Origin of the sequence: Mesorhizobium loti, from assembly GCF_003148495.1 — a bacterium.
Classification (GTDB): domain Bacteria; phylum Pseudomonadota; class Alphaproteobacteria; order Rhizobiales; family Rhizobiaceae; genus Mesorhizobium; species Mesorhizobium loti.
Genome location: NZ_QGGH01000003.1, coordinates 558,217 through 611,789, shown reverse-complemented (window position 1 = coordinate 611,789; position 53,573 = coordinate 558,217). Strand labels below are relative to the sequence as shown.

Genomic DNA, 53,573 nt, shown 5'->3' with positions numbered 1-53,573 from the left:
GACGAACGCAAGATGTCCGGGCCGATCGGTCACGAGATCGACAGTGCCGACGCGGCGCTGGGCGTGGAGGTGCTTTGGTTCGAGAGACCTTTTGTTGAGCAGGGCACCCACACTGGCGCCTTCCTGACGTCTATAAACCCCGACAAACAAAGGCCACTTTGGTACAAGCGCATGGAGTGGCTCTATAAAAAATATCGCCGGCAGCTGGTTGGCCATATCTAGAGACTTGCTGCCACCCGGTTCTGTTCATATGCCACGCCGGCCATCCAACGGAGACCGCGTCAAACTTTGGCCTGCAGGACCAGATCCTCAAAACCTGTACGACTAAGTCATTGAAATCCTTGGTACGCCCAAGGGGAATCGAACCCCTGTTCCCGCCGTGAGAGGGCGGTGTCCTGACCGCTAGACGATGGGCGCGTTCAAGAACCGGCGATATAGGCTGAGCGCTGGGAAAAAGCAACTGGGGTTCGGCCGCTTTCCCTTGTCGGGGAAAAGTCGGCTGCAGGTCTAGCGTTTCGGCTCGATCAGGTCCCAGAGATTGCCGTGGAGATCGGCGAAAACCGCCACCGTGCCGTAAGGCTCGAAGCGCGGTGCTTCACGGAATTCGACGCCCTTCTCCAGCATCGCTTTATGGTCGCGGGCAAAGTCGTCGGTTTCGAGGAACAGGAAGACACGCCCACCGGTCTGGTTGCCGATGCTTTTGCTTTGTGCCTCGTCGGAAGCTTCGGCCAGCAGCAGCCTGGCGCCTTTGCCATTGGCCGGCGCCACCGTGACCCAGCGTTTTCCCCCGCCGAGATCGACATCTTCGACGAGCAGGAAGCCCAGCCGCTCGACATACCAGGCTATCGCCTCGTCATAGCTGGCGACGACCAGGGCCACGGTCGCGACACGGCGATGTTCGGCGAACCCGGTCATGCCTGAGGCTTGTTCATCGTTGCTGACCGGTCATTTGTTGCGGATCGCAAAGCGGCCGATGAGGCGGCGCTCGGCGATATCGTAGACGAAGATCGTGCGGCTGCCGTCGGCAAGTTCGGCGTCGATGGAGAGGCGATTGCCGGACAGCGACTGGCTGACCACCTTGGCGCCGATCGGCAGCACGATGTCGCCGCTGACCGGTTCGCCGGCGGGTGTCTGGATATCGCCGGCCAACGGCGGGTTCTCAGGAGATGCTTTGCGGGATTTGTAGACAATCGCCGCGATCACCACCATAAGAGCCAGCAAAAGCAGGCCGAGATTGATGGCCATGAAGCGGATGAGCTTGCCGCGTACCTTGTCGATCTCGGGGTCGAGCGGCTTTTCTTCGTTTTCGTCGGCGTCAGGCCGGGCCATGGCAAATAATCCGGAACGGTTTTTCAATGAGCGCTCATAGCGAAGAGGCCCCTGAATTGATAGAGCACCAGTTCATGGAACCCACCGTGCTGGTGGCGGGCGCGGATGCGGCCGGCCTGCGCCTCGACCAGTGGCTGGCGGTGAGCCTCGGCCCGGATATGTCGCGCAGACGCGTGCAGATGCTGATCAGGCAGGGCGCGGTCTCGGTCAACGGCAAACCGGTCGACGAGACCAAACGCAGGATGACGCCAGGCGAAAGCGTCTCGGTCGCCATGCCGGAGCCGGAGCCGGCAGAGCCGCAAGGCGAGAACATCGCGCTCGATGTGCTCTATGAGGATGACGAGCTGATCGTCATCAACAAGCCGGCGGGGCTTGTCGTGCACCCCGGCGCCGGCAACTGGACCGGCACGCTGGTCAACGCGCTGATCCATCATTGCGGCGACAGTCTTTCCGGCATCGGCGGCGTGCGCCGGCCGGGCATCGTCCACCGCCTCGACAAGGAGACCAGCGGCGTCATGGTAGTCGCCAAGACCGACCGCGCCCACAAGTCGCTGTCCGAAGCCTTCGCCGATCACGGCCTAACCGGCGACTTGGAGCGCGCCTATCTGGCGCTGGTCTGGGGTATACCGCAGAGGCCGACCGGAAGGGTCGACGCGCCGCTCGGCCGCGCCGCCGACCGCGTGCGCCGTGCCGTGGTGCCCGAAGGACGCGACGACGCCCGCCATGCGGTCACCCATTTCGCCGTGCAGGAGCGCTTCGGCGAGAACCAACAGGAGTTCGCCACGGCCAGCCTGGTCGAATGCCGGCTGGAGACCGGCCGCACCCACCAGATCCGTGTCCACATGGCGCATATCGGCCATCCGGTGATCGGCGACCCCGACTATGGCCAGGCCTTTCGCACCAAGGCCAACCGGCTGCCCGAACCGCTGAAAAGTCAGGTCAAGGCATTTCCCCGGCAGGCTTTGCATGCCTGGCTCCTTGCATTTCGCCACCCGGCTACCCATTTAACGATGAGGTTCGAAGCGCCTATACCGGGGGACATGGAGGAACTCGTAGGCGGTTTCCGCAAGCTCTGAACCTGCCACAGAAAAACCTGAGCGGCATTGTTCACTTCAGCGTGACACACTGTTTCGTGTTGAACAAATGCCTGTCTTTTCTGGTTTTGTTCCTGTATAAGATCCGATGTCGCGGGCGAGCCTTTTGGTGCTCGCGTCACATGCCCGCCGCGTTTCGGGGGCATCACTCCAATAGAGAGGGGGCGCTATCATGGCCCAGTCATTACCCAGTATCGTTTCCGGCGAAGGCGGCCTTAGCCGCTACCTGGAAGAAATCCGTCGCTTTCCCATGCTGCAGCCGCAGGAAGAGTACATGCTCGCCAAGCGTTACGCCGAGCATGAAGATACCTCCGCTGCGCACAAGCTCGTCACCAGCCACCTCAGGCTCGTCGCCAAGATCGCCATGGGCTATCGCGGCTACGGCCTGCCGATCGGCGAAGTGATCTCTGAAGGCAATGTCGGCCTGATGCAGGCCGTCAAGAAATTCGAACCCGAGCGCGGCTTCCGCCTCGCGACCTACGCCATGTGGTGGATCAAGGCCTCGATCCAGGAGTACATCCTGCGCTCGTGGAGCCTGGTCAAGATGGGCACGACCGCCAACCAGAAGCGCCTGTTCTTCAACCTGCGCAAAGTGAAGGGCAAGATCCAGGCACTGGATGACGGCGACTTGAAGCCCGACCAGATCGCCGAGATCGCCACCAGGCTGAACGTTTCCGAAGCCGAAGTGGTGTCGATGAACCGCCGCCTGTCCGGCGACGCCTCGCTCAACGCCCCCATCCGGGCGAGCGAAGGCGAATCCGGCGAATGGCAGGACTGGCTGGTCGACGACCACGAAAGCCAGGAAGAGATGCTGATCGAACAGGACGAGCTGGAAAACCGGCGCGGCATGCTGTCGGGCGCTCTTGCCGTGCTCAACGAGCGCGAGCGGCGCATCTTCGAGGCCCGTCGCCTCGCCGAGGAGCCGCTGACGCTGGAAGAGCTGTCGTCCGAGTTCGACATCAGCCGCGAGCGCGTGCGCCAGATCGAGGTGCGCGCCTTCGAGAAGGTGCAGGACGCGGTCAAGGCCGCAGCCAAGCGCCAGACCCAGGCGCTGCGCACCATCGAGGCCCAGCCCGCGGCGTAAAGCCGGCATCGGCAATGAACATCAAGGCGGCGTCAGGAAACTGGCGCCGCCTTTTTCTTTGGAGGTTCTGCCTTCGCGATTGGCGCTTCCCGGGGCGAAGAACCCAAGTTCTGAAAGGCGCCGGGGCCGGCAAAGCCCCTCAAAGCCCATCCAGCGGAAACTTCAGGTACCGCCGGCCATTCGCCTCGGGTTCCGGCAGCCTCCCGCCATTCATGTTGACCTGCAGTGCATGCAGGATCAGCCGCGGCATCGGCAGCGTCCGGTCGCGTGCCTCGCGAAGGGCGACGAACTCGGCCTCGCTGCGGGCGGCGACGAGATGGGTGTTGGACGCCTTCTGTGTGGCGACCGTGCTTTCCCACAAGGGCTCGCGGCCGCCCGCTTGATAGTCATGGCCGACAAAGACGCGTGTCTCGTCCGGCAACGCCAGAATGTCCTGGATCGAGCGCCAGAGCCGCGCGGCACTGCCGCCGGGAAAGTCAGTCCGCGCCGTGCCGCTGTCGGGCATGAACAGCGTATCGTGGACGAAGGCAGCATCGCCGATCACATAGGTGATCGAGGCCAGCGTGTGCCCGGGTGAGAACAGCACTTTGACTGGAAGCGTGCCGACCTGGAAGGTTTCGCCCTCTCCAAACAGCCTGTCCCACTGCGAACCGTCGGCGGGAAAATCCGGCCAATTGTAGATTGCCTTCCACAGTTTCTGGACGTCGACGACCCTGTCGCCGATCGCTGTCGGCGCTCCGGTCTTCTCACTCAGGTAATGCGCCGCCGAGAAATGATCGGCGTGCGGATGGGTGTCGAGGATCCACTCCAGCTCCAGCCCGTTTTCCCGGATGAAGTCGAGCAGGGCGTCGGCATTCTTCGTTGCCGTGGCGCCGGATTTCTCGTCGAAATCGAGGATCGGATCGATGATGGCGCAACGTTTCGTCGCCTGGTCGGCGACGACGTACTGAATGGCCCCGGTCGGCTTGTCATAGAAGCCGCTGACCTGCGGTCTGGCCAAAGCTACGTCCAATTTTGGCTTCCCCACCACCTTTAGCCGGCAGGAATGATTTTCTCTGACGACATCCGAGAGGAGTATGGTTGTCCTCTCGGATGCCTCAGTCAAGCATCATTTCGCTCGCGGCGACGGGAAAGCCAAAAACCGTTCCAAAGCGCCCGGGGGTCAGGCGGAGGGCTGCTTGGTCTTCCTGAGATACGGCAGGATGGTCTCGTAGGCGCCGAAGCGCTTGATCGCATCCTCGTTGGAGACGGCGGCGGTGATGATGACGTCCTCGCCTTGCTTCCAGTTTGCCGGCGTCGCCACCTGATGCTTGGCGGTGAGCTGCATGGAATCGACCGCCCGCAGGATCTCGTCGAAGTTGCGGCCCGTGGTCATCGGGTAGGTCAGCACCAGTTTGATCTTCTTGTCCGGTCCGATGACGTAGACGGAGCGCACCGTGGCGTTGTCGGCGGGTGTGCGGCCCTCCGACGTCTCGCCGGCACCGCCTGGCAGCATGTCGTAGAGCTTGGCGACCTTGAGGTCCTTGTCGCCGATCAGCGGGTAGTTCATCGTGTGGCCGGTCGCCGTCTTGATGTCGGCCTGCCACTTGTCATGGCTCGCGACCGGATCGACGGAAATACCGATGATCTTGACGTTGCGCTTCTTGAACTCGCCTTCCAGCCCGGCCATCGTGCCAAGCTCGGTCGTGCAGACCGGCGTGAAATTCTTCGGATGGCTGAACAGGATCGCCCAGCCGTCGCCGATCCATTCATGGAATTTGATCGTCCCTTGCGTGGTCTCGGCGCTGAAGTCCGGCGCAATGTCGTTGATACGAAGGCTCATGGCACATCTCCCCTGCAACAAATTCTGTCAGGAGCGAGGGGCGGCAAACCATGCCGCCATCACGACGTCCACGCTCCGGCATCGCCGCATCTTAGCGCAAAAATCGTGACCGCGAGATAATTTGAAACTCTTGTCGGCGGCGGAGCGAGCATTTTTATGCTGCCGTCGAGCCAAAAGCGCAGGAAAGACTTTTGGCTGGGCGGAGAGACCGCGCCGCCTCAGGTCTTGTTGACCGCCAGCGTCACGGTCAGGTCTTCCATGCGCTGTGCCAGCGCGCCAAGCGCGTTGGTCAGCACGCTGTCGTTCTTGTCGGCCTTGGTCAGCGCATCGTCGCGCGTCTTGCGCAAGGTCAGCACTTCGCTTTCCATGCCCTTGACGCGTTTCTGCAGCTCCGAAAGCTCGTCCATCACCATGATGCCGGCCATCACGGTCAGCCGCTGGTCCCCGATCTCGCCAAAGGAGTCCTTCAGATGCGAGACATAGCGGTCGAAACGTTCGGCAAGGTCGATCAGATGGTCTTCCTGACCTTCGTCGCAGGCCATCCGATACTGTTTGCCGTCGATGGAAACCGTGACTTGAGCCATGAGCCTACCTGTCCAGCCCCCTACCTGTCCAACACAGCGCGGATGGTTTCCATGGCGGTCACCAGCCGTCGCGACACTTCCTTGTTGGCGTCTTCCAGCCGTTCGGCGCGCGCTTCGGAATTGTCGAGTTCCTGCGCCAGCCGGGAGCGATCGGCATTCATCCGCTGCACTTCAGCCTCGGCTTCCGAGTAATCGCGTTCATGCTCGAGCTTGGCCGCGACGGCGTTTTCCAGCCCCTCGATGGCCTTGCCCAGCCTGGCGATGACTTCCTTGAGTGTGGCTTCCCCGGTCATGGCTTCGTCCTGTGCCCTGCCCATCACCGAATCGTTCGCGTTCAGAATGCGTTATCCGGGAAACATTAGGCACCGGGTGAAGGCAACGTCAACAAAGCTCTCGCGACTGTCCCCTGCTAACGCTAATGTAGACCCGCCGCCGGCATCACAAGACCGGCAAATGTGCGCCCGATTTGTTGACTAAAAGCCCGCGCCTGCTATGTGTCGCGCACCCTTTTCAGGGCTCTCCCAAGCCCCCAAACCCCCACTTCTGGAGGAACCATGACGTCGCGTGAACAACATGACCGGATGGCCAATGCGATCCGCTTTCTCTCCATGGATGCCGTCGAGAAGGCAAATTCCGGCCATCCCGGCCTGCCCATGGGCTGCGCCGACATCGCCACGGTGCTGTTCACGCGCTTCCTGAAATATGATCCCAAGACCCCGCACTGGGCCGATCGCGACCGCTTCATCCTGTCGGCCGGCCATGGTTCGATGCTGCTCTATTCGCTGCTGCATCTGACCGGTTACGAAGATATGACCATCGACCAGATCAAGCATTTCCGGCAGCTGGGCTCGAAGACCGCCGGCCATCCCGAATACGGCCATGCAACGGGCATCGAGACGACGACCGGCCCGCTCGGCCAGGGTCTGGCCAATTCGGTCGGCTTCGCGCTCGGCGAGCGCATCATGAACGCCGCCTTCGGCAATGACCTCGTCGACCACTACACCTATGTGCTGGCCGGCGACGGCTGCCTGATGGAAGGTGTGTCCCAGGAAGCCATCGCGCTTGCCGGCCACCTCAAGCTCAACAAGCTGATCGTCTTCTGGGACAACAACAACATTTCGATCGATGGTCCGGTTTCGCTGTCCGACAACACCGATCAGGTCGCCCGCTTCCAGGCTTCCGGCTGGAATGCCAGCCACATCGACGGCACCGATCCGGAAGCGATCGCCTATGCCATCGAAGCCGCCCGCCACTCCGACAAGCCGACGATGATCGCCTGCAAGACGACCATCGGCTTCGGCGCGCCGACCAAGGCCGGCACCAACAAGGCGCACGGTTCGCCGCTCGGCGCCGACGAGATCGCCGGCGCACGCAAGTTCTTCAACTGGGATTCGCCGCCCTTCGAGATTCCGGCCGACATCCTCGACGCCTGGCGCACTGCCGGCAAGGCCGGCGTTAAGGCACGTACCGACTGGGAAGGCCGTCTGGCCAAGGTCGACGCCAAACTGAAGGCCGAGTTCGAGCGCCGCCTCGCTGGCAAGCTGCCGTCCAATTTCGACGCTGTTATCGCCGACTATAAGAAGAAGCTGTCGACCGACAAGCCGAAGGTCGCCACCCGCAAGTCTTCCGAGATGGCGCTGGAGGTCATCAACGGCGCCGTGCCCGAGACCATCGGCGGTTCCGCCGACCTGACCGGCTCCAACAACACCAAGACCAGCCAGACCAAGAACATCACGCCGGACGATTATGGCCAGCGTTATGTCCACTACGGCATCCGCGAGCACGGCATGGCCGCCGCGATCAACGGCCTGACGCTGCATGGCGGCCTCATCGCCTATGGCGGCACCTTTATGTGCTTCTCCGACTATGCGCGTCCGTCGATGCGGCTGGCCTCGCTGATGGGCATCCGCTCGATCTTCGTCATGACCCATGATTCCATCGGTCTGGGCGAAGACGGCCCGACCCACCAGCCGGTCGAGCATCTGGCCGCATTGCGCGCCATCCCCAACCACAATGTCTTCCGTCCGGCCGATGCGGTGGAAACCGCCGAATGCTGGCAGATCGCTCTCGAGTCGGAAAGGACGCCGTCGACCCTGGCGCTGACCCGTCAGAACCTGCCGACGGTACGCACCGAATTCTCCGCGAAGAACCTGAGCAGCCAGGGCGCCTACGAACTGGCCGCGGCCAGCGGCGAGGCGGCGGTGACCATCTTCGCCACCGGCTCAGAGATCGAGATCGCGCTCGGCGCCCGTGACCTCCTCGAAAAGCACGGCCACCCGACCCGCGTCGTCTCGGTGCCTTGCTTCGAGCTGTTCGACCAGCAGAGCGCCGACTACCGCAAGAAGACGATCGGCAACGCACCGATCAGGATGGCGATCGAAGCCGGCATCCGCCAGGGCTGGGACCATCTGATCGGCAGCGACGGCATCTTCATCGGCATGACCGGTTTCGGCGCCTCGGGCACCATCGAACAGCTCTATCCGCATTTCGGCATCACCGCCGAGGCGGCGGCCAAGGCGGCGGAAGCACGCTTGCACGCCAAGTAAGATTCTGGCCAGCCCGGCGAAAACACGAAAAGCGGTTTCGCCGGGCTGGCCCAACCTAATCGATTTAAATCCACGTCGCTGCGGCTGGATTCTTTCCGCTTCCGCCGCTATGAAACTGCGGACCCATCGTCTGCCCTACAGCTCCCAGGGAGAGAATAATGACCGTCAGAGTTGCCATCAACGGATTCGGCCGCATCGGCCGCAACATCCTGCGCGCCATCCATGAATCCGGCCGCAAGGACATCGACGTCGTCGCCGTCAACGACCTCGGCCCGGTCGAGACCAACGCGCACCTCTTGCGCTATGACAGCGTGCACGGCCGCTTCCCGCATGAAGTCTCGGTATCCGGCGACCAGATCACCGTCGGCAAGGAGACGTTCAAGGTCACCGCGATCAAGGATCCGACCCAGCTGCCGTGGAAGGAACTCGGCATCGACATCGCGCTCGAATGCACCGGCATCTTCACCGCCCGTGACAAGGCCGCCGCGCATCTGACCGCCGGCGCCAAGCGCGTCGTCGTTTCGGCCCCGGCCGAGGGCGCCGACCTCACCGTCGTCTACGGCATCAACCACGACCAACTGACCAAGGACCACATCGTCATCTCGAATGCGTCGTGCACCACCAACTGCCTGGCGCCGCTGGCAGCAGTGCTGCACGAAACGGTCGGCATCGAAAAGGGCATGATGACGACGATCCATTCCTACACCGGCGACCAGCCGACGCTGGACACCATGCACAAGGATCTCTACCGCGCCCGCGCCGCGGCCCTGTCGCAGATCCCGACCTCGACCGGTGCCGCCAAGGCGATCGGCCTGGTGTTGCCCGACCTCAAGGGCAAGCTCGACGGCATTTCGATCCGCGTGCCGACCCCGAACGTCTCGGTCGTCGACTTCAAGTTCATCGCCAAGCGTGCGACGACCGTGCAGGAGATCAACGACGCCGTGATCGCCGCCTCCAACGGCAAGCTCAAGGGCATCCTCGGCGTCACCCATCACCCGAACGTCTCGATCGATTTCAACCACGATCCGCGTTCTTCGATCATGGCGCTCGACCAGACCAAGGTGATGGACGGCAACTTCGTTTCGGTGCTGTCCTGGTACGACAATGAATGGGGTTTCTCCAACCGCATGGGCGATACCGCGGTCGCCTTCGGCAAGACCATCGCCTGATCGCAAAGCTCTCTTTTCGAAACCTGGAACGCCCGGCTTTGTCCGGGCGTTTTTCATGCGGGCGGCTGGCGCCTTGCCGATTTGTGTCCTGAGCGCCAAAACATCCGAAAATCAGCGGCATAGGTCAAAAAGCCTCCCTGCCGCCTTGCACTGGTCACGTCTTCGCCCCACTCTCTCGTAAAGCAGGAGACAGACGAATTTGAGGGGCTGATTTCAGGATGGAGCATGCGATCTATCTCGTTACGCTGGTCGGCACAGCGCTTGTCGTCGCCGCCGCGTTTTCGAGCCTGATCGCCTTCCGCTTCGGCGCCCCTCTTCTGCTCCTGTTTCTCTGCATTGGCCTGGCCAGCGGCACCGACGGTCTCGGCATCCAGTTCGACAACGCCCGCATCGCCTATTTTGCCGGCTCATTGGCGCTGGCCGTCATCCTGTTCGATTCCGGTTTCGGCACGCCGCTCAACGCCTTGCGGCAGGCAGCGGGCCCGGCTCTGTCGCTGGCAACCTTCGGCGTGCTTATCACCACCGGCCTGTTCGGCGCCGCCGCCCACTATCTGCTCGACCTCACCTGGCTGGAATCCTTCCTGCTCGGCGCTGCCGTCGCCTCCACCGATGCGGCCGCCGTGTTCTTCCTGCTGCGCGCCGGCGAGATCAACCTGCGCGAACGCGTGCGCTCGACGCTCGAGGTGGAATCCGGCACCAACGACCCGATCGCCATCTTCCTGACCATCACGCTGGTCGAGATCATCGCCGCCCATGCCAACCCCGAGACCAATGTCCTTGTCACCAGCCTGTTCCTTGGCTTCCTCCTCAACATGGGCCTCGGCGCGGTCGTCGGCGTGCTCGGCGGCCTCGCCATCGTGCGCCTCGTCGACCGGCTCAATCTCGACCACGGCCTGTTGCCGATCTTCGTGCTGACCTTGTCGCTGATGGTCTTTGCCGCCGCCGGCGCCATTGGCGGCTCGGGCTTCCTCGCGGTCTATATTGCCGGCCTCATCGCCGGCAATTCCGACATCCGCGCCGTCACCATCCTCAAGCGTTTCCAGGACGGCATGTCCTGGCTGGCGCAGATCATCATGTTCCTCATCCTCGGCCTGTTCGCGACGCCGTCGCAGTTTCCGGCGATCATGGTGCCGGCGGTAGCGCTCGGCCTGTTCCTGATGTTCATCGCCCGCCCGATCGCGGTCTGGCTCTGCCTGATCCCGTTCCGTCTGCCGCGCCCCGAGGTTGCCTTCGTCTCCTGGGTCGGCCTGCGCGGCGCGGTGTCGATCCTGCTCGCCATCACTCCGCTGCTCGGCGGGCTGGAAAACGGCCGTGTCATCTTCAACACTGCCTTCATCATCGTGCTGGTGTCGCTGGTCATCCAGGGCTGGACGGTCGGACCGCTGGCGCGCCGCCTCGGTCTCATTGTGCCGGCGCGGCTTGGCCCACTGGACAAGGTCGAGCTCGAATTGCCGGGCTCGGCCCATCACGAGCTTCTCGCCTATCGCGTTGCCCACGGCAGCCCGGTGGCGCGCGGCGAGCGCATCCCGCGCTGGGCACGGCCCTCGCTGGTGCTGCGCGACGGCCGCTCGATGCGCTTCCAGGACATGGGCAGGCTCGCCGCCGGCGACCAGGTCTACATCTTCGTGCCGGACCGCTATCCGCGCCTGCTCGACAAGCTGTTCGCCAGCCGCGCCGTGGTCGATCCCGAGGATGCCGATTTCTTCGGCGCCTTCGCCGTCGACCCCGCGCGCTCCGCCGCCGAACTGGAAGCGGCCTACACGCCGGGCTTGACCGAAGCGGAGCAAAAACTCACCGTCGGCGCACTGGTCACGGCGCGGCTCGGCGGCCATGCAGAATATGCCGACCGCGTGCTGCTCGGTCCGATCGAGCTGATCGTTCGTGACGTCGACGACAAGGGCAAGATCACAGGCCTCGGCCTGTCCTTCGAGCCGACCGCGCCGGTGGCGCGGGTGCCGGTTTTCCTGAGCGCCGGCGAAATCGGCGACCGTGTCTCCGCCTTCATCCGCAACTGGCGCAAGCCGACCGAGACGCAGTTGGCAGAGGTGCAGGCGGACGAGAAACTAGCCTCCGAGCCGAAAGAGGAGAAGGCAACGACCAAGAGCTGACAGCTTCGATTGTGGGGGTTGCCCTTAATCCGCCGTCGGCACAGAATCGTGCCAACTTCAAAATTTCGTTTCGAATCCGGCCTAAGCCTTGCATCATCGTTGGCGCGGGGTATGTTCCCGGCGATTTTTCGCGAAAAGGAACCCGCATGGCCGCCTTCAAGACCCTCGACGATATCGGCAACATCAGCGGCAAGCGCGTGCTGGTGCGCGTCGACCTCAACGTGCCTGTCGCTGACGGCAAGGTCACTGACGCCACCCGCATCGAACGCATCGCGCCGACCATCGCCGAACTGTCCGGCAAGGGCGCCAAGGTCATCCTGCTTGCCCATTTCGGCCGACCGAAGGATGGCCCTTCGGCCGAATTCTCGCTGGAGCCGATCGCCAGGGCGACGGCTGAGGTGCTCGGCCGCCCCGTTGGGTTTGCCTCTGACTGCGTCGGCGATACGGCGGGAAGCGCCATCGCCGCCATGAACAAGGGCGACGTGCTGCTGCTGGAAAACACCCGCTTCTACAAGGCCGAGGAGAAGAACGATCCGGCCTTCACCGAAAGGCTCGCCGCCAATGGCGATATCTTCGTCAACGACGCCTTCTCGGCGGCGCACCGAGCCCATTCCTCGACCGAGGGGCTGGCGCATCTGTTGCCGGCCTTTGCCGGCCGCACCATGCAGGCCGAACTCGAAGCGCTGGAGAAGGGTCTGGGCAAACCGGTCCGTCCGGTCGTCGCCATTGTCGGCGGCGCCAAGGTCTCGACCAAGATCGACCTGCTGATGAACCTGGTAAAGAAGGTCGACGCACTCGTCATCGGCGGCGGCATGGCCAACACCTTCCTCGCCGCGCGCGGCACCGATGTCGGCAAATCGCTGTGCGAGCATGATCTCGCCTCGACCGCCAAGCAGATCATGATCGAGGCGGCAGAGGCCGGCTGCGCCATCATCCTGCCGGTCGACGGCGTCGTCGCCAGGGAGTTCAAGGCGGGCGCGGCCTGCGAGACCGTCGCCATCTCCGACGTGCCGGCAGACGGCATGATCCTCGACGTCGGCGCCAAAACCGTGACGACCATCGGCGAATGGATCGACCGCGCCGCGACACTGGTCTGGAACGGTCCGCTCGGCGCCTTCGAGATCGCGCCCTTCGACCATGCGACGGTGGCGGCGGCCAAGCACGCGGCGGCGCGCACCAAGGCCGGCAAGCTGATCTCGGTCGCCGGCGGCGGCGATACGGTGGCGGCGCTCAACCATGCCGGCGTCGCCGACGACTTCACCTATGTCTCGACCGCAGGCGGCGCTTTCCTGGAATGGATGGAAGGCAAGCCGCTGCCAGGCGTCGATGTGCTGAAGCGCTGAGGCTCTGACGATCAACACTCGGAGAGCGAACAAGGGCGCCAGCAGCTTTCAATCGATTCGCGCTTTCCGATGCCATTCCTTTGGCGGTAGACTTCCGTTAAGCGCGGAACGAACCCCTTCAGGAGAAGCAACAATGAGCGAACGTCTCGAAGACATTGCCGCCGCGATCGTCGCCGATGGCAAGGGCCTGCTGGCCGCCGACGAAAGTTCCCGCACCATCAAGAAGCGCTTCGACGTCATTGGCGTTGAATCGACCGCCGACAGCCGACGCGACTACCGCGAGATGATGTTCCGCGCCAGGGAGGCGATGACCCGCTACATTTCCGGCGTCATCCTCTATGACGAGACGATCCACCAGAAGGCCGCCGACGGCACGCCGCTGGTCGACATCATCAAGGCGGCCGGCGCCATCCCCGGCATCAAGGTCGATGCCGGCGCCAAGCCGCTGGCCGGCTTTCCCGGCGACACCATCACCGAGGGCCTCGATGGCCTGCGCGAGCGCCTTGCCGACTACTACAAGCTCGGCGCCCGCTTCGCCAAATGGCGCGCGGTGATCGACATCGACCAGGCCAAGGGCGTGCCCTCGGCCAACTCGATCAACTCGAACGCCCATGCGCTCGCCCGCTATGCAGCCCTTTGCCAGGAGGCCGGCATCGTGCCAATCGTCGAGCCGGAAGTGCTGATGGACGGCGCCCACGACATCGACACCTGCTACGAGATCTCGAAGGCAACGCTGATCAAGCTCTATGACGAGCTCCATGCGGCGCGCGTGGTGCTCGAAGGCACCATCCTGAAGCCCAACATGGTGCTGGCCGGCAAGAAATCGGGCAAGGTGAGCAGTCCGGAAGAAGTCGCGGAAAAGACCATAAAACTGTTCCGCGAAACCGTACCGGCAGCGGTGCCGGGCATCGCCTTCCTCTCCGGCGGCCAGGAGGACGAGGAGGCGACCGCCAACCTCAACGCCATCAACGCCATCGGCCCGCATCCCTGGAAGCTGACCTTCTCCTATGGCCGCGCGCTGCAGGCCGCGCCGCAGAAAGCCTGGAGCGGCAAGGCCTCGAACGTCGCCGCCGGCCAGGCCGCCTTCACCCATCGCGCCCATATGAACCATCTGGCGGCGCTTGGAAAATGGAAGGCAAGCCTGGAACAGGCCGCCTAATCACAGTTCTTTCTTCCTCCTTCGAACCCGGGCCGATGCGCCCGGGTTTTTTGTTTGTGACGTGCCGGGCTTGGGATGGAGCCTCTCCGTCCTTATTTCCCCTTCGGCAAAACCCGACAGCAATGTCGGGTTGCGCTCATTCCAAACGTCCTTGGGGTGACAGACAGGGAGAGGTTCATGCATCGCAACAAGATCGTTTCGCGCGAAGACTGGTTCCAGGCGCACAAGGCACACCTGGCCCGCGAGAAGGAACTGACACGGCTTCGCGAGCGGATAGCAGCTGAGCGGCGCGAACTGCCCTGGCTGAAGATCAGGAAGGACTATGTCTTCGAGACCGAGCAAGGGCCGAAGAAACTGACCGGCCTATTTGCCGGCAACAGCCAGCTGATCGTCTATCACTTCATGTTCGGGCCGGGCTGCAGCCATCATTGCGAGGGCTGCTCGTTCCTTGCCGACCATATCGACGGCGCCAATCAGCACCTTAGACATCACGACGTGTCGCTGGTCGTGGTTTCGCGCGCGCCGCTGGCGGAACTTCTGCCCTACAAGCAGCGCATGGGCTGGAAGTTCGACTGGGTGTCGTCCTATGCCTCCGATTTCAACTTCGACATGCAGGTCTCCTTCACCGACAGGCAGATCGCCGCCGGCGACACCACTTACAATTTCGAGACCCGTCCCAGGACATCGAAGGAGCTTCCCGGCAGCAGTGTTTTCTACAGGGACGAGACCGGCGACCTCTTCCTCACCTTCATGTCGCGCGCCCGCGGCGGCGAGGCACTGATCGGCACGTATGACTATCTCGACATGACGCCGAAGGGCCGCAACGAAACCGGCCCCTATCACGGCCTGATGGATTGGGTGCGCCTGCATGATGAATATCAGGGCAAGCAAGCGGGGCAGGCGAATTGCTGCGATTGAAGATCGTTCACGTCAGCCCAAACATGCGCTAAGGCTGCGGCTGATCGTTTAACGGTATTACCATGCGCTTCCCGGCACTCCTCACCTGGCTCGCCTTCCCGGTCTATATCTGGCAAGGCCTCGGTGTGCGACGCCGCACGACGCGCATGCTGCCGGCGCAGGGGCCGGTCATGCACGAAATATCAGGCAAGGCGCCAGCGATCTCGCTTCTGGTGCTGGGCGATTCCTCCGCCGCTTCGGTCGGCATCGGCAATTCGGAAGATGGGCTTGCCGCGCAACTCGCCGTGCTGATTTCACAGAATACAGGCCGCGCCGTGCGCTGGCGTGCTGCCGGCTTCAATTCGGCGACGTCGGGCCAGATTCGCGACCACGTACTGCCCAATCTGTCGGCCGATCCATGGACGCATATCGTGCTGGCCATCGGCACCAACGACACCAAGAATTTTCACTCCGTGCCGCGCTTCAAGAAGGAGTTCGGCGGGCTGCTCTATGGCCTGCGCGCCAAATGGCCGGAAGCGCGTGTGGTGTGGTCGCCGGTGCTGGAGTTCACGCGGGCGCCGGCGATGCCGCCGCTGCTCGGCAAAATCCTCGAAATCCGCGCCACCGAAATGAACCGGATGGGTGAACGCCTTTGCCTGGAGCGCGGTGCGGTGTCGGCGCCGCGCCTGCCGATCACCAATCCCGAGGCCGGCTTTGCCTCCGACGGCTTTCACGCATCGGAAGCCGGTTACCGCGCCTGGGCAGAACATCTCGTCGACCTTGTGCTAGCCAATTAGAGGGCCGGCACGGCCCACCTTGCCGGGTGCTGGTCTATGTCCAATGCCCAAGCACGGCTGTTATCGAAATCGCCGCCATCGCCAGCAGCGCCAGCTTCCAGAAGTCGCTGCGCCGTTTCAGCCCCGGCCAGCCGAGCGGCTTGATCAACTGGATGACCATGATGCCAACAATGACGAGCGCGAGGAGTTTCGACATGCCGCCTTTGACCAGCAACGCGGCCGGCTGTCAAAGCGCGTCCTTCGTTGCCTGAGAAAGAATGGGCGCCGCGATCCCGAACCGGAAACGCGGCGCCCCCCTTTGACCGCGAGCGATCTACTTCAGCGGCTTGAGGCCGGCCTCGATCGATGCGCGCTTCGGTTCGAGGAATGGCGGCAGGGCCAGACTTTCACCTAGCGTTTCCAGCGGCTCGTCGGCAGTGAACCCCGGCCCGTCGGTGGCGATCTCGAACAGAATGCCGTTCGGCTCGCGGAAATAGAGCGAGCGGAAGTAATAGCGCTCGACCTCGCCGCTCGACGGCAGCCGGAACTCGGCCAGCCGCGCCGTCCATTGATGCAGCGTCTCCTGGTCCGGCGCCCTGAAGGCGACATGGTGAACCGCGCCCGCACCTTGCCGTGCCGGCGCCAGTCCCGGCTGCACCAGGACATGCAACTCCGCCGCCGGCCCGCCCTCTCCCATTTCGAAGACGTGAACCTGACCCTCCGGCGAGGCATAGTCGCGGGCCTTGCGCATGTTCATCACCTTGGTCACCACCGCCTCGGTGTTGGTGATGTCGGGAACGCTGATGACGATCGGCCCGAGCCCGCGAATCTGGTGCTCGGCCGGTACCGGACTTTGCGCCCAGGGATGGCTGTCGCCCTTGCCGCCATCGCTGACGAGGCGCAGACGCTGGCCTTCGGGGTCTTCGAAATCCAGACAGGGGTAGCCGCCGATGTCGGCGATCTCTCCTGTTACAATGCCTTCGTCTGCCAAGTGCTGCTTCCACCAGGCAAGGCTCTCCCGGCTGCCGACCCTGAGGCTGGTCCGCGCAATGCTGTGCGTGCCGCGCTTCTCGCGGCCAACCGGCCAGTCGAAGAAGGTAAGGTCGGTGCCCGGCGTCGCTTCACCGTCGGCATAGAAGAGGTGGTAGGCCGAGGTATCGTCCTGGTTCACCGTCTTCTTGACCAGCCGCAGGCCCAGGACCTTCGTATAGAAATGAAGATTGCCCGGCGCATTGGCGGTGATGGCGGTGAGATGGTGGATTCCTGTCAGTTGCAGGCTCATGGTCGTCTCCCTGGTTTTGGGGAAGAATTTTCTCCCTTCATATCAGAACTGCTGCACCATTGCTGAAGGCCGCGCATTCCGACAGTCCGTCGCCGGAAGCTGAACAACGGCGCCTCAATTAGGGTCGCTCCGGTGAACAATCGACATGAAGCAAGCCTGTGCCAACCACCGTCTGACGTCGTGAAAGAAGTATCCCCTTCCTGGCAAATACACCGGTCGGAATTATAGTCGCCGCCCTGCCATCCTCCTGACAGACTGCTGTCAGGAGGGGTGTGCGATAGTGTCTCCATCAGAGAGAGGAGACTAGCCATGAACGGTTCCACCATTCTGCGCGGCGTGCAGCACTATGTCGGCAAGATACGCACGATACGCAACGAGATCCGCACCCAGCGGTTCATGAACTCGTTGCCGGCGGACATTCGCAAGGATATCGGCTGGCCGGACATGTATGCCGAACGTCGCTTCCGCGGCAATTGAGACGAATTTTTCGACACAGCGGTTGGATGTGGGCGCGTCAACGCCCAGATAACAGATCCGGTGCGTGAGGATGGGAGCGAGCTTATGCCCGAACAGAAGACAATCGGCTTCCTTTTCATCGAAGGTTTTGCCGACTGGGAGTATGGGCTGCTGGCGGCCTCGGCGGTCGAATGGTTCGGCGCCCGTGCCGTGTCGCTAACGCCTGATGGCAAGCCAGTGACCGGGATCAGCGGCTTTCGGCTGACGCCCGATCGATCGGGCGCGGCGGATGAGAATACCGATCTCGACGCAATCGCCGTCATCGGCTCCGACGAGTGGGCCGGCAAGGCACCGCCGGATGTCGCCGATCTGCTCAACGCTGTTGCATCGCGCGGCAGCGTGGTCGGCGGTATCTGCGCCGGCACGCTGGCATTGGCCCGCGCCAGCCTGTTCGAGAAAGCCAAACACACCAGCAATGGTCGTGACTGGATCAATGGTCATGAAGCCGGCTATGCCGGCGACAGCAACTACCAGGATGTGCCGTATGCCGTGACTGACGGCAAAATTGTTTCCGCGCCCGGTTCGGCACCAGGGACATTCGCGCTTGCCTTTCTGGAGACGCTCTATCCCGAAAGAGGCAGCGATCTCGCGCAGATGCGGACGCTGTTCGCCAAGGAGTATGCTGAAGCCTCCTGACAGTATGCTGTCAGGAGGAGCGTGCAATGGTGCAAGCCTCAGACACTGTGCATCGGCGGTCGAAAGGACGATCGATGAAGAGTTGGAACGACAGACTGAACACACCAGGCATCAACGGCGTGAAGCCGACGCCGCGCACGATGGCCGATGTCATCGAAGGCCAGCCGATGCTGGTGCCGACAGCGCGCCAGGTCGATGATTTCATCCGCTCGATTCCCGAAGGCGTCGAGATGGATGTGCGTGCGCTACGCACGGCGCTCGCCATCGAGCATGGCGCCGAAGTGACATGCCCGGTTACCATCGGCTACCATCTGCGCACCGTTGCCGAAGCCGCCAAAGAGGATTTGGAGCGCGGCATGATGTTGAGCGATGTGGCACCGTTTTGGCGCGTGCTCGATGCGAAAACGCCGACGACGAAGAAACTTTCCTTCGGCGCGGCGTTTATAGTCGCGCAACGCAAGCGCGAAGGGCTGAAACCATGATGCATGCCACCCAAAAGCGTTCTGCGGTTTTGGGATAACGGCATGCCCAAAACACGATGAGCACCGCCTAAAAGTGTTCTGCGGTTTTGGGCGACATGAAAAGAAACAACGCCGAGGGACCATACGATGCGCCGCGCCGACAGGCTCTTCCAGATCGTGCAGCATCTGCGCGGTGGCCGTTTGGTCACTGCCCAGAAGCTCGGCACGTGGCTCGAGGTTTCCGAGCGAACCATCTACCGCGACATTGCCGACCTGCAGTCGACAGGGGTGCCGATCGACGGCGAGGCCGGCGTTGGCTACATGATGAGGGAGGGTTTCGACCTTCCGCCGCTGATGTTCACGCGTGACGAGATCGTTGCGCTGGTCGCCGGCGCCCGCATGGTGCGCGCCTTTGGCGGTGCTGCCATGGCGCGCGCCGCCGAAGAGGCGCTGGTCAAGATCGGCGCCGTGCTGCCCGATGCCGAAAAAGACCGCATCGCGCGCACCGAGATCCACACGCCGATGTGGGTAGTCAGCGACGCCGCCCGCGAGGCGATCGACCTGATCGAGCGCGCTGTCGAAAAGCGCCAGGTGCTGACCATCGACTACTCCGACGAGGCCGGCCGCGGCACCGCTCGCGATATCCGACCGCTTGGCCTGTGGTTCTGGGGCAAGGTGTGGACGCTGGTCGCCTGGTGCGAGATGCGTGATGATTTTCGCGCCTTCCGCATCGATCGCATCGCCTCCGTGGTCATCGCCGGCCACATCTTCAAACCGGAGCGCGGCAAGCAGCTTGCCGACTTCTACCGGGCGGTGGAGCGCAGCGAGGATTATGGCATGGCGCCGGATCGCGCGGCGCGGACCTGAGACCCGACGCGCCCCACAAAAAAGCCCGCTCGAAGCGGGCTTTTTTCTTGGAATGTCGGACAATCTCACTCGTCGTCGTCGTTGTCCGTGTTCTTCGACTTCAAGGCCGAGAGCTTGGCGAACACGGCGTTGGCGTCGAGTTCGGCATCCTCGTCCTTCGGCTTTTCGGGAGCCGGCACCAGCCGCTCGGTCAGGGCCGCCGGCAGCAGCGTGTCACCGACCGGCTGCGCCTGTTCGCGACCGCGCGAGGCGCGGTTGACTTCCATGTCGAGGTCGATCTGCGAGGAAAGACCCAGCGTCACCGGGTCCATCGGCTGCAGATTGGCCGAATTCCAGTGCTTGCGTTCGCGGATCTGCTCGATCGTCGACTTGGTGGTGCCGACGAGGCGCGAGATCTGTGCGTCCTTGAGCTCGGGATGGTTGCGCACCAGCCAGAGAATGGCATTCGGCCGGTCCTGCCGCTTCGACAGCGGCGTATAGCGCGGACCCTTGCGCTTGGATTCGGGCACCCGGACCTTGGGGTCGGAAAGCTTCAGGCGCTGGTTCGGATCCTTCTCGGCACGCGCGATCTCGTCGCGGGTCAGTTGGCCGGTCATGATCGGGTCCATGCCCTTGATACCTTGCGCCGATTCGCCGTCGGCGATCGCCTTGACCTCGAGCGGATGCAGCCCGCAGAACTGCGCAATCTGCTCGAAGGAAAGCGCGGTGTTGTCAACCAGCCAGACGGCGGTCGCCTTGGGCATCAGCAGCGTATTGGCCATTTAAAAATCCTTCTCGTTCGCCCGCGTTCCCGCGCGGGCGGTGGTTTAGAGCCACCAAAATGGGAAATTCGCGGTCTGTATAACCGCTCTCTTGCCGTTTCGCAACGTTTTTGGAAGCAATCGCCGGAAGCTGCGGGGCCTTGCCGAAACGGTTCCGCACTCTTGAGCAGAACGACAAGCTGGCTTTGCTGGCGGGTTCCGGTCTTGGCAAAGATCCGTTCGAGACAAGTGCGCCCGGTCTTGGCGGGATGTTGGAGCTTGCCGCTGCTTCCATCAGGGTTCGCCCTTGTGAAAGCGCCCGAGCCAAGATGCCATGCTGAAAACTGAGGTCAATCCTGCTCGATGATCGGCATCGGTTGAGACCGTCGTCGATCATCCCGGCCCTAAAACGACAAAACCCGCCAGACTGGGTCCAGCGGGCTCGGAACCGCGACGAAAGTCGTCTGATGCGGCTCTGGCTTCTACGGCTTGGTCCGCCGGAGCGGACCAGACCTGGCTTTAGATGGCCTTGCGGGCGATCTTTTCGATGTCGGCGCGGTTGATGCCGAGATCGCTGAGCTGACGCGCGTTGAGACGGTTCAGTTCGCGGACGGTCTCGGTGTACATACGCCAGTTACGGAAAGCGCGGATCGGGTTCATGGTAGTCCTCCAGAATGATGTTCGTTTCGATGGTGCTCAAATAGGCGTCATCGATGAGGACTTGAATGGCCGATTTTGCATAGCAATGATGCAAATGCTGCATTGCAGCATTAAGCTTCTGTTCATCTTGTAGGCAGCCGCGGAGGCGGACCTCGCTCGCTCGGCCTGCAGGCCGAGCGAGCGATGCCGCTGTCAGCCGACGTCGAGCACGATCTTGCCGATATGCTCACCCTCTTCCATGCGCTCATGCGCCCGCCAGGCCTCGCTGAGCGGGAAGATCATGTCCATGACGGGAGCCACCTTGCGGGTGCCGAGCAACGGCCACACCTGCGCTTCCAGCGCCGCCGCGATCGCCGCCTTGAACTCGACGGTGCGTGGCCTCAGCGTTGAGCCAGTGTGGGTAAGCCGCTTGACCATGATCTTCGAAAAGTCCGCGCTTGCGACAGCGCCGCCTTGCACGGCGATCTGGACGATGCGGCCTTCGACCGCCGCGGCCTCGTAGTTTCGCTCGACATAGGAGCCGCCGACCATATCGAGGATGACATTGGCGCCCTTGCCGCCCGTCGCCTCCTTCACCGCGGCGACGAAATCCTCCTCGCGATAGTTGATCGCCCGGTCGGCGCCGAGCTTCAGGCAGGCATCGCACTTCTCCTTGCTGCCGGCGGTGGTGATGACATAGGCGCCGAAGGCCGAGGCAAGCTGGATTGCCGTGGTGCCGATGCCGGACGAGCCGCCATGGACAAGCAGCGTTTCGCCGCGCTTAAGGCCGCCGCGCTCGAACACATTGTGCCAGACGGTAAAGTAATTTTCTGGCACGGCGGCGGCTTCGGTGTGGGTAAAGCCGGCTGGCAGCGGCAGCACGCTGCCGGCATGAACCTTGACATATTCGGCATAGCCGCCGCCGGGCGTCAGCGCGCAGACGCGGTCGCCGATGCGCCAGCGCGATATGTCGTCGCCAAGGGCCGCCACTTCGCCCGATGCCTCGAGGCCCGGCAGGTCCGACGCGCCGGGCGGCGCCGGATAGGCGCCCTTGCGCTGCTGGATATCGGGCCGGTTGACGCCGGCGGCATGCACCTTGATCAGGATCTCGCCGGGACCAGGCTGCGGCACGTCGCGCGTTTCCGGCTTCAGCACCCGTGGGCCGCCTGGCTCCGAGATCGCGATGGCCGTCATTCTTGCCGGAATTTTCTGTCCGCTCGCCATGAGATTTCCCGTCTTTTCTCGCCGTTATCCGACCGGCTGTTTGCATCGACGCCCCCGCTCTATGTATGCTGATTGCCAAATCAGGCAAATGGCCAATCTGGTCTTGGCGGAGGAGGAGCGACGATGGCGATCTTCGACGACGAACCCAAGAAGAAGGCACGCCCGCACGAGATCGGGCAGGACCTGTCCTTGCTTTCCGTTGGCGAGCTTTCGGAACGCATCGGCATCCTGCGCGACGAGATCGCCAGGCTGGAGGCCGAGCTCAAGGCCAAGGACAACACCAAATCGGCGGCCGAAGCACTGTTCCGTCGCGGATAGGTGCGCGAGCGCAATGAGCTCGCCGCCGAAAAGCCCGAATGCGACTGTCTTCAGACCCAGCGCCCCGCCACACTCGAGCCGGATCAAACAATGTTCGCAACCTACCGACCGATCCTCTCGCTGCTTCGCGGCACTGCCTTCCTGCTCGCGGCGTCTGGATTGCACGGGTTGCTCCTGCCGCTGCGCGGTCAGCTGGAAGGCTTCTCGACCGCATCGCTCGGCCTGATGGGCACGGCCTGGGCCGGCGGCTTCGTCACCGGCTGCTTCTTCGCACCGCGCATTGTGCGCCGCGCGGGCCACGTGCGCGCCTTCGGCGCCTTTGCTGCATCCGGCGCCATCGTGGCGCTACTCACCGGGCTGATCATCGACGAATATGTCTGGATCCTGCTGCGGGCCTTCACCGGCTTCACTATGGCCGGCGCCTTCATGGTCATCGAAAGCTGGCTGAACGAGAAGGCCACCAACGAGAACCGCGGCACCGTCTTCGGCCTCTACATGATGGTCACCTATGCCTCGATCATGGGCGGGCAGATGATCGTCGCCGGCGGCGACGTGAAATCGGCGTCGCTGTTCATGATCACCGGCATCCTGTTTTGCCTGTCGCTCATTCCAACCGCGGTCTCGAGCGCTTCCCACCCCAAGCCGTTGCAGGACGTCTCGCTCGACGTCAAAGGCCTTTATGCCAACTCGCCGGTGTCGGCGGTCGCTTGCGTGTTGATCGGCATCGCCAACGGCGCCTGGGGCACGCTTGGCGCGGTTTACGGCGCCCGCATCGGCATTTCCACGGCCGAGATCGCCCTGATGATGAGCTTGGTGGTCGTTGCCGGCGCCGCCATGCAGCTTCCGGCCGGGCGCCTGTCCGATAAGACCGACCGGCGTTTCGTGCTGGCGGGGGCAGCTTTCGGCGCGGCCTTGTTCGCGCTCTTGATCTTCCTGTTCGAGCCACGCTCCAGCGTTTTCGTTATCGTCTTCACCGCAGCCTATGGCGCCTTCGCCTATACGCTCTATTCGATCGCCGTAGCCCATGCCAACGACCACGCGCGCTCGGAGGATTTCGTCAAGGTGTCGGGCGGCCTGCTTCTGCTCTACGGCTTCGGCACGATGATCGGCCCCTTGCTGGCCGCCGCCCTGATGGGCTGGATGCGCCCGGAAGGCTTGTTTCTCGCGACCGCCTTCGCGCATCTTTGCCTGGCGGGCTATACGCTGCTGCGCATCAGCCGCCGCGCGCCGGTGCCGATCGGCGACCGTGACGCCTTCAAGACGCAGCCGGCCGACCGCTCAGTCACCCCGGAAGCATTGCGGCTTGATCCCAGAAGAAAAGCAGAAGCAGACGGTTGAGATTCGAAAGGCTTTGCCTCACTAATACAGGCATGATGTTTTCCGACGCCTTCATGGCGATTGCCGACCCCAACCGGCGCCATCTTCTGGAAGAACTTCGCCGCGGCCCGAAAACCGTCACCGAACTGGCCGCCGGCTTGCCGGTCTCACGTCCGGCCGTGTCGCAACATCTGAAAGTGCTGCTCGATGCCGGCCTGGTCCACGCCAAGCCGGAAGGAACAAGGCGTGTCTATACGGTGAGCAACACCGGCTTCCTCAAACTCAACATCTGGCTCGATCAATTCTGGGAAGCCTGACCCGTTCGGCCAGCCGCAACACGCGCTGCGAAGCTCAAGCATCGCTCCTCAGGAACGCGCCGAGCGCGTCGAGCAGTTCGCCCGTGCCATGCTCGCGCGTGGATGACGTGTCATGGCCGTCGAAGAAAGCGCCCTGCTCGGTCAGCACCAGCCGCGTGCCCTTGCCCTCGGGAAGAATTTCGATCGTGGCCAGCGATACCGATACGCGGATATCGCCAAACAACAGCTCGTAGCTATAGACGATACGCTGGTTCGGCACGATGTCCTGATAGACCGCGTTGTAAAAATGCATCTGCCCGTCGCTCGGGCAGCCGGCATTGACCTCTTTGCCGCCGACGCGGAAGTCCATCTCGTGCCGGCTCGGCATCGGGTTGTCGGGGTCGGCGAACCAGCGTCGCTTGGCGGCCGGATCGCTCAGCGCGAAGTAGACTCTTGCGGGCGCCGAAGGGTAGCTGCGCTCGATGACAAATGTGGAGTGGACGACGGAACGTTGGGTCATGATTGCCTCCTTCAGGTCTCATCCTTGGTTTCCGCGAGAAAATCACCGAGCCGGTCAAGCCGACGTTCCCAGGCGAGACGCCGCTCATTGATCCAATGCTCTGCCGCTCTCAATGCCGTCGGCTCGATCTGGCAGGTGCGCACCCGGCCAAGCTTTTGCGTGCGCACGAGGCCGCTTGCCTCCAAAAGATTCAGGTGCTGGACGACAGCCGACAGCGACATCGCCAGCGGCTCGGCCAGCTGGCTGACCGAAGCGGGGCCGCGCGACAGCCGGTCGACCATCTGTCGCCGCGCCGGATCGGCGAGCGCCTGGAACATCCGGTCGAGCTGGGCAGGATCGTGCAGCATTGCGATCAGCCGTTGTTGTAGGGGAAGAACTTGAAGTAGGGCTGCGCCTCCTCGATCACCCGGGCGAAAGAAGGCCGCTGCACCAGGCGGTCGTGATAGCGCTTCATGGCCGGATAATTGTCGCCGAACGGCTCGACCTTGTTGGCATAGAAAAGCGCGGGGGACGCCGCACAATCGGCCATGGTGAAGGTGTCGCCCATCGCCCAGGTCTTCGACTGCATGTCCTGCTCGATGATGGCGTAGGAATTGCGCAGCTGATCGCGGGCCTGCTCGACGCCGAATGGATCGGTCTTGTCGTCGGGGCGCAACCGGTCGCCGACGATCTTCTGCATCGGCTCCTGCACATAGAAATCATAGAAGCGATCGGCCTGGCGGACTGCCAGCGCCAGGTCGATATCGGCCGGCACGAGGTCGACCGGCCCCGGATAGTGCGCGGCCAGATATTCGACGACGATGGTCGATTCCAGCACCGTGCGGTCGCGCGCATCGTCGCGCAACGCCGGCATCTTGCCGGTCGGCGAAATCTTCAGGAAGGCCGCGCGCGACTCTGCATCGCCGAGATCGACGATGGCAGGCGTGAACGGCGTGGCGTTCTCATACAACGCGATCAATGGCTTCCAGCAGAAGGAGGCCAGCGGATGGAAATGAATCGTCAGGGACATTTTTCGCTCGTCTGTTTGGTGGTTCGTCGGTGGCCGATACACGGCTTACCGGAGCCAATACTCAAGCATTCACTTAACTATTGCGACAGGCGCCGTCCGTCAAGACCCGCCTGTGCCGCCTCAGCTGGCTTGGATGTGAGCAACGATTGCCGCGGATATCTCCGGCCAATCGTCCGGATGCAGCTCATGGCCGCCGCCTTCGATGTGGATGAGTTTTGCGCCAATGACCGCCTCGGCCAGCGCCTCGCCATGTTCGACCGGAAAGATCGGATCCGCCGTGCCGTGGATGACCAGCAGCGGAGCCTCCATCTCGTGAAGGCGGCCCTTCCATGCGGCGCCGCCTTTGAGCATGAAATGGTTGGTCGCGCTCAGGAAGCCGCCGGAGCGGTCGTAATCCTGCTCAATGAAAGCCCGCGTCCCGGCCTCGTCGAATGGATGCGCGATGCTGGCGATCGCCCGCGCATCTCTGACGATGAAATCGACCACCTGGCCATGGTCCGACCAGTCGACTTTGGCCCCTTCGGCCGAATGCTCGGTATAGGCATCGCTCGTTTGCGGCAGATGCGAGGTGTCGGTTCCCACGGGCGAGCTGCTAATGACGGTCAGCGATGCGACGCGGGAGGGATGCTTGAGCGCCACAAACTGTGCAATCATGCCGCCCATCGACATGCCGACGACATGCGCCTTGTCGATGCCGTGGTCGTCGAGAACATGCATTGCATCGTCCGCCATGTCGTCGAATGTGTAGGGCGGCTCGCCCGGCTTGTATTTGGTCGAGCGGCCGGTATCGCGATTGTCATAGCGGATCACGAACAGGCCGGCCTCAGTCAGTTTCCGGCACAGCGCCTCCGGCCACCAGAGCATCGAGGCCATGGCTCCCATGATCAGCAAAAGCGGCGGGTTCGCCGGGTCGCCAAAGGCTTCGGATATGATTTCGGGGCGTTCGATCGTCGTCATGGCGCGGCTTCCTCTCTGCAAAACTGATTGCATTTCGCAATCGGTTGCACGATAATAAAACTGATACGATAATGCAACCGGTTTTGGAGAAATCTCATGAGCATGGATCGCCGGTCCGGATGCCCGATCAACCTGTCGCTGGAAGTGTTCGGCGACCGCTGGAGCCTGATCATCCTTCGCGACATGATCTTCGGCGGCAGGCGCCATTTTCGCGAGATGCTCAACGGATCGATGGAAGGCATTGCCTCCAACATCCTCGCCGACCGGCTGAAGCGCCTGATGGAGCTGGGCATGCTGACCAAGGCCGATGATCCCTCGCACAAGCAGAAGGCGATCTACAGCCTGACCGAGATGGCGATCACGCTGGTCCCTATCCTGGCCCATCTCGGCGCCTGGGGCCGCGTCTGGCTGCCGGTCAGCGACGAACTGTCGATCCGCGCCGAACTTCTGGAAAAGGGCGGACAGCCGATGTGGGACAAATTCATGGACGAGTTGCGCCACGAACATCTCGGCATGCCGCTCGATACGATGTCTGGCCCTTCTGTCCGCGCGACCCTACAGGCCGCCTATGAGGCGGTGGTCGCCAGCAAGGCCCTCGCCGCCAGCACGGCCGCGTAACCAACTTATTTTCCCGTTTTAGGGCCGGCTCTGCTAGAAGAGGCGGAAAATCACATTTTACGGGATTGGATAAGGTCTTGGTTGAAAACTCTCGGGATGCTGCCCGCGCGCGCGCCGACCTGCGTTTCAAGAAGCAGGAAGAGGCGGCAACCGTCCGCCAGAAGGCGATGGCCGAATACGTCGCCGAGAGCGACGCCCGCCAGGCCAAGACCAACAAGTTGCGGGCGCTCCGTCTCGCCAAGGAAGCGGAAGATCTCGCCAACGCGCCGGCGGCGCCCGCCAAGAAGCCGGCCCGCGCCAAGAAAAAATAGACCAGCCACGCCTGGAGCCAGACAAGCGTCAAGGCCTATCCGCATGGTGTCGGCGAAGGCCGCTTTCCATCCCGCCTCTTCACGCGAAGCAATTTCAACCGAAACCGGGATGTTATCTCGCCCGTCGACGGTCAATGATCGACGCGTTTCAACCAGGAGACTGCCATGACCGCACTGCCGCTCGAAAAAGCCAGGCAAATCATCGATGCTGCCTTTGCCAAGGGCGCCGATCTCAAGCTCAAGCCGCTCGGCGTCTCGGTGCTTGATGCCGGCGGGCATCTGGTCGCCTTCCAGCGCCAGGACGGCGCCTCGTTCCTGCGCCCGCAAATGTCGGCCGGCAAGGCCTACGGCGCGCTCGCCATCGGCATGGGCTCGCGCAAAGTCGAGGCCTTCGCCAAGGAGCGCCCGCATCTCGTCGCTGGCATCTCGGACGTGTCGGGCGGACGCGTGCTGCCGGTCGTCGGCGGCGTGCTGATCCGCGACAAGGCCGGCGCCATCATCGGCGCCGTCGGCATTTCAGGCGACACGTCGGACAATGACGAAACGGCGGCAATCGCCGGCATCGAGGCAGCCGGCTTTACCGCCGATCCGGGCTGAGCGCTGGCGTCGGCGCCGGCTCTAATTCAGATTGATGTCTCTACTGGCCGACCGCATCGACACCGCGAATCCGGCCAGCACATCGAACAGCGCGATGACCATCAGCGTGAAGAAGACGGAGTGGGCGGCGCCCTTCACCAGCAGGAACTCGACCAGGAACGCCACGAAGACCAGCGTCGACAGAAGGTGGTCCATGATCGAGGCATTGGTCGTGCGCACCGACTTCGCCATTTCGAGGAACAGGAAGATCAGCCCAATCAGCACCATCAGATCGCCAAGCGTCATCGAGAACACGCCGCCCGACATCATGCTGAACGAGAAGACCTCGCTCGCCCACGGATCGTCACCGCTGCCGAATATTCCCAGCAGTCCGAGATTGTAGAGCACGAAAGGCACGATCAGCAGCGGAATGGCACCGAACATCTGGCGTCTCCATGTGGGGGCAATCCTTTGTAGAATGCGCCACAGGCACGCCGTCAAGATGTTTCGGTGGCAGCCCTGAACACGGTCGAAGACCGCACGCAACAACCATGTCAGCCGGTTGCTCGGCTGGAGAGCTGCGACGATTGCCGCCCACGCTTCGAGATGCGCGCCACCCGGCCCCCAAACGCAAAAGGACCGGCCACTGGCCGGTCCTTTTGTAATTCAAACCTTTGGAAAAGCTGGTCTCAGCTTTCCTTGGGCGTCAACACCTGACGGCCGCGATACATGCCGGTCTTCAGGTCGATGTGGTGCGGACGGCGCATTTCGCCGGAATTCTTGTCCTCGACATAGGTCGGGGCCTTGAGAGCGTCGGCCGAGCGGCGCATGCCGCGCTTGGACGGAGAGGTTTTTCGTTTCGGAACGGCCATGGATATGCTCCATTACATGGTCAAAAAGCCCCGCCCGCCCTCGTGAAAGGGCCATGTCGGGGCCGGAATCTGAGAAAGTCGGGTGCCTATACACGCCCTGTGCCGTTTTGGCCAGCACTGCCGCGAATTTTTTTGAGTTGTCTAGCGAAGACAACCGACATAGGCGCCCGAACGACCAGCCCGGCGCTCGATGAGGTTGGCGAGTCTTCTCAGGCCCGGCCCGGGTTTGGCCGGGTTGCGGGCGATCGGATTTGGCAAGGAAACGGCCAAAAGTGCAGCCTGCCGTCGCGACAGCTGTTTTGCCGAAACGCCGAAATGATGCTGTGCCGCGGCCTCGATGCCGTAGATGCCCGGCCCCCACTCGGCGATGTTGAGATAGATTTCCATGATGCGCCGTTTCGACATCACCGCATCGAAATAGACTGCCAGCGGCAGTTCGACCACCTTGCGCACCGAACCCAGCGGCCGTGACCACAGAAACAGGTTCTTGACCGTCTGCATGGTGATGGTCGAAGCGCCGCGCGTTGCTTCGCCGGCCAGCGCGTCGTCGACGACGCCCCGCAATTCGCCGAGATCGACGCCACGATGGAAGCAGAACTGCCCATCCTCCGACATGATGACGGAATTGGCCAGCACCGGCGACACATCGTCGATCGACACCCAGCGGCGGTCATAGCCGGAGAACGTCGCCAGGTCCTTCAGCATAAGCGTCGAGACCGGATGCACGAAGGATGGCAGATAGAGGAACGTCAGCACGACCGGAATCAAAGCCAGCACCGCGGCCACGACGATGCCGCGCCGGACCCAGCGCTTGAGACCGCGGCGGTTTACGCCTCGCGATCTCGTCGCCATGTCCAGCTTTTCGGTTTCATGATCGACGATCGGTTCCGCCAAGCCGCCCAACCCGTACATTTGCCTGCTCCGGCATAATGGCGCTTGCCTTCTTGCGCAACGTCTGAGTGTCGGCTACCGGTCCCGGCCATGACGAATGACGACGAAATGGCGTTCGAAATGGCACTCATCAGACGGGCTGCCGCCGTCGAGGTGCTTCTGCGGCGATTGCTCGACGACCGCGCGCTTTCGGGCGAGATCGCCCGGCCCGACCGGTTGATGGCGGCGATGCGCCACGGCGTGCTCAATGGCGGCAAGCGCCTGCGCCCCTTCCTGGTCATGGAAAGTGCGGCACTTTTTTCCGCCGACGGCGAGGCGGCACTGCGCGTCGCCGCCGCGCTTGAATGCGTGCACTGTTATTCGCTGATCCACGACGATCTGCCCGCCATGGACGACGATGATCTGCGCCGTGGCCAGCCGACCGTGCACAAGGCCTTCGACGAGGCAACCGCCATCCTGGCCGGCGACGCCTTGCTGACGCTGGCCTTCGACATCATTGCCGGCGAGGCGACCACGCTGCCGGCGGAGCGGCGGGCAGCCCTTGTGCTGGCGCTTGCCCGCGCGGCCGGAGCAGGTGGCATGGTCGGTGGCCAGAAGCTCGACCTCGAAGCCGAACAGGACCCACCGGACGAGGCCGGCATCATCCGGCTTCAGGCGATGAAGACCGGCGCGCTTATCCGCTTTGCCTGCGAGGCAGGCGCCCTCATCGCCGGCACTCCTGCCGAGGATCGGGAGCGGCTGGCCGAATTCGGCTCCGCGATCGGTCTTGCCTTCCAACTCGCCGACGACCTGCTCGACCTGACCGCCGATGCCAGCCAGATGGGCAAGGCAACCGGCAAGGACGCTGCCGCCGGCAAGGCGACGCTGGTCGCGCTGCATGGCGCGAATTGGGCGCGCAGCCAACTGCACGGTCTCGTCGAACAGGCGCATGCACTGCTTGAGCCCTATGGCGACGATGCCCAGTTGCTGAAGGAAGCGGCGACATTCGTGGCGGTGCGTAACAGCTGAGGTCGGGGCCAACCAAGACATCGAGCTGATCGCTGATCAAAGCACGCTCGTCCCCGCCGACCGGTTCAGAGATTGAACTTGAACGGAAGCCTGCCGAAGCAGAGGATCGACATCGCTTTGCCATCCTCACGGCAACCACGCGGTGCGGACAGAGTTGGAGGGATGCCATGTCGACCACCGACAAGCTGTTCAGCGGTTCCATTGCCGAGGTCTACGACCGGGCGATGGTGCCGCTGATCTTCGAGCCATATGCGCGGGATCTGGCGGAGCGGGCGTCGAAACTCGGACCGCAATCGGTGCTCGAAGTGGCTGCGGGCACCGGTGTGGTAACACGTGCGCTCGCAGCAAGACTGCCGGCGAAAGCACGCATCGTGGCCACCGATCTTAACCAGCCCATGCTTGACCACGCGCGCACGCGGATGGCGGACGATCCTCGGATCATCTGGCAGCAGGCCGATGCCCAGGCGCTGCCCTTCGAGGACGCACAGTTCGACGCCGTGGTCTGCCAATTTGGTGCGATGTTCTTCCCCGATCGGGTGGGCGCCTACGGCCAAGCGCGGCGGGTGATGCGGCCGGGCGGGCATTTTCTGTTCAACGTCTGGGGCGCCATCGAAGAGAACGAGTTCGCCGATGAAGTGACGCGGGCGCTCGGCGATTTCTTCCCCACCGATCCGCCGCGCTTCATGGCGAGGACGCCGCACGGCTATCACAATGCGGACGCCGTCCGTGGCGACCTGCATGCCGCCGGGTTCCGTGACGTCACCATCGAGCCTCTGGATGCCGTGAGTGCCGCTCCGTCGCCTTATGAGGCGGCCGCGGCCTATTGCCAGGGCACACCCCTGCGTGCCGAGATCGAGGCGCGCGGCGGCTCGCTGGAGGAGGCGACGCGATACGTGGCGAATGCCATGGGGAAACGGTTCGGGGAGGGCCCGGTGAGTGGCCGCATCCGCGCCCTCGTCGCCGTGGCGGCCTGAGACCCGAAAGTGACCTCGGAAGGATTGTCAGGGTCAAGAAGCTGTCATCCATCCGGCGGTTCGCATGGCTCGCCTATCCACACGAAATTTTAATGTAAATGAAGCGTAATCCCGACCATTAAAATGGTGCGTATGTGTTGGGGTTGCGCATGCCGGAATATTCGTCCTTCATCCGGTCAGTCCGGATTCGCTATATTTCGGGGTTGCTGATCTTCGCGCTGGCTTCCGCGGGCATCGTGATTGCGCTCGATCGTGTCAATTCCTTTCGCCGTGACATCGATGCGCTGAGCAGCAACCTCGTCATCTTCACCCGCGACCTGCGCAACGCGACCAGCTTTGCCGAAACGACCGGCACAGCCTGGCGGGCGGAGACACGCGATGCGCTGACCACATCGGCGCGCGGCCATTCGGAACGCCTGACCGGCGAGATCGAGACGCTGACCGCCCAGCTTGCCGCGATCAAGCCGCGCCTGTCGACCAAGACCGTCAACGAACTCCAATCCACTTCCGTCAACGGCGACCTGTTCTGGTCGCCGCGCGACATGGTGCGCAACTTCAACCTGATGTCGGTGGCGCAGAAGGTCGACGAGTGGAGCTATCGCGAAATCCGCAACCAGAACGACCTGTTCGCCCAGCCCATGCTGGTCCGCGTCCGCACCGCCATGGACGATGAGCGCCAACTGGCCGATGCCTCCTCAGACAGGCTGCTGTTGTGGGCAAGCGGCATCCTGTTCGCAGCCCTTGCCATCGTCGCCTTCTGGATCTTCCGCCCGATGGAAGTGGCGATCCGCCGCGCCTTTGCCGAATCCGCCGAATCCCTGTTCAAGGCCGAGGCCGCCGACCGCGCCAAGTCGGAATTCCTGGCCAATATGAGCCACGAAATCCGCACGCCGATGAACGGCGTGCTCGGCATGGCCGAACTGCTGGCCAAGACCGATTTGACGGCGCGCCAGAGGACCTTCACCGACGTCATCGTCAAATCCGGCAATGCGCTGCTCACCATCATCAACGACATCCTCGATTTCTCGAAGATCAATGCCGGGCAACTCACCCTCGACCCCGCTCCCTTCCGCCTTTCCGAGGCGGTCGAGGATGTGGCGACGCTGGTATCGGCGCGCGTCGCCGAAAAGAACCTCGAACTGATCGTGCGCGTCGACCCGCGCCTGCCGGCCCATGTCGTCGGCGACGCCGGCCGGTTCCGGCAGATCATCACCAACCTGCTCGGCAACGCGGTGAAGTTCACCGAAAAGGGTCATGTGCTGATCGATGTCGGCGGCGAGATCGTCAACGACGTGGTCCAGCTCAAGGTTCGCGTCGAGGACACCGGCATCGGCATACCGGCCGAGAAACTGCAGAACGTGTTCGAGAAATTCGCGCAGGTCGACGGCTCGTCCACCCGCCGTCATGAGGGCACTGGGCTGGGCCTCGCCATCGCCGCCCGCCTCGTCGACCTGATGGCAGGCAAGATCGGCGTCGAGAGCGAGATCGGCCGCGGTTCCGTGTTCTGGTTCGCTGTGCCGCTGCCCGCGCATCAGGCCGCGGCGCGTGACGAAATCGTGCCGGTCGACGTAACCGGCGCGCGTGTGCTGGTCATCGACGACAATCCGGTCAACCGCGAAATCCTGCTCGAGCAGCTCAGGAGCTGGAGCTTCGATTGTGCCGCCGCCGAAAGCGGCGCCGTCGGGCTGGCCTTCCTCGACCGCGCCTTTCAGCTGGGCGCCGCCGTCGACTGCATCATCCTCGACTATCAGATGCCGGGCATGAACGGCGCCGACGTCGCCAGAGCCATTGCTTACGACAGTCGGCTATCCTCCATCCCGGTGGTGTTGCTGACCTCGGTCGACCAGGTCGATTTCGGCAAGATGATCATCGACTTCGGCATTGCCGCGCACCTGACCAAGCCGGCGCGCTCCGCGGTCCTGCTCGGCACCGTCATCTCGGTCGTGCAGAAGGCCCGCTCGCAGGTCGGCAAGGCGCAGTTCGTCCGCGAACCGATCGTGCAGGCTCCCCCGGCAGCACCACCTGCCTTTACCGTCATCCGCGGCCCGGCGATGCCGGTCGCGGTAGTGCCGGAATCGACAACCACGCCAAACGGACCGATCGACATCCTGATTGCCGAGGACAATGACGTGAACCAGCTGGTGTTCGGCCAGATCCTCAATGGGTTGGGCTTGAGCTACCGCATCGCCGGCAACGGCCGCACGGCGGTCGAGATGTACCGGGCGCTGCGCCCCAAGCTGATCCTGATGGACGTCTCGATGCCGGAGATGAATGGCTACGAAGCGACCCGCGCGATCCGGGCCATGGAGACCTCGACGGGCACCCACATACCGATCATCGGCGTCACCGCGCATGCGCTGAAGGGCGATCGCGACAAGTGCATCGAGTCCGGCATGGACGACTATCTGCCGAAGCCCGTTTCGCCCGACCGCCTCGGCACCAAGATCGGCACCTGGCTCAGCGAGACGGTGGTGGCCAGGACCGCCTAGCCGCGTCTACAGATGCGTCAGACGGCTGCGTCCAGACGATAGCGGCGCATCCAGTCGAGGCTCGTGTCGTCAGAGAGCTTTGCAACGCCGGGGCTTACATCCTCGGCGCCAGGGGCTCGGACCCCCAGGGCTTCGCAGATGCCTAGCAATGTCGCAGCCGGGTTCGCGGCAAGACGCTCATAGCCGACCCGCAGCGGGGATATGCCTTGCTCCGCGAACCAAATGTTCCAGGCTGCATCATAGGTCTCGAGTTCCGTGACCTCACGCCTGATCCGCTCGAAATCATATTGGGGCTCTTTCGGCGGTGCGACCCTTTCGATCTCGGTGCCGTCGGGAGCGATATGCCAAAGGCCGGTCTGCTCGGCTTTGATCAGAGAGACAGCCTGCGCAAGCTTGTCCTCCCGAGAGAGGTGTATGTAGAGGATGAGGCCAAAGGCCTTTTCAAGACGCGCTCTATCGGATGGCAGTTTTGGGAAAATCCGGTCGAGGATGGCCGAGAGTTCATCCAGATTTTCGCGCATCAAGCGAAGGCCGAAGAGGCCGGTCCCACCCTTGCCGGCGGCGATCGCCGCGTTGAGATAGGCGACATTGAATTCGAGTTCGCTGATCGTGTCGCGATCAGGAAGCTTCCACTCTTCGGCCCACTCCGACACGTCCTGCCGCCGATAGAATGAGTGGGGCGTGCCGGCCGTCTTCGTGGACTCCAGAAGCTTGCACAACAGAGTGCTTCCGGTTCTCGGCGTGCCGCAGATAATGTATCCATCGAACATGTTGCGGCCCAGGCTGCTCGTCAAAGGCAGGGCTGTCGCCCCTGGTGAAGATGGCCGCCGCTATAGCTGAAATCTTTGCTGGATGCGACGGGCGCAATCGAGTGGCGTAAGGACGCCGGAGTCGACTTCGAGGTCGTAATCTATGCCCTTGTGCACGCGTTCATATTGCCAGCGCGCCAGCCCTGGCATTCGGTCGCCCCGCAGGGCCTCACGCGCTTCCAGCACTTCCAGCGGCGCCCGGACACCAACGACATGGAGATCGAAGGCCGATAGCAGTTCGAGATAGTCCGGCAGTTCGCCATTGCAAAGCACGTCATCGACGATGAGGTTGTTGCCTTGCCCGGCCATCGCCGCGATGGCGTGGCGCATGCCGCGCAGGGTTCGCGCCCCAACCGGTCCGGTACCGATCACGACCGAAGGCTTGCCGTCCCGTTGGATGGTTTGATAGGAAAAACCATCCATATGGTCCTGCAAGGCGTCGGGCAGCATCGCGATGAAAGTGTCCATCTCGACATGCAAGAAGGGCGCGGCGGTGATTGTCTGCAACGCCTTGGCGATCGAGCTCTTGCCGGCACTGCCGACGCCGTTGAGCAAAATGATCCTGGCTTTCACCTACAGCCCCTCTCTCAGACAAGACATCGTGCCGGCAGGGGTCAAATTACCGGTTGCGCACCACCACGCATGCCCCGCCGACACTTTGCAATTTCTGGCAGATGACGTTGGCATCGGCGCGGTGGTCGACACCGATCCTGACTGCGTAGATGCCGCGCCGGCCGATTGGCGTGCGCACCCGGCTGACCACCGGATCGTGCCCGTTGAGCAGGGCCGGGAACCGGCTCCTTACCCGCAGCCACTGGTTGATCGCGGCACTGCGGCGGAAATTGCCAGCCACCTGGATGCCCCACGGCTTTATGTTGATCGAGGCCATCGCCACGGTCCGCGACATGATCACCGGCAGCCTGCGGCATGCGATGGCAAAATCCGTCTTTGCATCGAGTGGCTCGATCTTTCCGGCATAGGCCCGGTCGGTGAACTTGTCGGCCGGCTCGCCCATGATGTCGAAGACATAGCTTTCGGTTTCCATCGGCAGGAAGCCGCCGGAGCTGAGCCAGCGCGACACCCGGCTCTCACCGGCATTGTAGGCGGCCGCCGCCAGGCCGAGATTGCCATAGCCGGTTTTCATTTCGGCGAGATATCTAGCCGAGGCCGGGATCGCCTGGTCGATGTCGAAGGAATTGGCGAGCCCCCGCATCTTGGCGGTGCCCGGCATGAACTGGGCGATGCCTTCGGCGCCGACCGGACTGACGGCGTTGGGATCGAAACGGCTCTCCTTCCAGATCAGCCGGGCGAAGAAATCCCTGGGCAGGCCGTTCTGATCGGCATGCGCCTGGATCAGGGTGCAGACCCTGTCGATCAGCCGCTGCTTGGCGGATTGCGGCGGATCCGCTTGAACAGCTGTCGAGCAGACCAGGGCGCAAAGTAAAACGAGCGTCGCCCTGAGGAAACGCTGCATCGCACCTACTCCGCCGCGGCCTTGCCGCGACCAAACCGTTGCTCGATATAGTCGGCGACCATTTTCTCGAAATCCGCCGCGATCGATGGCCCGCGCAGGGTCGCCGCCTTCTTGCCGTCGACGAAGACAGGCGCGGTCGGTGTCTCGCCGGTGCCGGGCAGCGAAATGCCGATGTCGGCATGCTTGGACTCGCCCGGACCGTTGACGATGCAACCCATCACGGCGACCTTGAGGTTCTCGACGCCTGGATATTTTTCGCGCCACACCGGCATGTTCTTGCGCAGATCCGCCTGGATGTTCTGGGCAAGTTCCTGGAACACGGTCGAGGTCGTGCGGCCGCAGCCCGGGCAAGCGGCGACGATCGGCACGAACTGCCTGAACCCCATGGTCTGCAGCAACTCCTGCGACACCTGCACCTCACGCGTTCGGTCGCCGTTCGGCTCCGGCGTCAGCGAGATGCGAATGGTGTCGCCGATGCCTTGCTGCAGCAGGATGCCCATCGCGGCCGACGAAGCGACGATGCCTTTCGAGCCCATGCCGGCCTCGGTGAGGCCGAGATGCAGCGCGTGGTTGGAGCGGGTGGCGAGCTCGGTATAGACGGCGATCAGGTCCTGCACGCCGCTGACCTTGGCCGACAGGATGATTTTCTCGCGGCCAAGGCCGATCTCTTCCGCCATCTCGGCCGAAAGGATCGCCGACTGCACGATCGCCTCGCGCGTCACCTCTTGCGCGGTCAGCGGAAAACCCTTGTCCTGGTTGTCGTCCATCAACCGAGTCAAAAGCTCCTGGTCGAGCGAGCCCCAGTTGACCCCGATGCGCACCGGCTTGTCGTGTTTGATCGCCATCTCGACAATCGCGGCGAACTGCCGGTCCTTCTTGTCCTTGAAGCCGACATTGCCGGGGTTGATGCGATATTTGGCCAGCGCCTCGGCACAGGCCGGATGATCGGCCAATAGCTTGTGGCCGATATAGTGGAAATCTCCGACCAGCGGCACGTTGATGCCAAGCCGCTGAAGCCGCTCGTGAATGCGCGGCACAGCAGCAGCACTCTCGTCGCGATCGACGGTGATGCGCACGATCTCCGAGCCGGCCCGGTGGAGTGCTGCGACTTGCGCAACCGTCTGGTCGACATCGGCCGTGTCGGTGTTGGTCATCGACTGCACGACAACGGGCGCGCCGCCACCGACGACCACGCCGCCGACGTCGACGCCGACCGAGGTGCGGCGGGGAAAAGGAGAGGAAAAATATCCGGTCATGCCGGCAGCCTTTTGTCTCTGGAGCGCCATGCGTCCAACTGGACGCACAAAATGCGCTCCGGGCCGATGCGCTAAAGTCCGGGCATGAGGTGGAGGAGCAAAGATGGCTTGTCAATGGCGACAGGTCGCCACTGGCCGGAATCGGTCCGCCGCCATGGGCCAGAAACAATCGATAATCTGGCGAAAGCTGGCGACGGCCGAAGTGGAAATTGAACGGATGGCAGTCCAGACTCGACCGATAGCCCAGTACTGGAAATCAAAACCCACCATGCCGGCGGCGGGAACCGCCGGGAAAAAAGGCCGCGGATCGTAAGCGGCTAGGTCAGCAGGGCATCAATGCGTGGTCGGTTTCCCTCTTAGTTTTTCAATCGCATCCTTGAGTGCCAGCTTGCGTCGCTTGAGATTCACGATTTCGAGGTCGTCGACCGATGGATGGTTCATCGCGTCATCGATTTCACGTTCGATGTCGCCGTGTTTCCGCTGCAACTCATCAAGATGGGATGCAAGAGACATGATTGGTTCTCCCTTTCATGGTTTCCTCGATTGCAACCGTCACGGCGCGTCCACCGCAGGTTCGCTTTCTGTGACGGCACGGTGACAGTGTGCCACCTTCCGGCAACGATGTCGAATGATCCGTGGTAGCATTCCACGACAATGTGAAATGTGATATGGGCTGCGCGCCGGTTGCAAAATCACGCCGGCCCCGCCCAATCAGGCCCATTTTTGGGCGCCGCAGACGTGCAGACGGTAGATAATGTCCGATCAGGAACAGGCTGATATCCGCCTCGAATATTCCCGGCTGAAGCAGGAGCACGCGGATTTCGATGCGGCCATCAACGCGATGATCGCCATGGCCTGCGATCCACTGCAGATCCAGCGCATGAAGAAGAAAAAGCTGTTCCTCAAGGACCGGCTGATGGCGCTCGAAGACAAGATCATTCCCGACATCATTGCCTGAACCAGCATTGGCTGGCTGGCGCGCCTAGGCCACGGTCGAAAGCTTCGCGGCGCGGTTGCGCAGCAGGCCGATGAGTTCGCCGGTCCGCTCCTCGGACGTATCGATGGGAACCACCAGGCACATCGTCGCTTCGACCTTGCCCGGCGCTGAAAACACCGGCGCGGCAAGGCACTTCGTATAGGCATCGACAAGGCCCGAAGTGACGCAATAGCCGGTGATCCGCGCTTTTGCGATATCGGCGACGAAATCGTCGAGCCGCAGTTTGCGCCCGTCGGGCAGCACGAGATCGTCGTCCGACACCATGTCTTCGATCTCAGCCTTCTCCAGTCCCGCCAGAAGCAGCCGCCCCGAGGCCGTCCAGGGCAGCGGTATCTGCAAGCCGGTGGCGGAACTGATGCGGAACGGCCTGGTGCCGGGACTCGCGTGGACGATCGTATAGCGCCCGCTTTGCAGCATGCACAGTTCGGAGGTCTCGCCGGTCTCGCGCGACAGATTGTCGACCTCCTGGCGCCCCCGCCTCAAGAGGTCGTTGCCCCGCACATAATCCATTCCATAGAGATAGAGCTTCTTGCCGAAATAGACGCGATTGCCGTCGCTTTCCATTTCCAGCAGTCCCGCATCGACCAGCGACCGCACCAGCGTGTAGGTCGTCGAGCGGGGCGCATTCACGCCTTTGGCAAGGTCGCCAATGCCGATCGCCCGCTGGGTCGTGTGAAGAAACTCCAGAATCTCGAGCACCCGGTTGAGCCCCTTTTCACGGGAGCCCGAGATCTTCTCGCCGGCCGAAACTGCCGAGGCATTGCCATCTTGCATTGTCGATTCCTAGTGTTAATATCTGTCTTGTACAGGGTACACTCGTCTCTTGTAAGAGACAAAATTACCAACGCGTGTCTTGCCTGTGCACAAGGGGAACACAACACGAAAGGAGGTCGCCGTGAACGACACATCCGGAAGACGTGATTTTCTGAAATTGGGAATGGCAGGGCTGGCCACGGCTGGCGTGCTGGCAACCGTCGATGCCCAGAAGGCCGCTGCCCAGGCGGCACCCGACAGCTTGCTGCGCACCGTGCTCGATCGCGGCAAGCTGATCGTCGGCACCGGCAGCACCAACGCACCCTGGCACTTCGAGAATGATGCCGGCGAACTCGTCGGCATGGACATCACCATGGGGCGCATTCTCGCCAAGGGCCTTTTCGACGATCCGACCAAGGTCGAATTCGTCATGCAGGATCCGGCTCAGCGCATTCCCAACGTGACCACCAACAAGGTCGACATCACCATCCAGTTCATGACGATGAGCGCCCAACGCTCGCAGCTGGTCAATTTTTCCCGGCCTTACTACGTCGAGGGCATCGCCCTGCTGAGCCTTCCGACCGCCGAGAACAAGACCTTCGACAAGCTGCTTGCCGGCGGCGCGGCAACACGCGTCTCCATCCTGCAGAATGTCGATGCCGAAGCGCAGGTGCATTCGGTCCTGCCCCAGTGCCAGGTCATGCAGATCGATACCCAGGCCAACGTGCTGCAGGCGCTGGAATCGAAACGCGTTGACGCCGCTGCCGTCGATCTGTCCACGGTGCGCTGGCTCGCCTCGCGCAATCCGGACAAATATTTCGACGCCGGCAAGAGCTGGCTGAGCATGCTTTATGGCGCAGCCCTGCGGCAAGGCGACCTCGACTGGCTGACCTTCGTCAACGCGACCTTCACCATCGCCATGTTCGGTCACGAAAACGCACTCTACGATGCCGCCTTCAAGGACTATTTCGGACAGGAGCCGCCGGCGCGCCATCCCGGCTTCCCGGCCATCTGACCTGCATCGGGCGGAAGGGCGTATCCAGCGCCCTTCCACCTCCGACAACCCTCGGCACCAAGGCTTGTTGAGATTCAGGCCAGGCCGAGTCGAAAACGGTGGTTTTCGAGAACCGGAGCGGAGCGTACTTAAAGTACGTGAGCACCGGAAGCGCAGAAAGCCGGCGTTTGCAGGCCGGCATCACCTGAATATCAACAAGCCTTTAAGGCGGACGCATGGGCTATGCCCTTAATTTCAACCTGATCTGGCGGCACTTCGACAAGCTTTGGGGCGGCCTGCTGCTCAGTCTCGAGCTTGCCGTCATATCGATCGCCATCGGCATCGTCATCGGCCTGGTTCTGGCGGTCTGGTACGTGTCTGCCGGACGCATCGTGCGCACCATCATCGCCGCCTATGTCGAATTCATCCGCAACGTGCCGCTGATCCTGCTCGTCTATCTCGTCTTCTACGGCCTGCCGACGGTGGTCGATATCGCCTACAGCGCGCCGACCTCGTTTGTCGTGACGCTGTCGCTCTACAGCGGCGCCTATCTGGTCGAGGTGTTCCGCTCCGGGCTCGAAGCCGTTCCGCGCGGACAGCTGGATGCCGGCAAGGCAATCGGCCTGACGCCGTGGCAAAGGCTGCTCAACGTGCGCCTGCCGACCATGCTGCGCATCACGCTGCCGGCGCTGTCCAACACCTTCATATCGCTGTTCAAGGACACGTCCATCGCGTCGGTCATCTCGGTGCCGGAGCTGACCTATGGCGCCCAGTGGATCAACTTCAACACCTTCCGCATCGTCGAGGTCTATCTCGTGGTCACCGCGATGTATCTGGTGACCGGCTACATCCTGCTTTTCGCGCTTCGCCTTGTCGAGCGCCGGTTCAGGGCGGCGCGCTGACATGCTCACCCAGATCGCCTATGCCTTGCCTTTCCTCGCCCAGGGCTTTGCCCTGACACTGTGGGTGTCCCTGCTGGTCGTGGTGTTTTCACTGATCGCTGGCGTGATCATGGGTGTCGGCCTCGTCTATGGCCCCATACCGTTGCAATGGGCCGTGCGCATCTTCAGCGACACCATTCGCGGCATCCCGATCCTGGTGCTCATCTTCTTTGTCTACTACGGCCTGCCTGCGGTCGGGCTTCATCTGCCATCCTTCTGGGCAGCGGTGCTGGCGCTGACCCTGTTCAAGACGGCGCAGGTGGTCGAATATCTCAGGGGTGCGGTCGGCTCCATTCCGAGAGGGCAATCCGAGGCGGCCATGGCGATCGGACTGACCTTTCGCCAGCGGCTCGCCTACGTCATCTTCCCACAGGCGTTCAGGCGCTTCCTGCCGCCCTGGATCAACGGCGTCACCGACGCGGTCAAGGGCAGCGCGCTGGTGTCGCTGCTCGGCATCACCGACCTGATGCAGGCCATCAACCAGGTCATCGGCCGCACCTACGAAGCCATGCCGCTCTATGTTCTCGGCGCGCTCATCTACTTCGCGGTCAACTACGCGCTTTCGCTGGCCAGCCGGCGGCTCGAGCGGCGTTTCTCCTTCATCCGGGAATAGCAAGATGTCCACCAGCTCGACCAACATCCCGGCCCTTCTCGATGTCACCGATGTTTCCAAATCCTTTGGAACCGTCCAGGTCTTGCGTTCGGTCAGCCTGCGGGTGGCGCGCGGCGAAGTGGTGACGGTCATCGGCCCATCGGGCAGTGGCAAGACCACGCTATTGCGCTGCGTCAACTTCCTCGAAAGCTATGACAGCGGTTCGATCCGCATCGACGGCAAGGAGGTCGGCTTTCGCGAAACAGGCGCCCGCCAGCGCCGCGGCGAACGCGACCTCGCCGCGATGCGCGCCGAGACCGGCATGGTGTTCCAGAGCTTCAACCTCTTTCCGCACCTGACGGCCGCCGGCAACATCATGCTCGGCCTCACCAAGGTGCGCGGCAAGAGCCGTGCGGAGGCCCGCACCATCGCCGACCACTGGCTCGGTCGGGTCGGCCTCGCCCACAAGGCCGACAGCCTGCCCGCCGAACTGTCCGGCGGCCAGCAGCAGCGTGTCGGCATTGCCCGTGCCGTGGCCATGGGGCCGAAGATCCTGCTTCTCGACGAGATAACCTCCGCGCTCGACCCGGAACTGGTCGGCGAGGTGCTCGAGGTTGTGCGCAGCCTGGCCGAGGACGGCATGACGATGGTGATGGTCACGCACGAAATGGCCTTTGCCCGTGATGCCTCGAGCCGCATCATCTTCATGGCCGATGGCGGCGTCAGCGCGGCGGGTCCACCTAGCGAAATCCTGGCGGCGGACACCGACAACGAGCGCCTGCGCACCTTCCTGGCACGCTTCCGCGCCTCGCATTTCTAGAACGAGACAGCAAAAGCTGTCGCAAGGAGCCTTCTTTCATGACGCCTTATATCCGGCTCGCCGCGTTGGGCCTGACGCTGCCCGAGCCGCCGACCCCGATCGCCAATTTCGTCACCCATGCCGAAAGCGGCCGGCTGATCTTCCTGTCCGGCCAGGGACCGCTGCGGACAGACGGCACGCTGTTCACCGGCAAGGTGGGAGACGATGTCACCGTCGAGCAGGCCTATGGCCATGCCCGCCTCACCGGCCTCAATCTGCTCGCCGTCATGCACGCGGCCACTGGCGACCTTGGTCGCATCGTGCGCATCGTCAAGCTGCTCGGCTTCGTCAACGCGATACCGACCTTCAGCGACCACCCGAAAGTGGTCAATGGCTGTTCCGATCTGTTCGCCGACGTGTTCGACAGTATCGGCGGCCATGCCCGCTCGGCGATCGGCGTCGGCTCCTTGCCTGGAAATATCACCGTTGAAATCGAGGCGGTCGTCGAGATCGCCTCCTGACCTCTCGAGAAAATGGGAACCGCAGAAATGAAAACCTATTCCGCCGACGGCTCCAACACCACGATTCGCGAACGGCTCGGCCTTCGCCCGATCATCAACGTCTCCGGCACGATGACGGCGCTCGGCGCGTCGATCATCGTCCCGGAAGCGATCAGCGCCATGGCGGAAATGGCCTCGCAATGGGTGGAGATGGACGATCTGCAGCGTGCCGCAAGCACGATCGTCGCGCGCCTCACCGGCGGCGAGGCCGGTTTCATCACTGCTTGCTGCGCCAGCGGCATCACCATGGCGATCGCCGGGGCGATGACAGGAACCAACCTGCTTGCCATCGAACGCCTGCCGGACGACACAGAAGGCCTAAAATCGGAGGTGATCGTCCAGCTCGGCCACATCGTCAACTACGGCGCGCCTATCGACCAGTCGGTCCGGCTGGCGGGTGCCAAGGTCGTGCCGGCCGGCACGGTCAGCGTGACGCAGGACTATCACGTCCGCGACGCAATCCGTGACCGCACGGCGGCGGGCCTCTATGTCGTCGCCCACCACACCGTGCAGTATGGCATGCTGTCGCTGGAGGAATTCTGCGAGATCTGCCACGCCAGGGGCGTTCCGGTGATTGTCGATGCGGCTTCCGAATATGACCTGCGCGGCTTCCTCGCGCGCGGCGCCGACATTGTCATTTACAGCGGCCACAAATTCCTGAGTGGGCCGACCAGCGGCATCGTCACCGGGCGCAAGGATCTGGTTCGAGCCGCCTATCTGCAGAACCGCGGCGTCGCGCGCGCCATGAAGGTCGGCAAGGAAAGCATCGCCGGCACCATGGCCGCACTGGAAGCCTGGGAAAAACGCGACCATGCCGGCATCCGCCGCCGCGAAGAGGCAGCACTCAATTTGTGGAAGGACACGGTGCAGGGGCTGCCGGGCATCATTGCGCAGATCATTCCCGACCCGACCGCCAACCCTCTCGATCGGTTGCAGATTTTTGTACTCCCCGAAAGCCGGTTCACCGCGGCCGGTCTCACCTCGGCGCTGGCCGCCGGCTCGCCGCCGATCATCGTACGCAACCACGAAGTGGAGCGCGGCCATTTCTTCCTCGACCCCTGCAATCTTCATCCCGGCGAGGCCGAGATTGTCGCCGAACGCCTGCGCGCCATACTGACCGCGGCCGAGCGGCCCGCCAATGCCATGAAGATGCCTAACAAGGATTCGTCCGGCGCCTTGCGCTGGCCGGTTTGAAACGCCAGCAGGCCACTGCCTGAAATGCGCCGGTCGCAATCGGCACGCGCGATCACGCGACCGTGAACGGCTGGACTCGCACCAGCCGGGAATAAACCGCCGCCGTCCCGGGTCTCCTCAGCATACGCCACTCCTGGCGTTGAGGAGACCGACATGACCCATCATCACGACGACGAGAACGGGCACATCAGCCGCCGCCATGCGCTGGAATGCATGATCTGGGCCGGCACCGGCGTGCTGTGGACGATTTCAGGCGGCATACCGGTGTCGCTCAACCTGCTCGGCGCCGCACAAGCTGCCGAAGCCATGGCCACGGGCTTCACCTTCCTGCAGATATCCGACAGCCACATCGGCTTCGACAAGGCGGCCAACCCGCATGCCATCGACACGCTGAAGGAAGCGATGGGCAAGATCCAGGCGCTGCCGCAAAAGCCGGCTTTCATGATCCATACCGGCGACATCACCCATCTGTCCAAGCCCGCACAATTCGACAATGCGGCTGAGATCATCGGCGGCGCCGGCTTCGACGTGCACTACGTGCCGGGCGAGCACGATCTGATCGACGACGGCAATGGCAAGGCCTATCTCGACCGCTACGGCAAGGGCACCAGGGGTGCCGGCTGGTATTCGTTCGACCAGAACGGCGTGCATTTCGTGGCGCTGGTCAATGTCGTCAACCTCAAGGCGGGTGGGCTCGGCAATCTCGGGCCTGAGCAGCTGGCGTGGCTGGCGGATGATCTGAAAGCGGTCAGCGCCTCGACGCCGATCGTCGTCTTCGCTCACATCCCACTATGGGCCGTCTATCCCGAATGGGGCTGGGGCACCGACGACGCGGCACAGGCGCTCGGCCTGCTCAAGCGCTTCGGCTCGGTCACCGTGCTCAACGGCCACATCCACCAGATCATGCAGAAAGTGGAAGGCAACGTCACCTTCCACACCGCGCGCTCGACCGCCTTCCCGCAGCCGGCGCCAGGCACCGCCGCCTCGCCCGGGCCGATGACAGTGCCGGCCGGACAGCTGCGCGGCCTGCTCGGCACCAGCAGCGTCACCGTGAAGCAAGGCGGGCAGGATCTCGCCATCATCGACTCGACGCTGGCTTGAGCCGGAACAGCAAAGGAAATCAACATGCTTTGCATACGCCTTCCGGCCCGGCACATGGCCGCGATCCTCGCCGCCTTCACCTTGACCACGGCGAACTGCCAGCCGCTGCGCGCGGCCGATGCGCCGATGGTCAAAATCGAGAATTTTGCCTTCACGCCGCCGGTGCTGACGGTCAAGCCCGGCACCACGGTGACCTTCAGAAACGACGACGATATTCCGCATCTGGTCGTCGCCAGCGATTCCTCCTTCCGCTCCAAGGCGCTTGACACCGGTGACACTTATGAATTCACCTTCACCAAAGCAGGCGACTTTGCCTATTTCTGCGGGCTTCACCCGCATATGCAGGGCAAAATCACCGTCGCTCCCTGAGCGGGCGCGGCAAATCCTGCCCGGAGTGCCGGATCATGCTGTGGTGTTGAGCGAGAAGGCCTTGGCCGAGCGCTTCGGCGAGGTGGTGCTGCCCCATCTCGGTGATGCGCTTGCGCTCGCCCGCTGGTTGACCGGCAACGCCGCCGACGCCGAGGATGTGGTGCAGGAAGCCTGCGTGAAAGCGCATGCCGGCATATCAGGCTATGCCGGCGGCAATGCCCGCGCCTGGCTGCTGACCATCGTGCGCAACACCGCCTACACCTGGATGTCGCGCAACCGGTCGCGCGGCATCCTCGCAGTCGGTGACCTCGGCGATCTCGACGAGATGGCGGCGGCACACGGCACCAGCCTGCCCGACGAGGATGGCCCGGAAGCGAGCCTGATCGCCAGGGCCGATACGGCAGCCCTTGAGGCGGCAATCGCAGCACTGCCGCCGCCATTCCGCGAGACGCTGGTGCTGCGCGACATCAACGGCCTCAGCTACCGCGAGATAGCGGCCATGCTGGGGGTACCGATGGGCACCGTGATGTCACGGCTGGCGCGGGCTCGCGGCCTGCTTGTATCTGCACTGGGGAGAGCGCCATGACCATGCATGACGACGGACTGCCCAACGATCCCGAGGGCATCAGGCTGATGATCCATGCCCTCGTCGATGGCGAACTCGACGCGGCAGCCGCACTCGCGGTCGAGCGGCGCATCGCCGCCGACCCGCAGCTTGCCGCCGAACATGCCCGCATCATTGCCTTGCGGGGCGCACTCGGCCGTTTGCCGCGCCCCGATGTCAGCGACGCCTTTCGGGCGCGCATCGCCGCACTTGGTGCGACAGCCACGGCACGTCCGGTGCAAGACGTACCGACGCAGGACGAAGCGGCCGGGCCGCTGCGGGGTACACCGCCGCCGCAACCGGGACTGATCGCGGGTGCACCGGTCGGGGGCGGCCAGAGACGAAACGCCGAGACACGTCCGTCGCAGACGCGGGCGCTGCCAAGGGCGCGCCGCTTCGGCTCGTTCGACTGGCGCGCTCTGGCTGCGTCGATCGTGGTCAGTGCGGTGCTGGCCAGCGGGGCGACGCAATGGGTGATGGTCGACAACGCGTCCGATAGTTTCGCAGCTGGAGTCGCCAGCGGACATCGCCGCAGCCTGCTTGCCGCCAGCCCGATCGACATCGTCTCGTCCGACCGCCACACGGTCAAGCCATGGCTCGACGCCCGGATCGGCGTGTCGCCGCCAGCGCCCGACCTCGCACAGGACGGCTACACACTCATCGGCGGTCGGGTCGAGGTGATATCAGACCGGCCGGTGCCTGCGCTGGTCTACCGCCACCGCGAGCACCTGATCACGCTGGTCGCCGAGCCGCAGCAGGGCGGCAGCACCATTGAGCCGGCCGATCTCTCGTCGGGCGGCTTTTCGCTGGTGCACTGGAGCGACGGCGCCTTCTCCTACTGGGCGATCTCCGACATGGAGCGGCCAGAACTCGACGACTTCGTCGCTCGCTTCCGCAAGGCGGCGGTATAGGCTGGTTTGCGTCTCAACAAACAGCTGCGGCGGCCGCCTATCCTTGCGGCTTCGCGCGAATTCCGCTAAGGCGCGCCTTTGTCGCCGGGGAACACAGACTTGGACGATCAACGCGCGGACGTCGCCATCATCATGGGCAGCCAGTCCGACTGGGCGACGATGCGTCATGCCGCCGAAACGCTGGAAGCACTGGGCATCCCGCACAAGCGGCTGATCATCTCCGCGCATCGCACGCCGGACCGGCTCTATGATTTCGCCAAGGGCGCCAAGGCGGCCGGCTACAAGGTGATCATCGCCGGCGCCGGCGGTGCGGCGCATCTGCCCGGCATGACGGCGGCAATGACGCCGCTGCCGGTGTTCGGCGTGCCGGTGGAATCGAAGGCGCTTTCCGGGCAGGATTCGCTGCTGTCCATCGTCCAGATGCCGGCCGGGATTCCCGTGGGAACGCTGGCCATCGGCAAGGCCGGGGCCACCAACGCAGCCCTTCTGGCCGCGGCCGTGCTGGCGCTGAACGATGACAAGCTTGCCGTCCGCCTGGATGCCTGGCGCGCCGCGCAGACCGCCAAGGTCGCCACCGAACCGACGGATACGCCGTGAGCCTGCCCGCCGGATCGACCATCGGCATCATTGGCGGCGGCCAGCTCGGCCGCATGCTGGCTGTTGCCGCCGCCCGCCTCGGCTACCGCACCGTGGTGCTGGAGCCGCAAGCGGACTGCCCCGCCGCGCAGGTCGCCAACCGGCAGATAATAGCCGCCTATGACGACCCGGCAGCCCTTGCCGAACTGGCAGCGTCGAGTTCCGTCGTCACCTACGAGTTCGAAAACGTGCCGGTCGCGGCGGCCAGCGCGTTGGCCGCCAAGGTTCCGGTCTATCCGCCGGCGCGCGCGCTGGAAGTGGCGCAAGATCGGGTGGGCGAAAAAGCATTTCTCAATGGCATCGGCATTGCCACCGCGGATTTCCACGCCGTCGACAATGATGATGAGTTGACGGCGGCGCTGAAGGCGTTCGACGGCAGCGGCATCCTGAAGACGCGCAGCATGGGCTATGACGGCAAAGGCCAGCGCGTCTTCCGCAACATGGAAACCGGCGGCTTTGCCGGCACCTGCGAGGCGATGGGCAATGTGCCGCTGATCCTGGAGTCCTTCGTGCCGTTCGAGCGCGAGATATCGGTGATCGCGGCGCGTGGGCTGGACGGCGCGGTCGTCGCCTACGATCCGGCCGAGAATGTCCACCGCAACGGCATTCTCCACACATCGACCTTGCCGGCCGCCATTATGCCCGAGACGGCGGAAGCAGCACGAACGGCCGCATCGAAGATCCTGTCGGCGCTGAACTATGTCGGTGTCATCGGCGTCGAGTTCTTCGTGCTGGCCGACGGCTCGCTGCTGGCCAACGAGATCGCGCCGCGTGTCCACAATTCCGGCCATTGGACGGAGGCAGCCTGCATCGTTTCGCAGTTCGAGCAGCACATCCGCGCTGTCGCCGGCCTACCGCTGGGCAGCCCAGACCGCCATTCCGACTGCATGATGGAGAACCTCATCGGCGACGATGTGCTGCGTGTCCCGGAGCTTCTCGCCGAGCCCGATCTGATGCTGCATCTCTACGGCAAGGCCGAGGCGCGTCCCGGCCGCAAGATGGGTCATTTCACCCGGATCAGCCGTCGCGCCTGACCCAATAAACCCGCTTATTGGAAGTCGTCGCTCTCGTCCTCGCCGGGACTGGCGCAACTCGCATCGCCTTCCTCGCAATTGGCCGCGGCGGCGAGCTGCTTGATGCGATCGTTGGTCAATCTGGTCAGGCACTGTGAAACCTCCATCGGATGGATGGAGCCACCCTCGCTGGCGGCGGTGGAATGCGCGCACTCGGCATCGCGGAAAGTGATCCAGGCGCGTTGCGCCACCTGCAGCAATCTCTTGCTGTCGGCGTCATCCGAGTTGATGAGGTCCTGGTAGGCCGTGTTGAGCCTGGCGTCGGCCGCCTGGTAATCCTCGCCCGCGCAGATGTTCATCATCTGCTGGCCGTCGTCGCTGCGGTCGCATTCCTGCGCATGGGCAACCGAGGCTCCCGCCAGCAGGAGAAGGCAGGCGGACAGGAACATTCGGCGCATGGTCGTCTCCAAATCACTTCGCGGCAGCCGCATCATCCCAGCCGGCCCACGGCCGCGCAATGCCGCCAGGTGGAGATGGCGGATATTTGATGATATGGAGAGACGGAGCACGCTTGCGGTTGACACGGACAAGGCTCCTCGTTTATGAGCCACCCACAGTTCAAAGGCGCGTCTCTGGCGTGCCTTAAGATTTCGACCCGAAGCGGGTCCACACCGACAGGCAAGACCATGAAGATCAAGAATTCGCTCAAGGCGCTGAAGGCGCGTCACCGCGACAACCAGCTGGTTCGCCGCAAGGGCCGCGTCTACATCATCAACAAGACTGCCCCGCGTTACAAGGCGCGCCAGGGCTGAGTTTTCGGGCTGGAGGCTGTTGTTGCCTCCGCCCATTTGATGTTTGTTTGCCGGCCTTCTCACGCTAAAATCACTTTGATGTTCCGCCGCCCGGGACTAGAGTCCGGTGATGCGGATTTTTTTTGCATTTTTGACATCCCTGCTCGTTTCCGGCGCCATTTATGGCCCGGCATGGGCGGATGATGCCGTCGCGCCGCCGGCCACCCAGGACGCGCCGCCGGTGGCAACGACGAAGCAGGCCCGGCTCGACCAGTTGTTCAGCGACCTGAAACGCGAGCGCAACGAAAAGGCGGCCGAGCGCATTGCCGGCAACATCTGGAATGAGTGGTCGCAATCCGGCAGCGCCTCGATCGACCTGATGATGCAATGGTCGCAAAAGGCCGTCGAAGGCCAGAAGTTCGACGTTGCGCTCGATTTCCTTGACCAGGTGGTGACCTTGCAGCCGACCTATGCCGAAGGCTGGAACCGGCGCGCCACGGTGCATTTCATGATGAAGAACTACGGCAAGTCGATGTCCGACATCGACCATGCGCTGCAACTCGAGCCGCGCCATTTCGGTGCGCTGTCCGGTCTGGCGCAGATCATGGCGCTGACCGGCCACAAGCAATCTGCACTCGAAGCCTGGCAGAAGGTGCTGGCCATCTATCCGATGATGCGCAGCGCCCAGGACCAGGTCGGCACGATTTCGGAAGAGCTTGCCGGCGAGGGCATTTGATGCCCCAAGGGAGTAAGGGAATAGGGCAGTAAGGCAGTAGGGGTAGATTGCACTGCGGAACACACACCCTACTGCCCTACTGCCCTACTGCCCTACTGCCCTACTGCCCTACTGCCCTACTGCCCTACTGCCTACCCACAACTTATCCCTCTCCACCCCCGTATCTCTCCCCATGAACCTGATCTACGCCGTCCTCGCCTTCCTGATGGCGCTTGTGTTCAGCCTGGCTGGCGTCACCCGCGTCGGCTCATGGCTGATCGAGCGCCGCAATCCGCCGATCGGCGAATTCGCCGACATCAACGGCGCCCGCATCCACTACGTCCATGTTCCGGCACCCGCCAATGCCGAGTTGCCGCCGATCGTCTTCATCCACGGCGCCAGCGCCAATCTCAGGGACCAGATGCTACCGCTGCGCCCGCTGTTGGATCGGCGCGCCGAAATGCTGTTCTTCGATCGGCCAGGCCACGGCTGGTCGGGGCGCGGCCCCGGCAACAACGAGGATCCGTCGGCGCAGGCCAACACCATTGCCGCGCTGATGGACCGTCTCGGCATGAAGAAGGCTGTCATCGTCGGCCATTCCTTCGGCGGAGCGGTGACCACGGCGTTTGGCCGCGAGCATCCAGACAAGACACTCGGGCTGGTCTTTGTCTCGCCCGCCACCCACCCCTGGCCGGGCGGCGCAACGTCCTGGTACTACAATCTGACCACCATGCCGGTGGTCGGCTGGTTGTTTTCCGAAACGCTGACCTACCCGGCAGGAACGCTGCAGATGGCAGACGCCACCACCTGCGTCTTCTCGCCAAACAAGGTGCCGAACAACTATGCCGGCGAGGCTTCGATCCCGCTGGTGCTGCGACCGTCGGCCTTTCGCGCCAACGCCACCGACGTCGCCGGGCTCTATCGCTATGCCCTTGGCGCCGCACCCCACTACGCCGAGATCGAGGCGCCTACCGTGGTGATTTCGGGCGATCGCGACAAGGTGGTCTACGCGCATATCCACTCGGTCGGCCTGGTGCGCGACATTGCCGGCGCCGAACTCGTCTGGGTGCACAATCTCGGCCACAAGCCGGACTGGATCGCGCCCGACCTCGTCGTCGGCGCCATCGAGAAGGTCGCCGGCAAGGACATCGACCTGCAGGCACTGGCAAAGACCGTGGAGGCGCGCATCGCCGGCGACGCTTATGGCACGGACAGATGCGCCGACATCAAGGTGCCGCAGGCGGAGCTCGCGCCGACCTGAAGCACGTCCTCTAACGGCTGGGGCAGCAAGCTAAGCGCAGGCACGCAGCGCCATACTCTAGATGACCAGCAATGGTGTTTTGCTGGGAACGCGATCGTAAAGGTCCATGACATCCTGGTTGAACATGCGCACGCAACCGGACGACGCGGATTTGCCGATGGACTTCCAGTCCGGCGATCCGTGTATTCGATAGAGTGTGTCGACGCCGTCCTTGAAGATGTAGAGCGCGCGCGACCCCAGCGGATTGCTGATGCCCGGCGGCATGCCCTGACGCCATTTCTCCAGCTTTGGATCCCGGCTGATCATTGTCGACGGAGGCGTCCAGGTCGGCCATTTGCGTTTCCACTGAACGATCGCACGACCCTTCCAGGAATAGCCCTGGCGCCCCAGCCCGACGCCATAGCGCATGGCCTTGCCATCCTTGAGGACCCAGTAAAGGTATTTGTCGGTCGTGTTGACGACGAGCGTGCCTGGCTTTTCTCCCGTCGGGTCGTCGACGACGATCTGTCGCAGAAACCGTTCATCGACCTTGGCGAAGGGAATCGCCGGCAGCGCCCGGCCGCCGTCTTCGACCGCGGCATACATGTTCGCATAGTCGGGAGACGCACGGGCAGCTTCAGGCCCTGCAACCTCAATCGGCGCCTTTTCCGGTGTCGGCTCAAGCGGCGCTGGAATCAGCGGACTGGCGACACTGAGCGACTGCTTGGGAAATTGGGCACATGCCGAGATCGTGGAAACCCCAATAAGCGAGAGCCCGGTCAGAAGTGACCGGCGCGAGACGAGAAATGACATTCAGTATACTTTCAAGCGATGGGAAATGCAGGCGGGTGCAGAGCCACTGTTAACGCCGCTTCATCCTGTTTTGTAGGGGCGAACACGGCAACCCCGTGTCGAGACAAAGGCTGGGATCATTGTCCTTGCCGCGCGACACGCTTCCGTCAGGAAATGAGCGGGTTTACCGGTTGCCCTGCGTGTCCGACCCGATATAGGCGATGCGCAGCATGTTGGTCGAACCCGGCGTCCTCAGCGGCACGCCGGCGGTGATGATGACGCGGTCGCCCGGCTTGCCGAAGCCTTCGTCGAAGGCGATGCGGCAGGCGCGGTTGACCATATCGTCAAGATCGCTTGCATCCGGTGAGACGACGCAATGCGTGCCCCACAAAAGCGACAGCCGTCGCGCCGTGTTGAGGATCGGCGACAGCGCGATGATCGGCACCTGCGGCCGCTCACGGGCGGCGCGCAGGCCTGTGGTGCCGGACGCCGTGTAGGTGATGATCGCCGACAGCTTCAGCGTTTCGGCGATCTCGCGCGCGGCCAGCGAAATGGCGTCGGCGCCGGTCGCTTCCGGCTCGGAGCGCTGGGCATTGATGA

66 protein-coding genes and 1 tRNA gene (2 of these 67 only partly in view) are annotated in these 53,573 nt (G+C 63.2%); 39 read left to right on the top strand and 28 right to left on the bottom strand.

Annotated elements, in window-relative coordinates; translation table 11 throughout:
* Positions 1–222 carry the 3' portion of a glycosyltransferase family 25 protein gene (locus C8D77_RS16550; RefSeq protein ID WP_245951798.1) on the top strand. The gene continues 516 nt to the left of window position 1, outside the view, so only the last 222 of its 738 coding nucleotides appear in the window; its start codon lies off the left edge, out of view; its stop codon occupies positions 220–222.
* A 120-nt stretch (positions 223–342) separates the two neighbouring features.
* Here the strand turns inward: C8D77_RS16550 and C8D77_RS16545 are convergent.
* The 3 genes from C8D77_RS16545 to C8D77_RS16535 all read right to left on the bottom strand — a co-directional run bounded on the left by C8D77_RS16545 (position 343) and on the right by C8D77_RS16535 (position 1,329).
* A tRNA-Glu gene (locus C8D77_RS16545) sits at positions 343–417 on the bottom strand.
* 90 nt (positions 418–507) lie between these two features.
* Entirely contained in the window at positions 508–915 is a 408-nt protein-coding gene (locus tag C8D77_RS16540) for a VOC family protein (RefSeq protein WP_109665064.1), read from the bottom strand.
* 30 nt (positions 916–945) lie between these two features.
* Positions 946–1,329 (bottom strand): fimbrial protein, encoded by a 384-nt coding sequence (locus C8D77_RS16535; protein ID WP_109665061.1) that lies wholly within the window; start codon positions 1,327–1,329, stop codon positions 946–948.
* A gap of 26 nt (positions 1,330–1,355) precedes the next feature.
* Between C8D77_RS16535 and C8D77_RS16530 the strand changes: the two genes are divergently transcribed.
* Both C8D77_RS16530 and rpoH read left to right on the top strand, forming a co-directional pair.
* Positions 1,356–2,405, top strand: coding sequence for an RluA family pseudouridine synthase (locus C8D77_RS16530; RefSeq protein ID WP_109665058.1), 1,050 nt, complete (start codon positions 1,356–1,358; stop codon positions 2,403–2,405).
* A gap of 190 nt (positions 2,406–2,595) precedes the next feature.
* Positions 2,596–3,507: an RNA polymerase sigma factor RpoH gene (rpoH, locus tag C8D77_RS16525; RefSeq protein ID WP_013529255.1), complete on the top strand. Its 912-nt coding sequence runs from the start codon at positions 2,596–2,598 to the stop codon at positions 3,505–3,507.
* A 139-nt stretch (positions 3,508–3,646) separates the two neighbouring features.
* Here the strand turns inward: rpoH and C8D77_RS16520 are convergent, their stop codons facing one another.
* From C8D77_RS16520 to C8D77_RS16505, 4 genes are all read right to left on the bottom strand, one after another.
* Positions 3,647–4,519: an MBL fold metallo-hydrolase gene (locus tag C8D77_RS16520; protein ID WP_109665055.1), complete on the bottom strand. Its 873-nt coding sequence runs from the start codon at positions 4,517–4,519 to the stop codon at positions 3,647–3,649.
* 150 nt (positions 4,520–4,669) lie between these two features.
* Entirely contained in the window at positions 4,670–5,329 is a 660-nt protein-coding gene (locus C8D77_RS16515; protein WP_109665052.1) for a peroxiredoxin, read from the bottom strand.
* Positions 5,330–5,547: 218 nt separating this feature from the next.
* The gene (locus tag C8D77_RS16510) at positions 5,548–5,913 is read right to left on the bottom strand and encodes a cell division protein ZapA (protein ID WP_109665049.1); all 366 of its coding nucleotides are present in this window, start codon (positions 5,911–5,913) and stop codon (positions 5,548–5,550) included.
* A gap of 20 nt (positions 5,914–5,933) precedes the next feature.
* Positions 5,934–6,206 (bottom strand): DUF4164 domain-containing protein, encoded by a 273-nt coding sequence (locus tag C8D77_RS16505; protein ID WP_013529251.1) that lies wholly within the window; start codon positions 6,204–6,206, stop codon positions 5,934–5,936.
* 261 nt (positions 6,207–6,467) lie between these two features.
* Between C8D77_RS16505 and tkt the strand changes: the two genes are divergently transcribed.
* The 7 genes from tkt (at position 6,468) to C8D77_RS16470 (ending at position 15,932) form a co-directional block, all read left to right on the top strand.
* Positions 6,468–8,459: a transketolase gene (gene tkt, locus C8D77_RS16500; protein WP_109665046.1), complete on the top strand. Its 1,992-nt coding sequence runs from the start codon at positions 6,468–6,470 to the stop codon at positions 8,457–8,459.
* A 158-nt stretch (positions 8,460–8,617) separates the two neighbouring features.
* Positions 8,618–9,628 carry a type I glyceraldehyde-3-phosphate dehydrogenase gene (gene gap, locus C8D77_RS16495; RefSeq protein ID WP_109665044.1) on the top strand — a complete coding sequence of 337 codons (1,011 nt, stop codon included), beginning with the start codon at positions 8,618–8,620 and terminating at the stop codon, positions 9,626–9,628.
* Between the two features lie 218 nt (positions 9,629–9,846).
* Positions 9,847–11,736, top strand: coding sequence for a potassium/proton antiporter (locus tag C8D77_RS16490; RefSeq protein WP_109665041.1), 1,890 nt, complete (start codon positions 9,847–9,849; stop codon positions 11,734–11,736).
* A gap of 146 nt (positions 11,737–11,882) precedes the next feature.
* Complete coding sequence (locus C8D77_RS16485; protein ID WP_109665038.1) at positions 11,883–13,079, top strand: phosphoglycerate kinase; 1,197 nt, start codon at positions 11,883–11,885, stop codon at positions 13,077–13,079.
* A 133-nt stretch (positions 13,080–13,212) separates the two neighbouring features.
* Positions 13,213–14,238: a class I fructose-bisphosphate aldolase gene (locus tag C8D77_RS16480; protein ID WP_109665035.1), complete on the top strand. Its 1,026-nt coding sequence runs from the start codon at positions 13,213–13,215 to the stop codon at positions 14,236–14,238.
* Positions 14,239–14,415: 177 nt separating this feature from the next.
* Positions 14,416–15,156, top strand: coding sequence for a DUF899 domain-containing protein (locus C8D77_RS16475; RefSeq protein WP_109665032.1), 741 nt, complete (start codon positions 14,416–14,418; stop codon positions 15,154–15,156).
* A 62-nt stretch (positions 15,157–15,218) separates the two neighbouring features.
* A complete protein-coding gene (locus tag C8D77_RS16470; protein WP_109665028.1) occupies positions 15,219–15,932 on the top strand; it encodes an SGNH/GDSL hydrolase family protein in 714 nt (237 codons plus the stop codon).
* A gap of 34 nt (positions 15,933–15,966) precedes the next feature.
* Here the strand turns inward: C8D77_RS16470 and C8D77_RS16465 are convergent, their stop codons facing one another.
* Positions 15,967–16,128: a hypothetical protein gene (locus C8D77_RS16465; protein WP_082525434.1), complete on the bottom strand. Its 162-nt coding sequence runs from the start codon at positions 16,126–16,128 to the stop codon at positions 15,967–15,969.
* Between the two features lie 117 nt (positions 16,129–16,245).
* Positions 16,246–17,193 (bottom strand): ring-cleaving dioxygenase, encoded by a 948-nt coding sequence (locus C8D77_RS16460; RefSeq protein WP_109665024.1) that lies wholly within the window; start codon positions 17,191–17,193, stop codon positions 16,246–16,248.
* A gap of 309 nt (positions 17,194–17,502) precedes the next feature.
* Between C8D77_RS16460 and C8D77_RS16455 the strand changes: the two genes are divergently transcribed.
* The 4 genes from C8D77_RS16455 to C8D77_RS16440 all read left to right on the top strand — a co-directional run bounded on the left by C8D77_RS16455 (position 17,503) and on the right by C8D77_RS16440 (position 19,673).
* Positions 17,503–17,670, top strand: a complete 168-nt coding sequence (locus C8D77_RS16455) for a hypothetical protein (protein WP_109665021.1) — start codon at positions 17,503–17,505, stop codon at positions 17,668–17,670.
* An 84-nt stretch (positions 17,671–17,754) separates the two neighbouring features.
* Positions 17,755–18,345 carry a DJ-1/PfpI family protein gene (locus C8D77_RS16450; RefSeq protein ID WP_109665016.1) on the top strand — a complete coding sequence of 197 codons (591 nt, stop codon included), beginning with the start codon at positions 17,755–17,757 and terminating at the stop codon, positions 18,343–18,345.
* A 74-nt stretch (positions 18,346–18,419) separates the two neighbouring features.
* Entirely contained in the window at positions 18,420–18,827 is a 408-nt protein-coding gene (locus C8D77_RS16445; RefSeq protein ID WP_109665012.1) for a hypothetical protein, read from the top strand.
* A gap of 126 nt (positions 18,828–18,953) precedes the next feature.
* On the top strand, positions 18,954–19,673 hold the full coding sequence (locus C8D77_RS16440) for a helix-turn-helix transcriptional regulator (RefSeq protein ID WP_109665008.1): 720 nt from the start codon (positions 18,954–18,956) through the stop codon (positions 19,671–19,673).
* Positions 19,674–19,738: 65 nt separating this feature from the next.
* Here C8D77_RS16440 and C8D77_RS16435 read toward each other — a convergent pair whose 3' ends face one another.
* From C8D77_RS16435 to C8D77_RS16420, 3 genes are all read right to left on the bottom strand, one after another.
* Positions 19,739–20,434, bottom strand: coding sequence for a DUF1013 domain-containing protein (locus C8D77_RS16435; protein WP_109665005.1), 696 nt, complete (start codon positions 20,432–20,434; stop codon positions 19,739–19,741).
* A 498-nt stretch (positions 20,435–20,932) separates the two neighbouring features.
* The gene (locus C8D77_RS16425) at positions 20,933–21,073 is read right to left on the bottom strand and encodes a DUF1127 domain-containing protein (RefSeq protein WP_091578925.1); all 141 of its coding nucleotides are present in this window, start codon (positions 21,071–21,073) and stop codon (positions 20,933–20,935) included.
* A 192-nt stretch (positions 21,074–21,265) separates the two neighbouring features.
* Positions 21,266–22,276 carry an NAD(P)H-quinone oxidoreductase gene (locus C8D77_RS16420; protein WP_109665000.1) on the bottom strand — a complete coding sequence of 337 codons (1,011 nt, stop codon included), beginning with the start codon at positions 22,274–22,276 and terminating at the stop codon, positions 21,266–21,268.
* Positions 22,277–22,399: 123 nt separating this feature from the next.
* On the opposite strand from C8D77_RS16420, the gene C8D77_RS16415 reads away from it, so the two are divergent.
* From C8D77_RS16415 to C8D77_RS16405, 3 genes are all read left to right on the top strand, one after another.
* Entirely contained in the window at positions 22,400–22,594 is a 195-nt protein-coding gene (locus C8D77_RS16415) for a DUF1192 domain-containing protein (RefSeq protein WP_027047479.1), read from the top strand.
* Positions 22,595–22,684: 90 nt separating this feature from the next.
* Positions 22,685–23,932, top strand: coding sequence for an MFS transporter (locus tag C8D77_RS16410; RefSeq protein ID WP_109665479.1), 1,248 nt, complete (start codon positions 22,685–22,687; stop codon positions 23,930–23,932).
* 32 nt (positions 23,933–23,964) lie between these two features.
* Positions 23,965–24,228 carry an ArsR/SmtB family transcription factor gene (locus tag C8D77_RS16405; protein WP_109664997.1) on the top strand — a complete coding sequence of 88 codons (264 nt, stop codon included), beginning with the start codon at positions 23,965–23,967 and terminating at the stop codon, positions 24,226–24,228.
* Between the two features lie 34 nt (positions 24,229–24,262).
* On the opposite strand, the gene C8D77_RS16400 is transcribed toward C8D77_RS16405, so the two are convergent.
* From C8D77_RS16400 to C8D77_RS16385, 4 genes are all read right to left on the bottom strand, one after another.
* Positions 24,263–24,727 carry an SRPBCC family protein gene (locus C8D77_RS16400; RefSeq protein WP_109664994.1) on the bottom strand — a complete coding sequence of 155 codons (465 nt, stop codon included), beginning with the start codon at positions 24,725–24,727 and terminating at the stop codon, positions 24,263–24,265.
* Between the two features lie 11 nt (positions 24,728–24,738).
* Entirely contained in the window at positions 24,739–25,074 is a 336-nt protein-coding gene (locus tag C8D77_RS16395; protein WP_109664991.1) for an ArsR/SmtB family transcription factor, read from the bottom strand.
* Between the two features lie 5 nt (positions 25,075–25,079).
* Positions 25,080–25,736, bottom strand: coding sequence for a glutathione S-transferase family protein (locus C8D77_RS16390; RefSeq protein ID WP_109664988.1), 657 nt, complete (start codon positions 25,734–25,736; stop codon positions 25,080–25,082).
* A 120-nt stretch (positions 25,737–25,856) separates the two neighbouring features.
* A complete protein-coding gene (locus tag C8D77_RS16385) occupies positions 25,857–26,693 on the bottom strand; it encodes an alpha/beta fold hydrolase (RefSeq protein WP_109664984.1) in 837 nt (278 codons plus the stop codon).
* 96 nt (positions 26,694–26,789) lie between these two features.
* On the opposite strand from C8D77_RS16385, the gene C8D77_RS16380 reads away from it, so the two are divergent.
* From C8D77_RS16380 to C8D77_RS16370, 3 genes are all read left to right on the top strand, one after another.
* Complete coding sequence (locus C8D77_RS16380) at positions 26,790–27,311, top strand: winged helix-turn-helix transcriptional regulator (protein WP_109664981.1); 522 nt, start codon at positions 26,790–26,792, stop codon at positions 27,309–27,311.
* A gap of 77 nt (positions 27,312–27,388) precedes the next feature.
* Positions 27,389–27,622 carry a hypothetical protein gene (locus C8D77_RS16375; protein ID WP_023810948.1) on the top strand — a complete coding sequence of 78 codons (234 nt, stop codon included), beginning with the start codon at positions 27,389–27,391 and terminating at the stop codon, positions 27,620–27,622.
* 165 nt (positions 27,623–27,787) lie between these two features.
* Complete coding sequence (locus C8D77_RS16370) at positions 27,788–28,219, top strand: GlcG/HbpS family heme-binding protein (protein ID WP_109664978.1); 432 nt, start codon at positions 27,788–27,790, stop codon at positions 28,217–28,219.
* Positions 28,220–28,240: 21 nt separating this feature from the next.
* On the opposite strand, the gene C8D77_RS16365 is transcribed toward C8D77_RS16370, so the two are convergent.
* The 3 genes from C8D77_RS16365 to C8D77_RS16355 all read right to left on the bottom strand — a co-directional run bounded on the left by C8D77_RS16365 (position 28,241) and on the right by C8D77_RS16355 (position 29,973).
* The gene (locus C8D77_RS16365) at positions 28,241–28,642 is read right to left on the bottom strand and encodes a hypothetical protein (RefSeq protein ID WP_013529226.1); all 402 of its coding nucleotides are present in this window, start codon (positions 28,640–28,642) and stop codon (positions 28,241–28,243) included.
* A gap of 245 nt (positions 28,643–28,887) precedes the next feature.
* Positions 28,888–29,070, bottom strand: a complete 183-nt coding sequence (rpmF, locus tag C8D77_RS16360; RefSeq protein WP_008834724.1) for a 50S ribosomal protein L32 — start codon at positions 29,068–29,070, stop codon at positions 28,888–28,890.
* A gap of 141 nt (positions 29,071–29,211) precedes the next feature.
* On the bottom strand, positions 29,212–29,973 hold the full coding sequence (locus C8D77_RS16355) for a transglycosylase domain-containing protein (RefSeq protein WP_109665474.1): 762 nt from the start codon (positions 29,971–29,973) through the stop codon (positions 29,212–29,214).
* Between the two features lie 78 nt (positions 29,974–30,051).
* Between C8D77_RS16355 and C8D77_RS16350 the strand changes: the two genes are divergently transcribed.
* The 3 genes from C8D77_RS16350 to C8D77_RS16340 all read left to right on the top strand — a co-directional run bounded on the left by C8D77_RS16350 (position 30,052) and on the right by C8D77_RS16340 (position 34,432).
* Complete coding sequence (locus tag C8D77_RS16350; RefSeq protein WP_109664974.1) at positions 30,052–30,969, top strand: polyprenyl synthetase family protein; 918 nt, start codon at positions 30,052–30,054, stop codon at positions 30,967–30,969.
* Between the two features lie 167 nt (positions 30,970–31,136).
* Positions 31,137–31,943: a class I SAM-dependent methyltransferase gene (locus C8D77_RS16345; protein ID WP_109664970.1), complete on the top strand. Its 807-nt coding sequence runs from the start codon at positions 31,137–31,139 to the stop codon at positions 31,941–31,943.
* A 149-nt stretch (positions 31,944–32,092) separates the two neighbouring features.
* Positions 32,093–34,432 carry a response regulator gene (locus C8D77_RS16340; RefSeq protein WP_109664967.1) on the top strand — a complete coding sequence of 780 codons (2,340 nt, stop codon included), beginning with the start codon at positions 32,093–32,095 and terminating at the stop codon, positions 34,430–34,432.
* A gap of 17 nt (positions 34,433–34,449) precedes the next feature.
* Here the strand turns inward: C8D77_RS16340 and C8D77_RS16335 are convergent, their stop codons facing one another.
* The 5 genes from C8D77_RS16335 to C8D77_RS16315 form a co-directional block, all read right to left on the bottom strand.
* Entirely contained in the window at positions 34,450–35,202 is a 753-nt protein-coding gene (locus tag C8D77_RS16335) for a Stf0 family sulfotransferase (protein ID WP_164757545.1), read from the bottom strand.
* Between the two features lie 60 nt (positions 35,203–35,262).
* Complete coding sequence (locus C8D77_RS16330; RefSeq protein WP_109664961.1) at positions 35,263–35,814, bottom strand: chloramphenicol phosphotransferase CPT family protein; 552 nt, start codon at positions 35,812–35,814, stop codon at positions 35,263–35,265.
* Between the two features lie 46 nt (positions 35,815–35,860).
* Positions 35,861–36,715 (bottom strand): lytic transglycosylase domain-containing protein, encoded by an 855-nt coding sequence (locus tag C8D77_RS16325; protein ID WP_109664957.1) that lies wholly within the window; start codon positions 36,713–36,715, stop codon positions 35,861–35,863.
* 5 nt (positions 36,716–36,720) lie between these two features.
* Entirely contained in the window at positions 36,721–37,971 is a 1,251-nt protein-coding gene (gene ispG, locus C8D77_RS16320; protein ID WP_056586899.1) for a flavodoxin-dependent (E)-4-hydroxy-3-methylbut-2-enyl-diphosphate synthase, read from the bottom strand.
* Between the two features lie 333 nt (positions 37,972–38,304).
* Positions 38,305–38,484, bottom strand: a complete 180-nt coding sequence (locus tag C8D77_RS16315; protein WP_056586668.1) for a YdcH family protein — start codon at positions 38,482–38,484, stop codon at positions 38,305–38,307.
* Between the two features lie 241 nt (positions 38,485–38,725).
* Here C8D77_RS16315 and C8D77_RS16310 point away from each other — a divergent pair, with 241 nt between their 5' ends.
* Positions 38,726–38,929 carry a YdcH family protein gene (locus C8D77_RS16310; protein ID WP_023757446.1) on the top strand — a complete coding sequence of 68 codons (204 nt, stop codon included), beginning with the start codon at positions 38,726–38,728 and terminating at the stop codon, positions 38,927–38,929.
* Positions 38,930–38,953: 24 nt separating this feature from the next.
* On the opposite strand, the gene C8D77_RS16305 is transcribed toward C8D77_RS16310, so the two are convergent.
* A complete protein-coding gene (locus C8D77_RS16305; RefSeq protein ID WP_109664954.1) occupies positions 38,954–39,742 on the bottom strand; it encodes an IclR family transcriptional regulator in 789 nt (262 codons plus the stop codon).
* 121 nt (positions 39,743–39,863) lie between these two features.
* Here C8D77_RS16305 and C8D77_RS16300 point away from each other — a divergent pair, with 121 nt between their 5' ends.
* The 12 genes from C8D77_RS16300 (at position 39,864) to C8D77_RS16245 (ending at position 49,456) form a co-directional block, all read left to right on the top strand.
* Complete coding sequence (locus C8D77_RS16300) at positions 39,864–40,736, top strand: transporter substrate-binding protein (protein WP_109665470.1); 873 nt, start codon at positions 39,864–39,866, stop codon at positions 40,734–40,736.
* A gap of 215 nt (positions 40,737–40,951) precedes the next feature.
* Positions 40,952–41,617, top strand: a complete 666-nt coding sequence (locus C8D77_RS16295) for an amino acid ABC transporter permease (RefSeq protein WP_109664951.1) — start codon at positions 40,952–40,954, stop codon at positions 41,615–41,617.
* A gap of 1 nt (position 41,618) precedes the next feature.
* A complete protein-coding gene (locus tag C8D77_RS16290; RefSeq protein ID WP_109664948.1) occupies positions 41,619–42,269 on the top strand; it encodes an amino acid ABC transporter permease in 651 nt (216 codons plus the stop codon).
* Positions 42,270–42,273: 4 nt separating this feature from the next.
* Positions 42,274–43,068: an amino acid ABC transporter ATP-binding protein gene (locus tag C8D77_RS16285; RefSeq protein WP_109664945.1), complete on the top strand. Its 795-nt coding sequence runs from the start codon at positions 42,274–42,276 to the stop codon at positions 43,066–43,068.
* Positions 43,069–43,106: 38 nt separating this feature from the next.
* Positions 43,107–43,568: a RidA family protein gene (locus tag C8D77_RS16280; RefSeq protein ID WP_109664942.1), complete on the top strand. Its 462-nt coding sequence runs from the start codon at positions 43,107–43,109 to the stop codon at positions 43,566–43,568.
* 27 nt (positions 43,569–43,595) lie between these two features.
* Positions 43,596–44,801 carry an aminotransferase class V-fold PLP-dependent enzyme gene (locus C8D77_RS16275; RefSeq protein WP_109665466.1) on the top strand — a complete coding sequence of 402 codons (1,206 nt, stop codon included), beginning with the start codon at positions 43,596–43,598 and terminating at the stop codon, positions 44,799–44,801.
* Positions 44,802–44,954: 153 nt separating this feature from the next.
* Positions 44,955–45,902: a metallophosphoesterase family protein gene (locus C8D77_RS16270; protein WP_109664939.1), complete on the top strand. Its 948-nt coding sequence runs from the start codon at positions 44,955–44,957 to the stop codon at positions 45,900–45,902.
* A gap of 54 nt (positions 45,903–45,956) precedes the next feature.
* Positions 45,957–46,271 carry a cupredoxin domain-containing protein gene (locus C8D77_RS16265; RefSeq protein ID WP_109664935.1) on the top strand — a complete coding sequence of 105 codons (315 nt, stop codon included), beginning with the start codon at positions 45,957–45,959 and terminating at the stop codon, positions 46,269–46,271.
* A 46-nt stretch (positions 46,272–46,317) separates the two neighbouring features.
* A complete protein-coding gene (locus tag C8D77_RS16260) occupies positions 46,318–46,857 on the top strand; it encodes a sigma-70 family RNA polymerase sigma factor (protein WP_109664932.1) in 540 nt (179 codons plus the stop codon).
* Positions 46,854–47,786, top strand: coding sequence for an anti-sigma factor family protein (locus C8D77_RS16255; protein ID WP_109664929.1), 933 nt, complete (start codon positions 46,854–46,856; stop codon positions 47,784–47,786). The genes C8D77_RS16260 and C8D77_RS16255 overlap by 4 nt, the downstream gene beginning before the upstream one ends.
* A gap of 99 nt (positions 47,787–47,885) precedes the next feature.
* A complete protein-coding gene (purE, locus tag C8D77_RS16250; RefSeq protein ID WP_109664925.1) occupies positions 47,886–48,383 on the top strand; it encodes a 5-(carboxyamino)imidazole ribonucleotide mutase in 498 nt (165 codons plus the stop codon).
* Complete coding sequence (locus tag C8D77_RS16245; RefSeq protein ID WP_109664922.1) at positions 48,380–49,456, top strand: 5-(carboxyamino)imidazole ribonucleotide synthase; 1,077 nt, start codon at positions 48,380–48,382, stop codon at positions 49,454–49,456. Before purE ends, C8D77_RS16245 begins: the two co-directional genes overlap by 4 nt.
* Before the next feature lie 14 nt (positions 49,457–49,470).
* On the opposite strand, the gene C8D77_RS16240 is transcribed toward C8D77_RS16245, so the two are convergent.
* On the bottom strand, positions 49,471–49,893 hold the full coding sequence (locus C8D77_RS16240) for a lysozyme inhibitor LprI family protein (protein ID WP_109665461.1): 423 nt from the start codon (positions 49,891–49,893) through the stop codon (positions 49,471–49,473).
* A 228-nt stretch (positions 49,894–50,121) separates the two neighbouring features.
* On the opposite strand from C8D77_RS16240, the gene ykgO reads away from it, so the two are divergent.
* The 3 genes from ykgO (at position 50,122) to C8D77_RS16225 (ending at position 52,202) form a co-directional block, all read left to right on the top strand.
* Complete coding sequence (gene ykgO / locus C8D77_RS16235) at positions 50,122–50,247, top strand: type B 50S ribosomal protein L36 (RefSeq protein ID WP_006327841.1); 126 nt, start codon at positions 50,122–50,124, stop codon at positions 50,245–50,247.
* 109 nt (positions 50,248–50,356) lie between these two features.
* Positions 50,357–50,962, top strand: coding sequence for a tetratricopeptide repeat protein (locus tag C8D77_RS16230; protein ID WP_109664919.1), 606 nt, complete (start codon positions 50,357–50,359; stop codon positions 50,960–50,962).
* Between the two features lie 172 nt (positions 50,963–51,134).
* On the top strand, positions 51,135–52,202 hold the full coding sequence (locus tag C8D77_RS16225) for an alpha/beta fold hydrolase (RefSeq protein WP_109664916.1): 1,068 nt from the start codon (positions 51,135–51,137) through the stop codon (positions 52,200–52,202).
* A 57-nt stretch (positions 52,203–52,259) separates the two neighbouring features.
* Here the strand turns inward: C8D77_RS16225 and C8D77_RS16220 are convergent, their stop codons facing one another.
* Both C8D77_RS16220 and pyk read right to left on the bottom strand, forming a co-directional pair.
* Positions 52,260–52,994: a L,D-transpeptidase gene (locus C8D77_RS16220; RefSeq protein ID WP_109664912.1), complete on the bottom strand. Its 735-nt coding sequence runs from the start codon at positions 52,992–52,994 to the stop codon at positions 52,260–52,262.
* A 163-nt stretch (positions 52,995–53,157) separates the two neighbouring features.
* A protein-coding gene (gene pyk / locus C8D77_RS16215) for a pyruvate kinase (RefSeq protein ID WP_109664909.1) crosses the window boundary here: on the bottom strand, positions 53,158–53,573 show its end. The gene runs 1,021 nt beyond the window's last position; only the last 416 of its 1,437 coding nucleotides appear in the window; its start codon lies beyond the right edge, outside the window — the gene reads right to left on this strand; it ends in the stop codon at positions 53,158–53,160.

Bases quoted from the DNA above. Each gene is read 5' to 3' on its own strand.
- gap (WP_109665044.1), top strand. From the start codon at position 8,618: ATGACCGTCAGAGTTGCCATCAACGGATTCGGCCGCATCGGCCGCAAC.
- C8D77_RS16450 (WP_109665016.1), top strand. From the start codon at position 17,755: ATGCCCGAACAGAAGACAATCGGCTTCCTTTTCATCGAAGGTTTTGCC.
- C8D77_RS16510 (WP_109665049.1), bottom strand. From the start codon at position 5,913: ATGGCTCAAGTCACGGTTTCCATCGACGGCAAACAGTATCGGATGGCC.
- rpoH (WP_013529255.1), top strand. From the start codon at position 2,596: ATGGCCCAGTCATTACCCAGTATCGTTTCCGGCGAAGGCGGCCTTAGC.
- C8D77_RS16230 (WP_109664919.1), top strand. From the start codon at position 50,357: ATGCGGATTTTTTTTGCATTTTTGACATCCCTGCTCGTTTCCGGCGCC.
- C8D77_RS16345 (WP_109664970.1), top strand. From the start codon at position 31,137: ATGTCGACCACCGACAAGCTGTTCAGCGGTTCCATTGCCGAGGTCTAC.
- C8D77_RS16420 (WP_109665000.1), bottom strand. From the start codon at position 22,276: ATGGCGAGCGGACAGAAAATTCCGGCAAGAATGACGGCCATCGCGATC.
- C8D77_RS16255 (WP_109664929.1), top strand. From the start codon at position 46,854: ATGACCATGCATGACGACGGACTGCCCAACGATCCCGAGGGCATCAGG.
- C8D77_RS16305 (WP_109664954.1), bottom strand. From the start codon at position 39,742: ATGCAAGATGGCAATGCCTCGGCAGTTTCGGCCGGCGAGAAGATCTCG.
- C8D77_RS16265 (WP_109664935.1), top strand. From the start codon at position 45,957: ATGGCCGCGATCCTCGCCGCCTTCACCTTGACCACGGCGAACTGCCAG.
- rpmF (WP_008834724.1), bottom strand. From the start codon at position 29,070: ATGGCCGTTCCGAAACGAAAAACCTCTCCGTCCAAGCGCGGCATGCGC.
- C8D77_RS16315 (WP_056586668.1), bottom strand. From the start codon at position 38,484: ATGTCTCTTGCATCCCATCTTGATGAGTTGCAGCGGAAACACGGCGAC.
- C8D77_RS16285 (WP_109664945.1), top strand. From the start codon at position 42,274: ATGTCCACCAGCTCGACCAACATCCCGGCCCTTCTCGATGTCACCGAT.
- C8D77_RS16220 (WP_109664912.1), bottom strand. From the start codon at position 52,994: ATGTCATTTCTCGTCTCGCGCCGGTCACTTCTGACCGGGCTCTCGCTT.
- C8D77_RS16370 (WP_109664978.1), top strand. From the start codon at position 27,788: ATGACCGCACTGCCGCTCGAAAAAGCCAGGCAAATCATCGATGCTGCC.
- C8D77_RS16280 (WP_109664942.1), top strand. From the start codon at position 43,107: ATGACGCCTTATATCCGGCTCGCCGCGTTGGGCCTGACGCTGCCCGAG.
- C8D77_RS16275 (WP_109665466.1), top strand. From the start codon at position 43,596: ATGAAAACCTATTCCGCCGACGGCTCCAACACCACGATTCGCGAACGG.
- C8D77_RS16505 (WP_013529251.1), bottom strand. From the start codon at position 6,206: ATGACCGGGGAAGCCACACTCAAGGAAGTCATCGCCAGGCTGGGCAAG.
- C8D77_RS16540 (WP_109665064.1), bottom strand. From the start codon at position 915: ATGACCGGGTTCGCCGAACATCGCCGTGTCGCGACCGTGGCCCTGGTC.
- C8D77_RS16335 (WP_164757545.1), bottom strand. From the start codon at position 35,202: ATGTTCGATGGATACATTATCTGCGGCACGCCGAGAACCGGAAGCACT.
- C8D77_RS16295 (WP_109664951.1), top strand. From the start codon at position 40,952: ATGGGCTATGCCCTTAATTTCAACCTGATCTGGCGGCACTTCGACAAG.
- C8D77_RS16515 (WP_109665052.1), bottom strand. From the start codon at position 5,329: ATGAGCCTTCGTATCAACGACATTGCGCCGGACTTCAGCGCCGAGACC.
- C8D77_RS16310 (WP_023757446.1), top strand. From the start codon at position 38,726: ATGTCCGATCAGGAACAGGCTGATATCCGCCTCGAATATTCCCGGCTG.
- C8D77_RS16325 (WP_109664957.1), bottom strand. From the start codon at position 36,715: ATGCAGCGTTTCCTCAGGGCGACGCTCGTTTTACTTTGCGCCCTGGTC.
- C8D77_RS16410 (WP_109665479.1), top strand. From the start codon at position 22,685: ATGTTCGCAACCTACCGACCGATCCTCTCGCTGCTTCGCGGCACTGCC.
- C8D77_RS16405 (WP_109664997.1), top strand. From the start codon at position 23,965: ATGATGTTTTCCGACGCCTTCATGGCGATTGCCGACCCCAACCGGCGC.
- C8D77_RS16480 (WP_109665035.1), top strand. From the start codon at position 13,213: ATGAGCGAACGTCTCGAAGACATTGCCGCCGCGATCGTCGCCGATGGC.
- C8D77_RS16440 (WP_109665008.1), top strand. From the start codon at position 18,954: ATGCGCCGCGCCGACAGGCTCTTCCAGATCGTGCAGCATCTGCGCGGT.
- C8D77_RS16535 (WP_109665061.1), bottom strand. From the start codon at position 1,329: ATGGCCCGGCCTGACGCCGACGAAAACGAAGAAAAGCCGCTCGACCCC.
- C8D77_RS16365 (WP_013529226.1), bottom strand. From the start codon at position 28,642: ATGTTCGGTGCCATTCCGCTGCTGATCGTGCCTTTCGTGCTCTACAAT.
- C8D77_RS16400 (WP_109664994.1), bottom strand. From the start codon at position 24,727: ATGACCCAACGTTCCGTCGTCCACTCCACATTTGTCATCGAGCGCAGC.
- ykgO (WP_006327841.1), top strand. From the start codon at position 50,122: ATGAAGATCAAGAATTCGCTCAAGGCGCTGAAGGCGCGTCACCGCGAC.
- C8D77_RS16415 (WP_027047479.1), top strand. From the start codon at position 22,400: ATGGCGATCTTCGACGACGAACCCAAGAAGAAGGCACGCCCGCACGAG.
- C8D77_RS16290 (WP_109664948.1), top strand. From the start codon at position 41,619: ATGCTCACCCAGATCGCCTATGCCTTGCCTTTCCTCGCCCAGGGCTTT.
- C8D77_RS16470 (WP_109665028.1), top strand. From the start codon at position 15,219: ATGCGCTTCCCGGCACTCCTCACCTGGCTCGCCTTCCCGGTCTATATC.
- C8D77_RS16485 (WP_109665038.1), top strand. From the start codon at position 11,883: ATGGCCGCCTTCAAGACCCTCGACGATATCGGCAACATCAGCGGCAAG.
- C8D77_RS16395 (WP_109664991.1), bottom strand. From the start codon at position 25,074: ATGCTGCACGATCCTGCCCAGCTCGACCGGATGTTCCAGGCGCTCGCC.
- C8D77_RS16380 (WP_109664981.1), top strand. From the start codon at position 26,790: ATGAGCATGGATCGCCGGTCCGGATGCCCGATCAACCTGTCGCTGGAA.
- C8D77_RS16490 (WP_109665041.1), top strand. From the start codon at position 9,847: ATGGAGCATGCGATCTATCTCGTTACGCTGGTCGGCACAGCGCTTGTC.
- C8D77_RS16225 (WP_109664916.1), top strand. From the start codon at position 51,135: ATGAACCTGATCTACGCCGTCCTCGCCTTCCTGATGGCGCTTGTGTTC.
- C8D77_RS16390 (WP_109664988.1), bottom strand. From the start codon at position 25,736: ATGTCCCTGACGATTCATTTCCATCCGCTGGCCTCCTTCTGCTGGAAG.
- C8D77_RS16530 (WP_109665058.1), top strand. From the start codon at position 1,356: ATGAGCGCTCATAGCGAAGAGGCCCCTGAATTGATAGAGCACCAGTTC.
- C8D77_RS16445 (WP_109665012.1), top strand. From the start codon at position 18,420: ATGAAGAGTTGGAACGACAGACTGAACACACCAGGCATCAACGGCGTG.
- C8D77_RS16455 (WP_109665021.1), top strand. From the start codon at position 17,503: ATGAACGGTTCCACCATTCTGCGCGGCGTGCAGCACTATGTCGGCAAG.
- C8D77_RS16435 (WP_109665005.1), bottom strand. From the start codon at position 20,434: ATGGCCAATACGCTGCTGATGCCCAAGGCGACCGCCGTCTGGCTGGTT.
- tkt (WP_109665046.1), top strand. From the start codon at position 6,468: ATGACGTCGCGTGAACAACATGACCGGATGGCCAATGCGATCCGCTTT.
- C8D77_RS16425 (WP_091578925.1), bottom strand. From the start codon at position 21,073: ATGAACCCGATCCGCGCTTTCCGTAACTGGCGTATGTACACCGAGACC.
- C8D77_RS16350 (WP_109664974.1), top strand. From the start codon at position 30,052: ATGACGAATGACGACGAAATGGCGTTCGAAATGGCACTCATCAGACGG.
- C8D77_RS16475 (WP_109665032.1), top strand. From the start codon at position 14,416: ATGCATCGCAACAAGATCGTTTCGCGCGAAGACTGGTTCCAGGCGCAC.
- C8D77_RS16340 (WP_109664967.1), top strand. From the start codon at position 32,093: ATGCCGGAATATTCGTCCTTCATCCGGTCAGTCCGGATTCGCTATATT.
- ispG (WP_056586899.1), bottom strand. From the start codon at position 37,971: ATGACCGGATATTTTTCCTCTCCTTTTCCCCGCCGCACCTCGGTCGGC.
- C8D77_RS16460 (WP_109665024.1), bottom strand. From the start codon at position 17,193: ATGAGCCTGCAACTGACAGGAATCCACCATCTCACCGCCATCACCGCC.
- C8D77_RS16270 (WP_109664939.1), top strand. From the start codon at position 44,955: ATGACCCATCATCACGACGACGAGAACGGGCACATCAGCCGCCGCCAT.
- C8D77_RS16240 (WP_109665461.1), bottom strand. From the start codon at position 49,893: ATGCGCCGAATGTTCCTGTCCGCCTGCCTTCTCCTGCTGGCGGGAGCC.
- C8D77_RS16465 (WP_082525434.1), bottom strand. From the start codon at position 16,128: ATGTCGAAACTCCTCGCGCTCGTCATTGTTGGCATCATGGTCATCCAG.
- C8D77_RS16385 (WP_109664984.1), bottom strand. From the start codon at position 26,693: ATGACGACGATCGAACGCCCCGAAATCATATCCGAAGCCTTTGGCGAC.